General features: G+C 71.3%; 47 protein-coding genes and 2 tRNA genes (1 of these 49 running past the window's edge). 29 read left to right on the top strand and 20 right to left on the bottom strand.

The features are described from left to right. Positions 1-209 precede the first annotated feature (209 nt). The 5 genes from GQQ95_RS12080 to GQQ95_RS12100 all read left to right on the top strand — a co-directional run bounded on the left by GQQ95_RS12080 (position 210) and on the right by GQQ95_RS12100 (position 7,086). Positions 210-1,139, top strand: a complete 930-nt coding sequence (locus tag GQQ95_RS12080) for an ABC transporter permease (protein ID WP_157427927.1) — start codon at positions 210-212, stop codon at positions 1,137-1,139. Next, positions 1,129-2,082, top strand: a complete 954-nt coding sequence (locus GQQ95_RS12085; RefSeq protein ID WP_157427928.1) for an ABC transporter permease — start codon at positions 1,129-1,131, stop codon at positions 2,080-2,082. The genes GQQ95_RS12080 and GQQ95_RS12085 overlap by 11 nt, the downstream gene beginning before the upstream one ends. Next, positions 2,079-3,845 (top strand): dipeptide ABC transporter ATP-binding protein, encoded by a 1,767-nt coding sequence (locus GQQ95_RS12090; protein WP_157427929.1) that lies wholly within the window; start codon positions 2,079-2,081, stop codon positions 3,843-3,845. Before GQQ95_RS12085 ends, GQQ95_RS12090 begins: the two co-directional genes overlap by 4 nt. Positions 3,846-4,096: 251 nt before the next feature. Beyond that, positions 4,097-6,001, top strand: coding sequence for a translational GTPase TypA (typA, locus tag GQQ95_RS12095; RefSeq protein WP_157427930.1), 1,905 nt, complete (start codon positions 4,097-4,099; stop codon positions 5,999-6,001). Positions 6,002-6,369: 368 nt separating this feature from the next. Beyond that, the gene (locus GQQ95_RS12100; protein WP_170297049.1) at positions 6,370-7,086 is read left to right on the top strand and encodes a M23 family metallopeptidase; all 717 of its coding nucleotides are present in this window, start codon (positions 6,370-6,372) and stop codon (positions 7,084-7,086) included. 38 nt (positions 7,087-7,124) lie between these two features. Here GQQ95_RS12100 and GQQ95_RS12105 read toward each other — a convergent pair whose 3' ends face one another. Then, the gene (locus GQQ95_RS12105; RefSeq protein WP_157427932.1) at positions 7,125-7,931 is read right to left on the bottom strand and encodes an enoyl-CoA hydratase/isomerase family protein; all 807 of its coding nucleotides are present in this window, start codon (positions 7,929-7,931) and stop codon (positions 7,125-7,127) included. A gap of 165 nt (positions 7,932-8,096) precedes the next feature. Between GQQ95_RS12105 and GQQ95_RS12110 the strand changes: the two genes are divergently transcribed. The 5 genes from GQQ95_RS12110 to GQQ95_RS12130 all read left to right on the top strand — a co-directional run bounded on the left by GQQ95_RS12110 (position 8,097) and on the right by GQQ95_RS12130 (position 11,911). Next, positions 8,097-8,588 carry a hypothetical protein gene (locus GQQ95_RS12110; RefSeq protein ID WP_157427933.1) on the top strand — a complete coding sequence of 164 codons (492 nt, stop codon included), beginning with the start codon at positions 8,097-8,099 and terminating at the stop codon, positions 8,586-8,588. Beyond that, positions 8,585-8,983, top strand: a complete 399-nt coding sequence (locus GQQ95_RS12115) for a histidinol dehydrogenase (protein WP_157427934.1) — start codon at positions 8,585-8,587, stop codon at positions 8,981-8,983. Before GQQ95_RS12110 ends, GQQ95_RS12115 begins: the two co-directional genes overlap by 4 nt. A gap of 35 nt (positions 8,984-9,018) precedes the next feature. Then, on the top strand, positions 9,019-9,339 hold the full coding sequence (fdxA, locus tag GQQ95_RS12120) for a ferredoxin (RefSeq protein ID WP_157427935.1): 321 nt from the start codon (positions 9,019-9,021) through the stop codon (positions 9,337-9,339). A gap of 2 nt (positions 9,340-9,341) precedes the next feature. Then, positions 9,342-10,460, top strand: a complete 1,119-nt coding sequence (dapC, locus tag GQQ95_RS12125) for a succinyldiaminopimelate transaminase (RefSeq protein WP_157427936.1) — start codon at positions 9,342-9,344, stop codon at positions 10,458-10,460. Between the two features lie 164 nt (positions 10,461-10,624). Continuing rightward, positions 10,625-11,911 (top strand): citrate synthase, encoded by a 1,287-nt coding sequence (locus GQQ95_RS12130; RefSeq protein ID WP_157427982.1) that lies wholly within the window; start codon positions 10,625-10,627, stop codon positions 11,909-11,911. 85 nt (positions 11,912-11,996) lie between these two features. Here the strand turns inward: GQQ95_RS12130 and GQQ95_RS12135 are convergent, their stop codons facing one another. The 3 genes from GQQ95_RS12135 to GQQ95_RS12145 form a co-directional block, all read right to left on the bottom strand. After that, on the bottom strand, positions 11,997-14,627 hold the full coding sequence (locus tag GQQ95_RS12135; RefSeq protein ID WP_157427937.1) for a penicillin acylase family protein: 2,631 nt from the start codon (positions 14,625-14,627) through the stop codon (positions 11,997-11,999). 87 nt (positions 14,628-14,714) lie between these two features. Further along, on the bottom strand, positions 14,715-15,662 hold the full coding sequence (gene dapD, locus GQQ95_RS12140) for a 2,3,4,5-tetrahydropyridine-2,6-dicarboxylate N-succinyltransferase (protein WP_157427938.1): 948 nt from the start codon (positions 15,660-15,662) through the stop codon (positions 14,715-14,717). Positions 15,663-15,894: 232 nt separating this feature from the next. After that, complete coding sequence (locus GQQ95_RS12145; protein ID WP_157427939.1) at positions 15,895-16,197, bottom strand: hypothetical protein; 303 nt, start codon at positions 16,195-16,197, stop codon at positions 15,895-15,897. Positions 16,198-16,199: 2 nt separating this feature from the next. Between GQQ95_RS12145 and GQQ95_RS12150 the strand changes: the two genes are divergently transcribed. The 4 genes from GQQ95_RS12150 to GQQ95_RS12165 all read left to right on the top strand — a co-directional run bounded on the left by GQQ95_RS12150 (position 16,200) and on the right by GQQ95_RS12165 (position 19,317). Then, on the top strand, positions 16,200-16,568 hold the full coding sequence (locus tag GQQ95_RS12150) for a hypothetical protein (RefSeq protein ID WP_157427940.1): 369 nt from the start codon (positions 16,200-16,202) through the stop codon (positions 16,566-16,568). Positions 16,569-16,616: 48 nt separating this feature from the next. Next, positions 16,617-17,714, top strand: a complete 1,098-nt coding sequence (gene dapE / locus GQQ95_RS12155) for a succinyl-diaminopimelate desuccinylase (RefSeq protein WP_157427941.1) — start codon at positions 16,617-16,619, stop codon at positions 17,712-17,714. A gap of 7 nt (positions 17,715-17,721) precedes the next feature. After that, positions 17,722-18,960, top strand: coding sequence for a hypothetical protein (locus GQQ95_RS12160; RefSeq protein ID WP_157427942.1), 1,239 nt, complete (start codon positions 17,722-17,724; stop codon positions 18,958-18,960). A 183-nt stretch (positions 18,961-19,143) separates the two neighbouring features. Beyond that, positions 19,144-19,317, top strand: coding sequence for a DUF3117 domain-containing protein (locus tag GQQ95_RS12165; protein WP_067875042.1), 174 nt, complete (start codon positions 19,144-19,146; stop codon positions 19,315-19,317). A 175-nt stretch (positions 19,318-19,492) separates the two neighbouring features. Here the strand turns inward: GQQ95_RS12165 and GQQ95_RS12170 are convergent, their stop codons facing one another. Beyond that, positions 19,493-20,125, bottom strand: a complete 633-nt coding sequence (locus GQQ95_RS12170) for an O-methyltransferase (RefSeq protein ID WP_157427943.1) — start codon at positions 20,123-20,125, stop codon at positions 19,493-19,495. Positions 20,126-20,214: 89 nt separating this feature from the next. Here GQQ95_RS12170 and GQQ95_RS12175 point away from each other — a divergent pair, with 89 nt between their 5' ends. Further along, on the top strand, positions 20,215-20,604 hold the full coding sequence (locus GQQ95_RS12175; RefSeq protein ID WP_157427944.1) for a sec-independent translocase: 390 nt from the start codon (positions 20,215-20,217) through the stop codon (positions 20,602-20,604). 69 nt (positions 20,605-20,673) lie between these two features. Here the strand turns inward: GQQ95_RS12175 and GQQ95_RS12180 are convergent, their stop codons facing one another. Further along, on the bottom strand, positions 20,674-22,224 hold the full coding sequence (locus GQQ95_RS12180; protein ID WP_157427945.1) for a succinic semialdehyde dehydrogenase: 1,551 nt from the start codon (positions 22,222-22,224) through the stop codon (positions 20,674-20,676). A gap of 71 nt (positions 22,225-22,295) precedes the next feature. On the opposite strand from GQQ95_RS12180, the gene GQQ95_RS12185 reads away from it, so the two are divergent. Together GQQ95_RS12185 and GQQ95_RS12190 are read left to right on the top strand one after the other, a co-directional pair. Further along, complete coding sequence (locus GQQ95_RS12185) at positions 22,296-23,753, top strand: MFS transporter (RefSeq protein WP_157427946.1); 1,458 nt, start codon at positions 22,296-22,298, stop codon at positions 23,751-23,753. Positions 23,754-23,755: 2 nt separating this feature from the next. Beyond that, positions 23,756-25,294: a pyridoxal phosphate-dependent decarboxylase family protein gene (locus GQQ95_RS12190; RefSeq protein WP_157427983.1), complete on the top strand. Its 1,539-nt coding sequence runs from the start codon at positions 23,756-23,758 to the stop codon at positions 25,292-25,294. Positions 25,295-25,373: 79 nt separating this feature from the next. Here GQQ95_RS12190 and GQQ95_RS12195 read toward each other — a convergent pair whose 3' ends face one another. The 4 genes from GQQ95_RS12195 to GQQ95_RS12210 are packed head-to-tail and all read right to left on the bottom strand — an operon-like array spanning position 25,374 to position 29,342. Next, positions 25,374-26,300 carry a hypothetical protein gene (locus GQQ95_RS12195; protein ID WP_157427947.1) on the bottom strand — a complete coding sequence of 309 codons (927 nt, stop codon included), beginning with the start codon at positions 26,298-26,300 and terminating at the stop codon, positions 25,374-25,376. A 16-nt stretch (positions 26,301-26,316) separates the two neighbouring features. Next, positions 26,317-27,510, bottom strand: coding sequence for an Mrp/NBP35 family ATP-binding protein (locus GQQ95_RS12200; RefSeq protein ID WP_157427948.1), 1,194 nt, complete (start codon positions 27,508-27,510; stop codon positions 26,317-26,319). Next, a complete protein-coding gene (locus GQQ95_RS12205) occupies positions 27,491-28,021 on the bottom strand; it encodes a DUF1003 domain-containing protein (RefSeq protein WP_157427949.1) in 531 nt (176 codons plus the stop codon). The genes GQQ95_RS12200 and GQQ95_RS12205 overlap by 20 nt, the downstream gene beginning before the upstream one ends. Then, positions 28,008-29,342 carry a magnesium transporter MgtE N-terminal domain-containing protein gene (locus tag GQQ95_RS12210; RefSeq protein WP_157427950.1) on the bottom strand — a complete coding sequence of 445 codons (1,335 nt, stop codon included), beginning with the start codon at positions 29,340-29,342 and terminating at the stop codon, positions 28,008-28,010. Before GQQ95_RS12210 ends, GQQ95_RS12205 begins: the two co-directional genes overlap by 14 nt. A 32-nt stretch (positions 29,343-29,374) precedes the next feature. Between GQQ95_RS12210 and GQQ95_RS19465 the strand changes: the two genes are divergently transcribed. Then, complete coding sequence (locus tag GQQ95_RS19465) at positions 29,375-30,130, top strand: YflT domain-containing protein (protein WP_212275417.1); 756 nt, start codon at positions 29,375-29,377, stop codon at positions 30,128-30,130. A gap of 73 nt (positions 30,131-30,203) precedes the next feature. Further along, entirely contained in the window at positions 30,204-30,545 is a 342-nt protein-coding gene (locus GQQ95_RS12220; RefSeq protein WP_157427951.1) for a TIGR02611 family protein, read from the top strand. A 28-nt stretch (positions 30,546-30,573) separates the two neighbouring features. Here the strand turns inward: GQQ95_RS12220 and GQQ95_RS12225 are convergent, their stop codons facing one another. After that, positions 30,574-32,139: an aminopeptidase P family protein gene (locus GQQ95_RS12225; RefSeq protein ID WP_157427952.1), complete on the bottom strand. Its 1,566-nt coding sequence runs from the start codon at positions 32,137-32,139 to the stop codon at positions 30,574-30,576. Positions 32,140-32,227: 88 nt separating this feature from the next. Further along, a complete protein-coding gene (locus GQQ95_RS12230; RefSeq protein WP_157427953.1) occupies positions 32,228-33,253 on the bottom strand; it encodes an endonuclease/exonuclease/phosphatase family protein in 1,026 nt (341 codons plus the stop codon). A 120-nt stretch (positions 33,254-33,373) separates the two neighbouring features. On the opposite strand from GQQ95_RS12230, the gene GQQ95_RS12235 reads away from it, so the two are divergent. After that, complete coding sequence (locus GQQ95_RS12235; RefSeq protein ID WP_157427954.1) at positions 33,374-34,246, top strand: PHP domain-containing protein; 873 nt, start codon at positions 33,374-33,376, stop codon at positions 34,244-34,246. A gap of 107 nt (positions 34,247-34,353) precedes the next feature. On the opposite strand, the gene GQQ95_RS12240 is transcribed toward GQQ95_RS12235, so the two are convergent. Then, the gene (locus tag GQQ95_RS12240; protein WP_157427955.1) at positions 34,354-35,895 is read right to left on the bottom strand and encodes a DEAD/DEAH box helicase; all 1,542 of its coding nucleotides are present in this window, start codon (positions 35,893-35,895) and stop codon (positions 34,354-34,356) included. A 132-nt stretch (positions 35,896-36,027) separates the two neighbouring features. Here GQQ95_RS12240 and GQQ95_RS12245 point away from each other — a divergent pair, with 132 nt between their 5' ends. Continuing rightward, complete coding sequence (locus tag GQQ95_RS12245; protein ID WP_157427956.1) at positions 36,028-36,741, top strand: ferritin-like fold-containing protein; 714 nt, start codon at positions 36,028-36,030, stop codon at positions 36,739-36,741. Between the two features lie 96 nt (positions 36,742-36,837). Here the strand turns inward: GQQ95_RS12245 and GQQ95_RS19675 are convergent, their stop codons facing one another. Together GQQ95_RS19675 and GQQ95_RS12255 are read right to left on the bottom strand one after the other, a co-directional pair. Next, positions 36,838-37,164, bottom strand: coding sequence for a hypothetical protein (locus tag GQQ95_RS19675; protein WP_246205455.1), 327 nt, complete (start codon positions 37,162-37,164; stop codon positions 36,838-36,840). A gap of 1 nt (position 37,165) precedes the next feature. After that, on the bottom strand, positions 37,166-37,390 hold the full coding sequence (locus GQQ95_RS12255; RefSeq protein ID WP_157427957.1) for a DUF3107 domain-containing protein: 225 nt from the start codon (positions 37,388-37,390) through the stop codon (positions 37,166-37,168). A gap of 94 nt (positions 37,391-37,484) precedes the next feature. Here GQQ95_RS12255 and GQQ95_RS12260 point away from each other — a divergent pair, with 94 nt between their 5' ends. After that, positions 37,485-40,652 (top strand): UrvD/REP family ATP-dependent DNA helicase, encoded by a 3,168-nt coding sequence (locus GQQ95_RS12260; RefSeq protein ID WP_157427958.1) that lies wholly within the window; start codon positions 37,485-37,487, stop codon positions 40,650-40,652. After that, positions 40,649-44,038 carry a UvrD/REP family DEAD/DEAH box helicase gene (locus GQQ95_RS12265; protein ID WP_157427959.1) on the top strand — a complete coding sequence of 1,130 codons (3,390 nt, stop codon included), beginning with the start codon at positions 40,649-40,651 and terminating at the stop codon, positions 44,036-44,038. The genes GQQ95_RS12260 and GQQ95_RS12265 overlap by 4 nt, the downstream gene beginning before the upstream one ends. Here GQQ95_RS12265 and GQQ95_RS12270 read toward each other — a convergent pair. Next, positions 43,990-45,291, bottom strand: a complete 1,302-nt coding sequence (locus tag GQQ95_RS12270) for a phosphotransferase (RefSeq protein WP_157427960.1) — start codon at positions 45,289-45,291, stop codon at positions 43,990-43,992. The genes GQQ95_RS12265 and GQQ95_RS12270 overlap by 49 nt on opposite strands. Before the next feature lie 87 nt (positions 45,292-45,378). Between GQQ95_RS12270 and nudC the strand changes: the two genes are divergently transcribed. Next, positions 45,379-46,431 carry an NAD(+) diphosphatase gene (gene nudC / locus GQQ95_RS12275; protein WP_157427961.1) on the top strand — a complete coding sequence of 351 codons (1,053 nt, stop codon included), beginning with the start codon at positions 45,379-45,381 and terminating at the stop codon, positions 46,429-46,431. Then, positions 46,428-48,254: an ATP-dependent helicase gene (locus GQQ95_RS12280; protein ID WP_157427962.1), complete on the top strand. Its 1,827-nt coding sequence runs from the start codon at positions 46,428-46,430 to the stop codon at positions 48,252-48,254. Before nudC ends, GQQ95_RS12280 begins: the two co-directional genes overlap by 4 nt. A 905-nt stretch (positions 48,255-49,159) precedes the next feature. Here the strand turns inward: GQQ95_RS12280 and GQQ95_RS12285 are convergent. Next, complete coding sequence (locus GQQ95_RS12285; protein WP_157427984.1) at positions 49,160-50,536, bottom strand: zinc-dependent metalloprotease; 1,377 nt, start codon at positions 50,534-50,536, stop codon at positions 49,160-49,162. 214 nt (positions 50,537-50,750) lie between these two features. On the opposite strand from GQQ95_RS12285, the gene GQQ95_RS12290 reads away from it, so the two are divergent. Then, positions 50,751-51,893, top strand: coding sequence for a YlbL family protein (locus GQQ95_RS12290; protein ID WP_157427963.1), 1,143 nt, complete (start codon positions 50,751-50,753; stop codon positions 51,891-51,893). Between the two features lie 90 nt (positions 51,894-51,983). After that, on the top strand, positions 51,984-54,881 hold the full coding sequence (locus tag GQQ95_RS12295; RefSeq protein ID WP_343032766.1) for a UPF0182 family membrane protein: 2,898 nt from the start codon (positions 51,984-51,986) through the stop codon (positions 54,879-54,881). A gap of 67 nt (positions 54,882-54,948) precedes the next feature. Here the strand turns inward: GQQ95_RS12295 and GQQ95_RS12300 are convergent, their stop codons facing one another. After that, the gene (locus GQQ95_RS12300) at positions 54,949-56,340 is read right to left on the bottom strand and encodes a glycoside hydrolase family 18 protein (protein WP_157427965.1); all 1,392 of its coding nucleotides are present in this window, start codon (positions 56,338-56,340) and stop codon (positions 54,949-54,951) included. A 249-nt stretch (positions 56,341-56,589) separates the two neighbouring features. Here GQQ95_RS12300 and GQQ95_RS12305 point away from each other — a divergent pair. After that, positions 56,590-56,666: transfer RNA gene (locus GQQ95_RS12305), tRNA-Met, on the top strand. 72 nt (positions 56,667-56,738) lie between these two features. Here GQQ95_RS12305 and GQQ95_RS12310 read toward each other — a convergent pair. Next, positions 56,739-57,020 (bottom strand): hypothetical protein, encoded by a 282-nt coding sequence (locus GQQ95_RS12310; protein ID WP_157427966.1) that lies wholly within the window; start codon positions 57,018-57,020, stop codon positions 56,739-56,741. 188 nt (positions 57,021-57,208) lie between these two features. Here GQQ95_RS12310 and GQQ95_RS12315 point away from each other — a divergent pair. Continuing rightward, a tRNA-Met gene (locus GQQ95_RS12315) sits at positions 57,209-57,282 on the top strand. Positions 57,283-57,403: 121 nt separating this feature from the next. Here the strand turns inward: GQQ95_RS12315 and GQQ95_RS12320 are convergent. Next, positions 57,404-57,671, bottom strand: the 3' end of a protein-coding gene (locus GQQ95_RS12320) for a sensor histidine kinase (RefSeq protein WP_157427967.1). The gene runs 1,511 nt beyond the window's last position; the window shows 268 of its 1,779 coding nt (coding positions 1,512-1,779); its start codon lies beyond the right edge, outside the window; it ends in the stop codon at positions 57,404-57,406.

A 57,671-nucleotide genomic window follows, 5' to 3' on the forward strand; every position in this document is an offset into this window, starting at 1 on the left:
GACCACCCCTAGCTTTTACTCCGCGCTCTGGGGGGGGGGGGGGTGGGGGGGGGGGGCGGCGGGGGGGCCCCCCCCCCCCGCCCCCCCCCCCACTCCCACGTAACCCCCCGCGTCCGTGCATCCCATCGGCGTACCATCGGGGGGACGAACTCGCACAAGGGTGAGGTTTCTTCCACATGTCCACAACACCGAAGCGCGAGGCCTGATCCATGGCCGGATACATCGCGCGCCGACTGCTGCAGGCGATCCCTGTACTGCTCGGAACCACCTTCTTGATCTACTTCATGGTCTTCGCCATGCCGGGCGACCCGATCGTCGCCCTCTTCGGCGAGAAGACCCCGCCCCCGCAGGTGCTCGAACGCATCCGCGAGGAGTACAACCTCGACCAGCCGTTCATCGTCCAGTACTTCATCTTCCTCTTCGGCATCTTCCGCGGAGACCTGGGCACGTCGTTCTCCGGGCAGCCCGTCGCGAGCATCCTCGCCGACACGTTCCCGGTGACGCTCAGGCTGGCACTGCTCGCCGTCATCTTCGAGATGGTCGCGGGCATCACGGTGGGCCTCGTCTCCGGCCTGCGCAAGGGCGGCATCTTCGACGCCAGCGCACTCGTGGTCAGCCTCATCCTCATCTCGCTGCCGGTCTTCGTGATCGCGTTCGTCGCGCAGTTCATCTTCGGCATCCAGCTGGGCTGGTTCCGAACGACCGTCGGCACCGGCGCACCGATACAGGACTTGATACTCCCGGCGCTCGTGCTCGCCACGATCAGCTTCGCGCAGATCAGCCGACTGACGAGGGCGTCAGTCATCGACACGGACACGCAGGACTTCGTTCGCACCGCCGCGAGCAAGGGCCTGGCGCGTCGCCGCATCATCCCCGTGCACATCCTGCGCAACTCGCTGATCCCCGTCGTCACCTACCTCGCCGTCGACTTCGGCGTGCTCATGGTCGGCGCGACCGTCACCGAGGGCATCTTCAACGTCCCCGGCGTGGGACGAACCCTGTACCAGGCGATCATCCGCGGTGAGGGCCCCACGGTCGTCTCCTTCGTGACCGTCATGGTCCTGATCTACCTCGTGGTGAACCTGCTGGTGGATCTGATGTACGCCGTTCTCGACCCGAGGATCCGCTATGCCAAGTAACACCAGACCCGATCAGCAGCACTTCGTCGCACCGCTCGAGGAGACCCCGCTCGTCGCGATCGACAAGGTCAAGGCGGAGGGCAAGCCCACCAACCTCTGGACCGACGCGTGGCGCGACCTCAAGGGCCGCCCGATGTTCTGGATCTCCGCGGTCCTGATCCTCATCGTCGTGGTCGTCGCACTGTTCCCCGGCCTGTTCACGCAGGTGCCGCCGAACAACAACTGCCAGCTGGCCAACAGCAACGGCGCACCGACCGATGGGCACCCGCTCGGCTTCACCAAGCAGGGCTGCGACATCTACTCGCGCATCATCCACGGCACCTCGACCTCGCTCGCGGTCGGCCTCATCGTGACGTTCATCATCGCGGTGCTCGGCATCGCGTTCGGTGCGTTCGCGGGCTTCTACGGCGGATGGGTCGACTCGGTGCTCTCGCGCCTCGGCGACATCTTCTTCTCGATCCCCTACATCCTCGCGGCCGTCGTCATCATGTCGGTGCTCTCGCAGTACGCGAACGTGTGGGTGATCTCGCTCGCCATCGGCATCTTCGCGTGGCCGGCCACGGCCCGTGTGCTGAGAGCCGAGATCCTGAGGGTGAAGAACGCGGACTTCGTCATGGCGGCCACGGCGCTCGGCGTCTCCCGATTCCGGATCCTGCTGCGTCACGTCCTGCCGAACTCCCTCGCCCCCGTGATCGTCATCACCACGATCTCGCTCGCGTCGGCCATCGTCGCGGAGGCGACGCTGTCCTTCCTCGGTGTCGGCCTGCCCTCGACGACCATGTCGTGGGGCAATGACATCTCGGCCGCGCAGTTCGACCTGCGCACCGCGCCGCAGACCCTCATCCTGCCGTCGATCGCGCTCTCGATCACCGTGCTGAGCTTCATCATGCTCGGCGAGGTCGTCCGCGACGCACTCGACCCGAAGGCGAGGGCCCGTCGATGAGCGAGACCACGAACGGAACCGACGTGACCGCACAGAACCCCGCCGGTGAGCGTCCGATCCTCCAGATCAAGGACCTCCAGGTCGGCTTCACCACCCAGGACGGCCTGGTCAAGGCCGTCGACGGCGTCAACATCACCCTCTACCGCGGGCAGAGCCTCGCGATCGTGGGCGAGTCCGGCTCGGGCAAGTCCACGACCGCGCACGCGATCATCAACCTGCTCCCCGGCACCGGCCACATCTCCGGCGGCCAGATCCTCCTCGACGGCCAGGACCTCACCAAGGCCACGAAGAAGGAGATGGAGGCGATCCGCGGTCGCAAGATCGGCTTCGTCCCCCAGGACCCGATGTCCAACCTCAACCCGGTGTGGTCCATCGGCTTCCAGGTCGAGGAGGCCATCAAGGCCAACGGCATCGCCTCCGGTCGCAAGGAAGTGAAGGCCCGGGCGATCGAGGTGCTGAAGCAGGCCGGCCTGCAGGACGCCGATCGTCGCCTCAAGCAGTTCCCGCACCAGTTCTCCGGCGGCATGCGCCAGCGCGTGCTCATCGGCATGGGACTCGCGGCCGACCCGCAGTTGCTGATCGCCGACGAGCCGACCTCGGCGCTCGACGTCACGGTGCAGCGCGTCATCCTCGACCACCTCGAGTCGCTCACCCGTGAGCTCGGCACGACCCTGCTGTTCATCACCCACGACCTCGGCCTCGCCGCCGAGCGTGCCGAGCAGCTCGTGGTCATGTACAAGGGTCGCGTGGTCGAGTCCGGCCCGTCCGTCGAGATCCTGCAGAACCCGCAGCACCCGTACACGCAGCGCCTCGTCGCCGCGGCGCCGAGCCTCGCCTCGCGCCGCATCCAGGCGACTGGCAGCGTGCATGCGGCCGAGGCCGCCATGCAGGAGGGCGCCGAGTCCGCCGCAGGCGAGGAGATCGACCTCATCGCGACCGCGGAGGCACGCGCCGAGGCGCTCGCGGCCGCCGAGTCCGCCCCGCCCGCGATCACGGTCGAGAACCTCACCAAGGTGTTCAAGATCCGCGGTTCGGGTGAGTTCACGGCGGTCGACAACGTGTCGTTCCAGATCCCCAAGGGCACCACCATGGCGCTCGTGGGTGAATCGGGTTCGGGCAAGTCGACGGTGGCCAAGATGCTGCTGAAGCTCGAAGAGGCCACCTCCGGCAAGATCGTCGTCGGCGGCGAGGACCTCGCCAGCATGTCGGGCAAGCAGTTGTTCAACCTGCGCAGCCGCATGCAGCCGGTCTTCCAGGACCCGTACGGCTCGCTGAACCCGTTGCGCAACATCGGCAACACGATCTCGGAGCCGCTCTCCACGCACGGGGTCGGCGACCGCACCTCGCGCCGTGAGCGCGTGTTCGAGCTGCTCGACCAGGTCTCGCTGCCGCGCACGCTGGTCAGTCGCTACCCGAACGAGCTGTCGGGCGGCCAGCGCCAGCGCATCGCCATCGCGCGCGCACTGGCGCTGAAGCCCGAGATCGTCGTGCTCGACGAGGCCGTCTCGGCGCTCGACGTGCTCGTTCAGGCCCAGATCCTGCGCCTGCTCGCCGACCTGCAGGGCGAGCTGGGCCTGACGTACCTGTTCATCACGCACGACCTCGCGGTCGTCCGCGTGATCGCCGATCACGTCTCCGTCATGCAGCGGGGCCGGATCGTCGAGGCCGCCGCGACCGACGACGTGTTCGACAACCCGCAGCAGCAGTACACGCAGGACCTGCTCGCCGCCATCCCCGGCGCGAACATCGAGCTCGGCGCCTAGGCTCCGCTCGGCGCAGGCGCACCCGCGAACCGGACGCCCGGCATCCTCCTCGGATGCCGGGCGTTCGTCGTTCCGCCGGGGTTCACAGGTGAACGGGGCATCCGCACGGTAGGCTTGTCGGGCGCGTGCCGTCGATCTCGGCCACGCACTCCCAAAGACCTTTCACCAAAGCGCTTCCGCGTTCCCGTCGTGCCGCCCCTCGCGGCCGCGGGCCCGTCGCACGGAGCCCACCAGCCCAGAGGACCGAACACATGGCGAAGGCCACCCGCAACGACCTGCGCAACGTCGCGATCGTCGCTCACGTCGACCACGGCAAGACCACCCTGGTGGACGCGATGCTGAACCAGACCAACTCCTTCGACGCGCACGCGCACGTCGAGGAGCGGGCCATGGACTCGAACGAGCTCGAGCGCGAGAAGGGCATCACGATCCTCGCCAAGAACACGGCGATCACGTACAACGGCCTGCACGCGGGCGGCAACCCCATCACCATCAACGTCATCGACACGCCCGGCCACGCCGACTTCGGCGGTGAGGTCGAGCGCGGCCTCTCGATGGTCGACGGCGTCGTGCTCCTCGTCGACGCGAGCGAGGGTCCGCTGCCGCAGACGCGCTTCGTGCTCCGCAAGGCGCTCGAGGCCCGCATGCCCGTCATCCTCCTGGTGAACAAGACCGATCGGCCCGACGCGCGCATCGACGAGGTCGTCGCCGAGAGCCAGGACCTCCTCCTCGGCCTGGCCTCCGACCTCGCCGACGACGTGCCCGACCTCGACCTCGACGCGATCCTCGACGTCCCCGTCGTCTACGCCTCCGGACGCAACGGCGCGGCCAGCCACACGAAGCCCGAGAACGGCGAACTGCCCGACAACGACGACCTCGAGCCGCTGTTCGAGGCGATCCTGCAGCACATTCCCGCGCCGACCTACGACGACGAGCACCCCCTGCAGGCGCACGTGACCAACCTCGACGCGTCGCCGTTCCTCGGCCGCCTCGCGCTGCTCCGCGTCTTCCACGGCACCATCAAGAAGGGCCAGACGGTCGCCTGGGTCAAGCACGACGGCACGGTCCAGAACGTGCGCGTCACCGAGCTCTTCCTGACGAAGGCGCTCGACCGCTACCCGGCCGAGAGCGCCGGCCCCGGCGACATCGCCGTCGTGGCGGGCTTCGAGGACATCATGATCGGCGACACCCTCGCCGATGCCGAGGACGTGCGCCCGCTGCCGATCATCGCCGTCGACGAGCCGGCCATCTCGATGACGATCGGCACGAACACCTCGCCGCTCGTCGGCAAGGTCAAGGGCCACAAGCTCACCGCTCGCATGGTGAAGGACCGCCTCGACCGCGAACTGGTCGGCAACGTCTCGCTCAAGGTCGTCGACATCGGACGCCCCGACTCGTGGGAGGTCCAGGGCCGTGGTGAGCTCGCCCTCGCCATCCTCGTCGAGCAGATGCGCCGCGAGGGCTACGAGCTGACCGTCGGCAAGCCGCAGGTGGTCACGAAGCAGGTCGACGGCAAGACCCACGAGCCCTACGAGCACCTCACGATCGACGCGCCCGAGGAGTACCTCGGCGCGATCACGCAGCTGCTCGCCTCGCGCAAGGGCCGCATGGACAACATGTCCAACCACGGCACTGGCTGGGTCCGCATGGAGTTCATCGTCCCGAGCCGCGGCCTCATCGGCTTCCGCACCGAGTTCATGACCACGACGCGCGGCACCGGCATCGCGAACGCCATCTCGCACGGCTACGACGCGTGGGCCGGCCAGATCGTGACCCGCAACAACGGCTCGATCGTCGCCGACCGCTCGGGCGTCGTGACGCCGTTCGCGATCATCGCGCTCCAGGAGCGGATGACCTTCTTCGTGAACCCGACCGAAGAGGTCTACGAGGGCATGGTCATCGGCGAGAACTCGCGCAACGACGACATGGACGTGAACATCACCAAGGAGAAGAAGCTGACGAACATGCGCCAGTCGACCTCCGACACGTTCGAGTCGATGACGCCGTCCCGCCAGCTCTCGCTCGAGGAGTGCCTCGAGTTCGCGCGTGAAGACGAGTGCGTCGAGGTCACCCCCGCCGCGGTGCGCATCCGCAAGGTCGAGCTCGACGCGACGGCACGTGCGCGCACGACCTCGCGCCTGAAGAAGCAGGGCTAGTCCACCGAACAGGGCGGATGCCGCGGGCTCAGCGCCGCGGCATCCGCCCTTTCGCATGCCGGGCAGGGCGTTTCGCGCGCCCGGGCCCCGCCGTTCGCGTGCCCGGCAGGGGCTCGCGTGAGCGCTCCCACGAGTCGCGCAGGAGAAGCTGAGGGTTTGTTCAGATTGGTAACTTACGGTTGGGAAGTTCGCCTGGACGCCCCCTACCGGAAACCCAGCACCACCACATGACTCTTCCCCCTCACGGCCGACGTGCGGCCGCGCGAGTTCGCGCGTCATCCGCCCGACGCCCCTCCGTTCCCCTGATCGCCTCATTCTCGGCCCGCGCCTCGTCGGCCGTCGCCGCGGTACCCGCATTCGGCCACCGCGTGCCGGCGCGTGCCGGGCTCGCGCTCTTCGCCCTCGCGACCGCCTTCGGCATGGCGCTCACCACGAGCACGCCGGCCGTCGCCGTGAGTGCGACCGACACGGCGCTCTCGGTGTACGCGCCCATCCAGACCTCCTACGAGGACACCGTGCAGCTCCAGCCGCAGGTCATGGAGGTCGCGGGCGGAGCGCTCATCGCACCGATGCCCGCTGCGGGCTACGCCGTCGAGGCCGCGCCGCCGCCCATCACCTCGCAGGTGGCGAGCGTGGGGTCCGTGACCCTGCTCCGCGCCGAGCGCATCGTCTGGCCCGTGCTCAGCCCCGAGCGCACGAGCGACGGCTTCGGCCCGCGCAACGCCCCCTGCGCGGGGTGCTCCACGAACCACGACGGCACCGACTTCAACCCCGGCGCCGGCAGCCCGATCGTGTCGATCGCCGACGGCGTCGTCGTGCTCGCCACCGAGAGCGGCGGCGGGCTCGGCGTGAACGTCGAGGTGCAGCACAACATCGGCGGCGAGCTCGTCACGTCCTCCTACGCGCACATGCAGAGCGGTTCGATGACCGTGGGGGTCGGACAGTCGGTGACCGCCGGCCAGCAGCTCGGCCGCGTCGGCTCGACCGGCCAGTCGACGGGACCGCACCTGCACCTCGAGATGTTCGGCGCCGACGGCGTGCGCTTCGACGGTCACGCCTGGCTCGCCATGCGCGTCACGGGCTGACCGAGGGGCCGACGTCGTCGTGACCTCGGTCGCCGAGGTCAGCCGCGGCTGAAGCCCGGCGTGCGCTTCTCGAGGAACGCGGTGACGCCCTCGCGCATGTCGTCCGTGCCGAACGAGTGCATGAACCCGTCGATCTCCAGCTCGACCGCCTCGCCGGTCGGCCTGCCTGCCGCGGCGACGAGCACGTGCTTGGCGTCGGCGACGGCCACGGGGGAGTTCTGGGCGATCAGGGCGATCGTCTCGCGGGCGCCCGCGAGCAGTGCATCCCGGTCGGGGAAGCGCCGCGCCACGAGTCCGGCCCGCACCGCCTCCTCCGTGTCGATGCGCCGCCCGGTGTAGATGAGTTCCCTGGCGCGCGCCGGTCCGACCACGCGGGGCAGCCGAACCGTGCCGCCGAAGCCGGGGATGAGCCCCAACCGGACCTCCGGCTGGCCGAAGGCCGAGGCATCCGTCGCGTAGATCAGGTCGCAGGCGAGCGCGAGCTCGAGGCCACCGCCCAGTGCGAAGCCGTCGACGCACGCGATCACGGGCGCAGGGCATGCCTCGATGCGCTCGGCGACGCGGTGTCCGAGCCGCGCCATGCGTTCACCCTCCTCGGGCCCGCGACCCTGCATGGCGGAGATGTCGGCGCCGGCGACGAACGCCCGCCCGCCCTCGCCGACGAGCAGCACGCCGCGAACGGATGCCGCGGCATCCGTGATCTGCACGAAGGCGGCGTCGAGGGCCTCGAGCACGTCGCCCGAGAGGGCGTTCAGCGCGCGCGGCCGGTCGATGGTCACGACGGCCACATCGCCGTCGACGTCGAGCCGGACTTCGGGCGCGGTCTCGGACTCGGGTGCGGTCATCATCGATCCTCTCGGCGGTCGGGCTTCCACGCTACGCCATGGGGCCCGGTGGGCCCGAGACCGGGGGCGTCCCATGGTCGGCGGCTGCGGCCGACGGTAGACTCCGTGCGGGGATCGGGCGTGCGCCCACGTCCGGCGATCCCGTCCAGCCCGCGAGGAGTCACGATGCCATCTCCGTCCATCACCGCACGGATGCCGCGCACCGTCGTTCGGGCCACGCTCGCCGTGGCCACGGCCGGCCTCGCCGCCGGCCTCCTGACGGGCTGCTTCGCGAACCCGGTCGAAGACCTCGTCGAGAACGGCGTCGAGGACGCCATCAAGAGCGCGACGGGCAGCGACGTGAGCCTCGGCGGCGAGTTGCCCGAGGGCTTCCCGCCCGAGATCCCCATCGTCGACGGCGAGATCACCGTCGGCATGGGCACCGGCGACACCAACGGGTGGGTGGTGGTCGTGCAGTCCGACGAGGCGGATCCCGCCGCCGCGGCGCGCACCGCGCTCGAGGGCGCCGGATTCGTCCAGGACACCTCGCTGTCGCAGGAGCAGCTCGACTCGCTCACCGGCGGCCGGCTCGATGCCTCGGTGTACACGAACGACCAGTACCGGGTGCTCCTGGCGCTGCAGGACGGCACCGTGTCGTACACGGTCACCCCGAAGTGAACGACGCGGGGGCGAGCCTCGGCAGCCGCATCGGTACCCTGGTCGTCGCCTTCCTCATCGGCGCGCTCTACGGGACGCTCGGCACCGTCGGCCATCGCCAGGCCTGGACGATCGGCGACGTCACGCTGCCGTGGGGTCTCGTCGCGGCGCTCGTCGGCGTGGCGGCACTTCTCGTGGCCTTCCGCATCTTCAGCGGCCGCCTCGTGGCCTCGGTCGTCGGCCTCGGCGTGATCATCATGGTCGGCATCCTCACGCTGGCCGGGCCGGGCGGCTCGGTGCTCGTGGTGGGCGACCTCACCGGCACCGTCTGGTCGATCGGTCCGGCGCTCGTCACGGTGTTCGTCGTGGCCTGGCCGAACCTGCCGGCGCGAACCGGCACGGCCGTCGCGGCATAGACTGGGAGCCCCCCTCCGAAAGGACGCGAGCCACCGTGACCTACGTCATCGCTCTTCCGTGTGTCGACGTCAAAGACCGTGCCTGCATCGACGAGTGCCCGGTCGACTGCATCTACGAGGGTGAACGCTCGCTCTACATCCACCCCGACGAATGCGTGGACTGCGGCGCCTGCGAACCCGTCTGCCCCGTCGAGGCCATCTACTACGAGGACGACCTCCCCGACGAATGGGCCGACTACTACAAGGCCAACGTCGAGTTCTTCGACGACCTCGGCTCGCCCGGCGGCGCCGCCAAGGTCGGCGTCATCGCCAAGGACCACCCCGTCATCGCCGTGCTGCCCCCGCAGGGCAACTGAGCATGGCCCTGGGGGCCCTGCCCGACTATCCGTGGGAGAGCATGGCGCCGTACGCGGCGCAAGCGAAGCGGCATCCGGGCGGCATCGTCGACCTCTCGATCGGCTCGCCCGTCGATGAGACGCCGCCGCTGATCCGCGAGGCGCTCTCGGCCGCGACCGACGCCCACGCCTACCCGCAGACCGTCGGGACCCCCGAGCTGCGACGCGCCATCGTCGAGTGGTTCGAGCGGCGCCGTGGCGTCGTCGGCACTGGGCTCAGCGAACGGAACGTGCTGCCGACGATCGGCTCCAAGGAACTGGTCGCGCTCCTGCCGCTCATGCTCGGCGTCGGCGAGGGCGATGTCGTCGTGCATCCGCGCGCCGCGTACCCGACCTACGCGATCGGTGCCGCCATCGCGGGTGCCCAGGCATTCGCGTCCGACGATCCCGCCGAGTGGCCCGCGGAGACCAGGCTCGTCTGGCTCAACAGCCCGGGCAACCCCGACGGACGGGTGCTCGGCGTCGACGGCCTCCGGGCGGCGCGGTCGCGGGCCCGCGAGCTCGGTGCGGTCGTCGTGAGCGACGAGTGCTACGCCGAGCTCGGGTGGGATGCCCCCTGGGATTCGGAGCCGGTGCCGAGCATCCTCGACCCGCGGGTGAGCGGCGAGGACCGCCGCGACACGCTCGCCGTCTACTCGCTCAGCAAGCAGTCGAACATGGCCGGTTACCGTGCGGCGTTCATCGCCGGCTGCGGCCTGCTCATCGAGCAGCTGACGACGGTGCGCAAGCACGCCGGACTCATGGTGCCCGCCCCGCTCCAGGCGGCCATGACGGTCGCCCTCGGCGATGATGCTCACGTGGCGCACCAGAAGGAGCTCTACCGCGCGAGGCGCGACGTGCTGCGTCCGGCCCTCGAGGCGGCCGGCTTCCGGATCGACCGCAGCGAGGCCGGCCTCTACCTCTGGGCAACCGAGGGCCGCGATGCATGGGAGTCGATCGCACGGCTCGCCGCGCTCGGCATCCTCGCGGGCCCCGGGCACTTCTACGGCGAGCACCATCCCCAGCACGTGCGGTTCTCGCTGACGGCCACCGACGAGCGCATCGAGGCGGCTGCCGGCCGGCTCGCGGCATCCGTCGACTGACCGCGATTGTCCAACCCCTCAAGACAAGGACGGATGTCTTGGCGGATGCAACAGTGTGCCCGCACCGCGTCTAGGCTGTATCCCGGACCGCGGCCGAACGGAGCTGCGGTGCGGAAAGCAGGTGACCGCACTTGACGATCACAGGAGGCGCCGTGAGCGACGTCGTGAACAATGCCGAAGGCCAGAAGCCCCTTCAGGCGACCCTCAACTTCCCGGGTGGCACCGCGGAGTTCCCGATTCGCCCGGCCGTCGACGGCGCGGCCAGCCTCGACCTGTCGACGCTGACGAGGCAGACCGGGCTCACCGCACTCGACTACGGATTCGTGAACACTGCATCGACGCAGTCCGAGATCACGTACATCGACGGCAACCAGGGCATCCTGCGCTACCGCGGGTATCCGATCGAGCAGCTGGCTGAGAATTCCACGTACCTCGAGGTCGCCTGGCTGCTCATCTACGGGTCGCTGCCCACCGCTGACCAGCTGGGCGAGTTCGACGAGAAGATCCGTCGGCACACGCTGCTGCACGAGGACCTCAAGCGCTTCTTCTCCGCGCTGCCGCACACCGCTCACCCCATGTCCGTGCTCTCGAGCGCGGTGTCGGCCCTGTCGACGTACTACGAGGGTTCCGACCCCGATGACGTCGAGCTGACCATGGTGCGCCTCCTCGCGAAGCTGCCGGTCATCGCGGCGTATGCCCACAAGAAGAGCATCGGCCAGGCGTTCCTGTACCCCGACAACTCGCTGAGCTTCGTCGACAACTTCCTGCGGCTGAACTTCGGCAACATGGCGGAGCCGTACCAGATCGACCCGACCCTGTCGAAGGCGCTCGACCGCCTGCTGATCCTCCACGAGGACCACGAGCAGAACGCCTCGACCTCGACCGTGCGCCTGGTCGGCTCGACCGGCGCGAACCTGTACTCGTCGATCTCCGCGGGCATCCAGGCGTTGTCGGGCCCGCTGCACGGCGGCGCCAACGAGGCCGTGCTGCAGATGCTCGCGCAGATCCGCGACTCCGGTGAGGGCGTGGGCAAGTTCGTCGAGCGCGTCAAGCGCAAGGAGGACGGCGTCAAGCTCATGGGCTTCGGCCACCGGGTCTACAAGAACTACGACCCGCGTGCGAAGCTCGTCAAGGAATCCGCCGACGAGGTGCTCGCCGGGCTCGGCGTGGCCGACCCGCTCCTGGACATCGCGAAGGAGCTCGAGCAGTTCGCGCTCCAGGACGAGTACTTCAAGGAGCGTCGCCTCTACCCGAACGTCGACTTCTACACGGGCGTCATCTACAAGGCCATGGGCTTCCCGACGCGCATGTTCACCGTGCTCTTCGCGATCGGCCGCCTGCCCGGCTGGATGGCGCACTGGCGCGAGATGAACCTCGACCCGCAGACGAAGATCGGTCGCCCGCAGCAGCTCTACGTGGGCGAGCCCGAGCGGCAGTACCCGGGTCTCTGATCCGGCGCCGACGGTCCGCCGTCGGCTGATCCGACAGCCCGAAGGGGGCGCCGCCATCGGTGGCGCCCCCTTCGGCGTTCGCGGGCTACTCCGCCTTCGGCGTCTCCCCGGGTGACGGTGTCGGTGTCGGTGTCCCGGTCGCCGCGCCGGCCACCGGGACGAGCTCGAGCGTGTGCTCGGCGGCGTCGCGCACGGCGTCGGGCGTGAACGGCCATCCGCGGGTCTCGCCGTGCTGCCAGAGCGGAGCCTGGTCGGCGTAGTTCGGGTGGAAGGCGTGGCCGGATGCCCCGGTGAGGTTGATCCACGTGGAGTCGTCGAAGTCGTGCAGGTCGACGATCATGCGCATCGACGGGACCCAGTCGACGCCGTACCCCTGAGTGGCGTCCCATCCGATCGCGTTCACGATCGAGGAGCCGCCGCCGAGTTCGTACGGGCCGCGGTTGAAGAGCCACTCGATCGGCGCGATGCCCGACGTGCCGAAGCTCTGGTTCGTCAGCGTGAGCGTGTGCAGACGGCCCCAGCGCCACGCGTCGGGGTCGCTGCCCATGCGGTTCCTCGCCTCGCTCCACGCCGCGTCCATGGCATGGGCGAGCATCGCGTCGCGTCCGGCGACGCCGAGCTCGTCATTGGTCCACCACGTCGCCTCGGGCTCGTCGAGCAGCGTCCCGACCACGCTGAACCATCGGTCGCCGCCGGCCGGCTGCGTCTGCTCGGGGAGCGAGGAGAACATGTCCTCGAGCAGGTTGCGCCAGAACACGGCGAAGTACGCGGCCTCGGCGCTGTCGACGTCGTCGTGGGCATCCCATCCCTCGAGCAGGGCCGCGCCGCGGGCGGCGTCACCCGAGAGGTCGAGCTCGGCGATGACGGGTAGGAAGGCGGTGGCGTTGGCATCGCTCGTGTCCAGCTGGATGCGGGAGAGGTCATCGGCGGTGAGCTTTCCGCCGTCCTCGATGCGCTCCTGCAGCAGCCGCTCGATGGCGGAGGCGCGGTAGCCGTAGTCCCAGTCGGCGGTGAGGAACGGCCCCTGCCTCGACACCGCGTTGTTCGCGGTGACGAGGTAGCCGCGTTCGGGGTTCAGGACGCTCGGGAGCTCGTCGAACGGCAGTTCGCCCGTCCAGCCGACGTCGCTCGTCCAACCGGGTTGGGGCACCGTGCCGTCGCCCGCCTTGCGGACGGGCACGGCCCCTGGCGCCTGGTATCCGATGTTGCCGTCGACGTCGGCGTAGACCAGGTTCTGGGCCGGCACGTCGAAGAGGGACGCGGCCGTGCGGAACTCGTCCCAGTTCGTCGCTCGGTCCAGCGCGAAGATCGAGGCGGCCGTCGTGCCCGGGGTGAGCGCCGTCCACTGCAGCGCGAGTTCGTAGGCGCCCTCGGGCGCCCCGGATGCCGCGGGGTACCCCTCGGCGACCGCGGTGAAGTCCTCGTTGATGCCCGAGACGATCGGGCCACGCCCCGTCGAGCGGACGGTGACGGTCACGGGATCGCCGCCGGCGACCTCGATGGTCTCCTCGCGGAGGGTGAGCGGCACCTGAGCGCCGTCGAGTTCGTAGGTGTCGTCGGTGATGCGCTCGAGGTAGAGGTCGGCCACGTCGGGCCCGAGGTTCGTGAAGCCCCACGCGATGCGCTGGTTGTGCCCGATGATCACCCCGGGCAGGCCGGCGAAGGTGTAGCCGGCCATGTCGAAGGCGCACTCCTCGGTGACCTCGGCGCAGTGCAGGCCCATCTGGGCCCAGATGGAGGGCAGCGCGGGCCCGAGGTGCGGGTCGTTGGCCAGGAGCGGCAGGCCCGATTCGGTGAGCGAACCCGAGACGACCCAGGAGTTGGAGCCGAGGTCGTTGCCCTCGGGGCCGAGCAGGGCCGGCACGGCGTCGAGCGTGTCGCGCAGCGACGTCAGGGCGGCCGTGTACGCCTTTGCCGTCGAGGCGTCGTCGGCTGCGGCATCCGTCGCCGCGGGCAGGGGAGCGACCTCGGTGGAGGCCGGTGCGGATGCCGCGGGCGCACCCTCGACGATCGTCGGCGAGGTCGACCAGTCGACCTCCGGGTGCAGGCGCGCCACCTCGTCGGCCGGCAGCGCGGTCGCGAGGAGTGCGCGGTCGATCTCGTCGCCGAGGTTGGAACGGAGGTCCCACGCCATCGCCTTGAGCCAGGCGATCGAGTCGACCGGGGTCCACGGTTCGGGGGAGTACCCGGGGTTCTGGAGCCCGAGCACCGCGTACTCGAGGGAGAGCGCGGAGCCGCTGCGCTGGTCGAGGTAGGCGTTCACCCCGGCGGCGTACGCCTCGTAGTAGGCGCGGGAGGTCTCGTCGAGGGCGTCGTACTCCTGCTCCGCGATGCCGCGCCAGTCGAGCGTGCGGATGAAGGTGTCGGTGCCCACCTGCGACGCGCCGAACAGCTCGGCGAGCCGGCCGGCCGTGACGTGGCGGCGGAAGTCCATCTCCCAGAAGCGGTCCTGCGCATGCACGAAGCCCTGGGCGTAGAAGAGGTCGTGGTCGTTCTCGGCGACGAGCTGCGGGATCCCGGCGTCGTCGCGGTACACCGAGACCGGCGCGACGAGGCCCGGCGCATCGAGCCGACCGCTCGTGGTCGGGAAGGAGCGCTGCACGGTCCACCATCCGACGCCGGCGGCGGCGATCACGAGCAGCAGGACGACGGCGAGGAGCCACGTGAGCGCTCTCAGCCAGCTGTGGTGTCGGGTTCGCGGTGCATCGGTGCCCACGTCACTCCTTCGTGATCGCCCATGAGGAGGGCCGCCCCGCGGCGGCCTGAGGCACCACTGTAATGGAGTGCGCGGGCGCCCGATGACTCAGGCGTGCAGGGCCGTGTTGAGCGTCACGCCGTGCCCGTCGCGCGAGAGCACCTCGACCCGCCCGTTCAGCGAGTTGCGGCGGAACAGGAGGTTCGGAACCCCCGAGAGCTCGACCGCCTTCACGGTGCGCGCCTCGGCGTCGCCGAGCAGCGCGACCTTGGTGCCTGCCGTCACGTAGAGGCCCGCCTCGACCACGGTGTCGTCGCCGATCGAGATGCCGATGCCCGAGTTCGCGCCGAGCAGCGCGCGCTGCCCGATCTCGACCCGCTGGGTGCCGCCGCCGGAGAGGGTGCCCATGATGGAGGCTCCACCGCCGATGTCCGACCCGTCGCCCACCACGACGCCCTGGGAGATGCGTCCCTCGACCATCGAGGTGCCGAGCGTGCCCGCGTTGAAGTTCACGAAGCCTTCGTGCATGACCGTGGTGCCCGGCGCGAGGTGCGCGCCGAGGCGCACGCGCGAGGCATCCGCGATGCGGACCCGCGCGGGCGTGACGTAGTCGAGCAGGCGGGGGAACTTGTCGAGCCCGGTCGCATGGATGCCGGCGCGCTGCAGCGCGGGACGAAGCCGGTCGAAGTCGCTCGGGTGCACGGGGCCGGCGTTGGTCCAGACGACGGCCGGCAGGTGCGCGAAGACGCCGTCGAGGTTCACGGTGTTCGGGGCGACGACCAGGTGCGAGAGCAGGTGCAGGCGCAGGTAGGCGTCGGCGGTGCTCGCGGGTGCCGCGTCGAGGTCGATCGTGAGCTCGACGACCTCGACCCGGACGTTGCGGCGGGCGTCGACCCCGGCGAGGGCGGCGTGCTCCTCGGCGAGGGGGGTCGCCTCGTCGCCGAGGCGCGGGGCCGGGAACCAGGCGTCGAGCACCGTTCCGTCGCCGGCGATGGTCGTGAGGCCGGCGGCGGCGGCGGTGCGTGCGGGGCTGAGGGCGTCGTCGTTCGCGGGCATGGTTCAAGGGTAGCGATGCGGCCGAGCGGATGACGCGGCGCGTCGTCCGCTTGCTACTGGAGCATGGACGGAAGGGGGGCGGTGATCCGGTGAGCTTCGCCACTTCGCCACTTCGCCACTTCGCCACCGAGTTCGCCGTTGCCGCATCCGGCTCACCCTCCGTCGAGGCACCTGGTCAGGAGGCCCGTCCGCGGCCCGCTACGATCCGATCATGAATCTGCATGGAACTCGCTCACGCCGGCACTTCGCGGGGCCCGTTCGGGCGGCCGTCGCCTGCGTCGTCGTCATCCTGCTCGCAGGATGCGGCCAAGTGGGCCCAGGCGATTCCTCGCCGACGCCCGAGGCCGAGAAGGGCGAAGAGCTTCAGGCAGGATCGACCAGCGAACCGGTCGCTTCCCAGTGCGACCTGCTCGAACCTGCAGAGATCGAGGAACTCGTCGGCAGCTCGTTCGAGGGGACCGAGGGGGTCGTCCCTGGCAGCGACATCGTCGGTTGCCAGTTCGGAAATCTCAGCGATCACGGCGTCCAGGTCCACGGGTGCCCGCGGGCCAATGGGCACGCGCACTGCCGACCGTCGTCGCGACCTTGACCGCGCTCCCGGAGGGCTCCGTCGACCCGAAGATCCTCGAGCAACTCGAAGGCGCCGCCGACATCCTCGAGGAGGGTGGGGAGGTCCCCGCCGAGGAGGCCTGCGCGTACTTCAGCCGTCTCCTGGAGTTCCGTGGACAACCCGCTGGTACGACGACGGCGGTCTCCTTCATTCCGGACCAGGCGTCCGCGGTCGCGATCTCCGCGCAGCAGTGCGTCGACGGCACCTACGCCTCGTTGACGATCGGGCGTCCCGACGCAGGAGAGGTGCCGGGGCTGCCGGAGAAGGCCGCCATCATGCTCGGACAGTTGGGATGACTCCCTGACGCAGCGAGGATGAACCCGCGTCCTCCGTAGACTCGATGCATGCCGTCAGCCGCTTCCGTGCCGCGCGCGCTCGACCCGACCGCCGACTCCGTCGCCCTCACGAGGGCGATCTGCGACATCCCGAGCGTGTCGGACGATGAGACGGTGCTGGCCGACCTCGTCGAACGGGCGCTCGCCGCGGCATCCCACCTCGAGCTCTATCGCGACGGCGACACCATCGTCGCGCGCACGAACCTGGGTCGTGAGCGCCGTGTCGTGATCGCGGGCCACCTCGACACCGTGCCGATCAACGGCAACGTGCCGACCCGGTTCGAGACGGAGGACGGCGTCGAGTACCTCTGGGGCCGGGGCACGACCGACATGAAGGGCGGCGTCGCGGTCGCGCTCAAGCTCGCGGTCGAGGTCGCCGAACCCGTCTACGACGTCACCTGGATGTTCTACGACCACGAGGAGGTGCACGCCGACCTCAACGGACTCAAGCGCGTCGCCGAGACCCGGCCCGACCTCTTCGAGGCCGACTTCGCCATCCTCGGCGAGTCCTCCAACGGCCAGGTCGAGGGCGGATGCAACGGCACGCTCCGCGTCGAGCTCCGCGCGACGGGCACGCGGTCCCACACCTCGCGCCCCTGGATGGGCATCAACGCGATCCACGCGCTCGCTCCGGCACTCGAGCGGCTCGCCGCCTTCGAGGCCGAGACGGTCGAGGTCGAGGGGCTCGCGTACCGCGAGGGGCTGAGCGCGGTCGGCATCCGCGGCGGGGTGGCCGGCAACGTGGTGCCCGACGAGGCGGTGCTCACCGTCAACTACCGGTTCGCGCCGAGCCGTTCGATCGACGATGCGGTCGCCGCGATGCGGGAGCTCTTCCCCGAGTACGAACTGACCGTGACGGATGCCTCGGCCGGCGCCCGTCCCGGGCTCGACGACCCGTTCGTGCAGGGGTTCCTCGCGGCCGTCGGCGCCGAGGCGAGGCCGAAGTACGGGTGGACGGATGTCGCGCGCTTCAGCGCCCTCGGCGTGCCGGCCGTGAACTACGGCCCCGGCGACCCGAGCCTCGCCCACACCGACGACGAGCGCGTGCGGGTCGACGCCATCCTCGCGTGCGAGGTCGGCCTGCGGTCCTGGCTGACCGGCGCGTGACGGCGGCATGAGCGAGCCGAGCGCCGCGACGGACGTGCGTGCGACCGACCCCCTCCGGATCACCCGCTGGTCGCCTCGCGTGCGGTGGCGCGTCGCCCCGTGGTGGGTGCGCGTCGTCCTCGTCTACGCGGCGGCGCGTGCGGTCACCACCGTGTTCGTGCTGACGCTCGCGAGCGTCCAGGACGCGAACCCGTGGACGGGGGCGAAGCCCGGCTACTTCGAGTACGCGAACCTCTGGGACGCGCGCTGGTACCAGATCATCCTGCTCGCCGGGTACCCGAGCGTCCTGCCGACCACGCCCGACGGGCACGTCGCCGAGAACGCGTGGGCGTTCATGCCCGTCTACCCGGCCATCGTCGGCGCGCTGACCTGGTTCGCCGTCCCGTGGAACGTCGCGTCGGTGCTCGTCTCGCTCGCTGCGGGGCTCGGTGCCGCGCTCGTGTTCCACCGCCTCATGTCCCGTTTCCTGGCACCCGATCGGGCGATGTTCGCGGTCGTGCTCTTCTGCGTGGCACCCGTCGCCCCGATCATGCAGTTCGGCTACGCCGAGGCGCTCGGGTACCTCCTGCTCGCCGCGGCGCTCCTCCTCGTCGTCGATCGCCGGTACGGGTGGCTGTTCCCCGTGATCGCGGTGTGGTCCTTCACCCGGCCGGGCGCCCTGGCCTTCGCGCTCACGCTCGGGCTGCACTGGCTGTGGCGGTGGTGGCGTCGGCGCGAGGATCCGTTCCCGATGCGCGAACGGGTGCTCGCGGCATCCGTCACGGCCTTCGCCGTGGTCCTCGGGTTCGCCTGGCTCCTGGTCGCGGGCCTCGCCACGGGTGACCTGCAGGCGTACACCGACACGGAGCTCGCGTGGCGCGCGGCGTACATCGGCTACGGCGAGCTCGTGCCGTTCACGGCCTGGTTCCAGTCCGGCGGATGGTGGCTCGGCCAGCCGCTCGGCACTATCGCCGTCCTCGCGCTGATCGTCGCCTTCGCCCTCGTGCTGCTCTCGCCGGCGGTCCGGCGTCTCGGCATCGAGGTCCGCCTCTGGTCGGTCAGCTACGCGCTGTACCTGCTCGCGGTGTTCTTCCCGCAGTCCAGCGTGTTCCGCATCGCGTCGCCGCTGTTCCCGCTGCTCGGGGCCGCCGCGATCCCGCGCGCCCGCTGGTACCGCTGGAGCATCGTGATCGTCTTCCTCGCGCTGCAGGTCGGGTGGCTCCTCATCTGCTGGGGCATCGACGGACGCGACTGGACGCCCCCGTGATGGAGGCCGCGGCCGATCGCGTGGGCGGTGCGGGCAGGGGAGAACCGGACAGTCGACCCCGGTCGGATGCGGCGATCCGCGCCTCTCGGGTCGCCCCGTGTCGTCCACAGCCTCACGGCGATTTCTCAGGAGTGCTTCCGATGACCGATAATGGAATGAGACAGCCACGAAAGGGGTAGCTCAATGGCGGCCATGAAGCCACGCACCGGAGACGGGCCTATGGAGGCTGTGAAGGAGGGTCGTCTGATCATCGTGCGGGTACCGCTCGAGGGCGGCGGTCGCCTTGTCGTCTCGGTCAACGACGCTGAGGCCAAGGAGCTCTACGACGTGCTCGGCGGCGTCGTCAACCCGGCCTGATCAGTTCCATAGGTTTCGAGCCGAGCCCGCAGTGCGGTGCTCGGCTCGAGGCATGTCCGGGGCAGCGCTCCTGAACGCGCAGGCCGACCCGAGCGGATGCCGCGTGCCGCCGTGCGGCGCGACTCGGTGAGACTCGGCGCGATCCGATGCGACGTCGATCGACGAGGCGGTCGGGTCAGGCGCCGAGCTTGACGATCTGCAGCAGCCCGTCGCCGGCGGGGGAGACCGCGGTGGCCACCGCCGGCGAGGCGGCGAGCTCGGAGATCAGCTCCCGGAAGGCCGTGGCCACGTCGTCGCGGCGGGCCGGATCGGCCACGCGCCCGCGCCAGAGCGCCCGGGCGACGAGCACCGAGCCGTTGGGCTTGGCGAGCCGCAGGCCGTGCTCGACGTACTCGATCACGAGCGCCGGGTCGGCGTCGATCACGACGAGGTCGTAGGAGTTCTCGTTCATGCGGGGGAGCACCTCGCTCGCGCGCCCCGCGATGAGGCGAACACGGGCCGCGGCGACGCCGGCGTCGGCGAAGTTCTCGCGCGCCGCCTGGAGGTACTCGTTCTCGGTGTCGATGGAGGTCAGCAGCGCCCCGCGCGCGGCCTGGAGCATGCAGAGCCCGGAGACGCCGACCCCGGTGCCGATCTCGATGATCGACTCGGCACGAGCGGATGCGGCGATGACCGCGAGCTGCGCGCCCACGGCCGGGGAGACGGGGTCGATGCCGAGCTCGATCGACTGCTGGCGCGCGCGGGCGACCGCGTCGGTCTCGACGACGGATTCGTCGACGTACTTCCAGTTCAGGTCTCGTTCGGACACGATTCGGCTCCCGGCACTCTCTCAGCTCCCAAGCCTACGGCCCGGCCCACGTGTGATCCGCACGCCTCGCCGCCCACTATCCTGTAGGGGTGTTCGGACTGACATTCGAGAAGCTCCTCATCATCGGGGTGATCGCCGTCTTCCTGCTCGGACCCGAACGCCTGCCGCACTACGCCGCCCAGCTCGGCAAGTTCGTCCGGTCGGCCCGCGACTTCGCCAACGGCGCGAAGAACCGCATGCGCGAGGAGATGGGCCCCGACTTCGACGACGTCGACTGGCAGAAGCTCGACCCCCGCCAGTACGACCCGCGCCGCATCATCCGCGACGCCCTGAGCGACGCCGACCCGTTCGCCGAGCCGGCAGCCCCCGTCGTGGCGCGCGCCGCCGTGAACGAGAACTCCGCCTACCTGCAGCGCAAGCGCAAACGCGAGGCGCTCGGAGCCGACGAGGTCGCCCCGTTCGACTCCGAGGCGACCTAGGCATCGACCGGCCGCGGCGTGCGCCGTCGTCATCGGCGGACCCGACGGGCGGATGCCGCTCCGACGCGGTCAGCCGCGCCTGATCGCCTTCAGGGCCTGGGCGACGAGCGTCATCACCGGCACGAGCGTGCGGTACTCCGACGCGGTGCGCGGGAGCGGCACGAGCCCGGTCGCGCGCGAGACGGTCACGGGCTCGACGAAGCGCAGGAGTCCTTCGGTGCCGTTGCGGCGTCCGACGCCGGACTGCTTGACGCCGCCCATGGGCGCCGCCACCGCCGAGAACGAACCGCGGTACCCCTCGTTGATGTTGATGCTGCCGGCCTCGAGCTGGTCGGCGACGCGTGACGCGTGCCGCAGCGAGCCCGAGAAGATCGAGGCGTTGAGCCCGTACTGGCTCCGGTTCGCGGCGCTGATCGCCTCGGCGTCGTCGTCGACGAGGTAGAGCGACGCGATGGCGCCGAACGTCTCGTCGGCGTACACGCTCATCTCGGGGGTCACGCCCGTCAGCACGGTCGGCTCGAAGAACCATGGACCGAGGTCGGGTCGGTGCCGTCCGCCGACCAGGACCGTGGCACCCTTGGCCACGGCATCGTCGAGGTGCGCCTGCACCCGTTCGAGCTGGGACGCGCTGGTCAGGGAACCGAAGTCGGCGCGGTACTCGAGCTCCGAGCCGAGCTCGGCGCCCTTCAGGCGCGTCGAGAGCTCCCGCTGGAACGGGCCGGCGACCGCCCGGTGGACGTAGAGGCGCTCGACGGAGACGCAGAGCTGGCCCATGGCCGAGAACGCGGCATGCGCCGCACCGCGGGCGGCGTCGACGGGGTCGGCGTCCTCCAGCACGAGCAGGGCGTTCTTGCCCCCGAGCTCGAGCGAGGCGCCGACGAGGCGCCGGCCCGCCTTCTCGGCGACCTTGCGGCCGGTGGCCGTCGAGCCCGTGAAGCAGATGTAGTCGGCGACATCCGTCACGGCCTCCCCGACCTCGGCCGCGGATCCGGTGACGACGGCCCAGAGCGCCTCGGGAACGCCGGCGTCGATGAACGCCTGCCGCAGCGCGAGGATCGAGAGTGCGCCCTGGTCGTCGGCCTTCTGCACCACGGCGCAGCCGGCGGCCAGCGCGGGGACGACGTCCATGGCGGCGAGGCTCAGCGCGTAGTTCCACGGCGTGATGACGCCGGCGACCCCCTTCGGGCGGTAGCGCACGCTCGCGGTCAGCACGGTCGGGATGCCGCCGCGGCGCGCACCGCCGCGGAGCACCTTGCGGGCCATCACCGCGTTGTAGCGGGTGACGGAGGCGGCCTGGAAGACCTCCTCGAAGGCCTGGCCCCGCGTCTTGCCGCTCTCGAGCTGGACGAGGTCGAGCAGCAGCTCACGGCGGGCGAGCACGAGGTCGTGCGCCCGGAGGAGCACGCGACGGCGCTCGGCGAAGCCGGCCCGGGCCCACGCGAGCTGGGCGATGCGGGCACGCGCGGTGGCGTCGCGCACGTCGTCGGCGCTGGAGCGCGGCAGCACGTGCAGCGTCTCGCCGGTGGACGGCGTGGGCACCTCGACCGTTCCGTCGCCCGTGGCGACGATCTCGGCGGTGAGGCGGGCGAACAGGTCGGGGGAGGCCAGGGTGGCGCGCATGCGGCACAGTCTAGGACAGTTGACCCACTCTGGTCGGGTCGGGGCTCGGGGGCGGATTACACTATGCCTCCATGACCGCAACGGAGCGCCCCCTCTCCCGCGGCGTCATCACCCGCTATGCCGTCGGCTCGCTCGGCACCGGTGGATTCGCGACGCTGCCGGGACTCGTCCTCGTCTTCTACATGACCGACACGCTCGGCGTGACGGCGCTCGTGGCGGGGCTCGTGGTCACGGCGGCCAAGGTGTGGGACGTCGTGATCGACCCGTGGATCGGCGAGCACAGCGACCGCACGCTCGCGAGGACCGGCTCCCGCCGCACCTGGATGCGCGTCGGCGCGCTCGCGCTGCCGCTCGGGTTCGTGCTCACGTTCGCCGTGCCGACGGGCCTCGGCTCGGCGGCATCCGGGGTCTGGGTCTTCCTGGCGTTCCTCGCGACCGCCACGGCCTTCAGCCTCTTCCAGGTGCCCTACATCGCCCTCCCGGCCGAGCTCACGCGCGACTACGACGCCAGGACGCGCCTGCTCTCGTGGCGCGTGGTCGTGCTGAGCCTCGCGATCCTGCTGTTCGGTGCCGGAGGGCCCGCGCTTCGCCGCATGGGCGGTGACGACGAGGCGGTCGGCTACCTGGTGATGGCGGTGGTCGCCGGCCTCGTCATCGGGGCGGGCATGCTCGTCGCGGTGACGACGGCCCCGAGAGGCGTGCCCGGTGCGCCCGCGCCGCGCGCCGGCATCCGGTCGGCCTATGCCGAGGGCATCGGCGCGCTCCGCCGCAGCGGCCCGTTCCGCGCGCTGCTCGCGACGTTCGTGCTGCAGGGCCTCGCGACGGGCGTCATGCTCGCCGGCGCGAACTACGTCGCCGTGTGGGTGCTGCACAGCGAGGACGCGCTGACGCTGCTGTTCGTCGCGCTCATCGCGCCGGCCGTGTTCTGCGCACCGGTCTGGGCCCGCATCTCGGCGCGGATCGGCAAGGAACGCTCGTTCCGCTGGGCGAGCCTGCTGTTCGCCCTCGCCGCACTCAGCCTCCTCGGCATGGTCTGGGCGCCGGGGGCGTGGGTGTACCTGCCCGTCGCCCTCGCCGGTGCCGCGTACGCGGGCATGCAGACGCTGCCGATGGCGATGCTGCCCGACGTCATCTCGCACGATGCCCGCGTGCACGGCGAGGGCCGCGCCGGCAGCTTCGGCGGCATCTGGACGGCCGGCGAGACGGCCGGAATGGCCCTCGGCGCGACCGTGCTCTCGCTCGTGCTGGCGATGACCGGATACCTCGAGTCGAGCGGTTCGACCGTCCTCGAGCAGCCGACGGCAGCCGTGGCCGGCATCGCGGTGAGCTTCAGCGCCCTGCCCGCCGTGCTCGTGTTCCTCAGCCTCGTGCCGCTCGCGCGCTACCGGCTGGGTCGGGACGACGTCGAGGCGGATGCCGCGAGCGCCGCCGCGCCCAGCGCGGGCCCACCGGCACCGACCGATGGCGCCCCGACCGACCCCGCTCCGTCCGACCCCGAACCCGTGAACGACTCCCAGGAGACCGCGTGACCATGAACGACTTCCGACGCGATCCCGCCGAGGTGCTCGCCGAGCTCCGCACGCTCCGCGAGGGCGACGCGCCGACCCACGGTGGTCGCGTGCTCTCCTACGTCTACGACTCGGGAGTGGCCGAGCTCGACGAGCTCGCCGCGTCGGCGGCCCGCCTCGTGCAGCCGGTCAACGGCCTGGACCCGACGACGTTCACCTCGGTCGCGGCCATGGAGGCTGGTGTCGTGGGCTTCGCCCGGCGCGTCTTCCACGGCGAGGCGCCGACCGACGTCGCCGATGCCGGCAGCGATGCGACGGTCGTCGGCACGGTGACCTCCGGCGGTACCGAGAGCTGCCTGCTCGCGGTCAAGACGGCGCGCGATGCCTGGCGCTCGGTGCGGGTCGGGACGCCGCGGGTGCCGCGGATCGTCGCGCCGATCACGGTGCACGCCGCATTCCACAAGGCGGCGGAGTACTTCGGCCTCGTCCTCGACCTCGTGCCCGTGGATCCCGCGACCGGCACCCTCGCGGCATCCGACCTCGTCGACCGGCTCGGCGACGACGTCGCACTCGTGGTCGTCTCGGCGCCGTCGTACCCGTTCGCCGGGCTCGATCCGATCGCCGACGTGGCCGACGCCTGCCGTCAGCGCGGCATCGCAGTGCACGTCGACGCCTGCATCGGCGGATTCGCCCTCGCGTTCTGGCCCGAGGCGCTGCCCGCCTGGGACCTCGCGGTGCCGGGCGTCACGAGTCTCTCGGCCGACCTGCACAAGTACGGGTACGCGCCGAAGGGCGTCTCGGTGCTGCTCACGCGTGGGCGCGACCGCCAGCGGCACCAGTACTTCCGCACGACGGGATGGCCCGGCTACCCCGTCGTGAATCCGACGATGACGGGCTCGAAGCCCGCCGGGCCTCTCGCGGCCGCGTGGGCGATCACCGAGGTGCTGGGCGAGGACGGGTTCGCGACCCTGTCGGCGAAGGCCGCACGCGCGACCGAGGTGCTGCGCGAGACCGTCGACGGCATCGAGGGCCTGCGCGTCGTCGGGATGCCGACGGGCCCGCTGTTCGCCGTGGCGACCGACGACTCGGTCGGGCCGGAACGCCGCGTCGATCCGCACCATTGGGCGGATGCCGCGCGGGGCGCCGGCTGGTTCCTCCAGCTGCAGCCCGGCCTCGTCCAGGCCGACGGCACCCGCCTGCCGCACACGACCCACCTCACCGTCACCCCCGTCACCGAGGACGTCGCGTCCGAGCTCGCCGAGGCGCTCGTGGCAGCGGCGGACGCGGTACGCGGTGTCCCGAGGGTCGACGGCGAACTCGTGCTCGCGGGGCTCGCCGACGTGCTTCCCGGCGGGATCGAGCCATTGCTCGCGGCATCCGGATCGATCGACTCCGACACGGCGGCCGGGCTGCTCGGCGCCATCGGGCTGCTGGGCGGCGAGGGCGGTGCGCTCCCGGCGCAGATGGCGCCCGTGCTCGCCCTCGTCGAGGCGCTGCCGTCGGAGCTGACCGGGCGCCTGCTCGTCGAGCTGCTCGCCCGCGTGGTCGAGCCCCGGTCGTAGGCACGGCGGCGGTGCGCCGCTGCGCCGCTTCGCCGCTTCGCCGCTTCGCCGCTTCGCCGCTTCGCCGCGGCACCGTCCCTCAGCTCGCGGGCAGGCCGCAGCGCTCCGTGAAGTAGGCGAACAGGTCCTCCTTGAGCGAGGGCGATGCGCGCACCTCGAACTGCCCCGACCAGCCCTCGGTCGTCGTCACGACCAGCGGCAGGATGGTGCCCCGCTTGTCCTCCGCTCCCGCATGGGGGTCGCAGCGGGCCGGCCGCACCGGGAGCGAGATCGTCGACGGTGCGTCGCTCGCCTCGACGTGGGCTGTGGCGGCCGACCAGTTCAGGCCGTCCTCGGCAGAGAGCAGCGTCGTGCCCAGGACCTGCTCCAGGTCGAGGGAACCGGATGCCGCGCCGGTGGGCTCGACGCTGATGTCGAGCCAGGCCCGGCGGTCGACGCCGCTCCCGGTCGACCGCAGGCGATCGGCGAGCGTGAACGTCGCGACGCGCTCGACGGCGTCGGTGAGGCAGCCGAAGTTCTGCAACCGGGGGAGCGTGTCGTACGGGTCGTCGGCGACGACCGTGCCGACCGCCGTGACGGCACCTGCGCGGTCGGCATCGGCATCGGCCGATCCGACGACCGTGATCCTCACCTCGGCGGGGCCGGCGTCGCCGTCGCACCTGGCCGGCGTGAGATCCATGCGGTACTGCACGGAGGTGCCGTCGGCGAGGGTGCGCGGACCCTCGAAGTGCAGGCCGGGCTCGAGCCCGGGGGCCTCGACGTCGAACGAGCTGAAGGTCAGCTCCGACCCCGTGCCGTTGTCGAGCTGCACGACGAGCCGGCCGTCGACCACGTCGGTCCGACTCTGCAGGACGCTCGCGGTGATGCCCTCCGGCAGGCCCGAGGGTGTCGGGGCAGACTCGGGGAAGGCGCCGGCGCAGCCTGCCATCGCAGCGACACCGACGAGGCCGACCGCGACTGCGAGCACGCGCGTCGACCAGTGCTGGGAACGGTCGGCGCGCGGCATCCGTCTCACCTCGCCGTCACCGGACCGAGACGTCGAGTCTGCGGCCCGCGAGTCGGCGCGGCCGGGTCGCGATGGCCTCGGCGACGCGTTCGATCGCGCGGGCGGCCGGATCGTCGGGCGCGGCTGCGACGACGGGTTCGCCGGCGTCGCCGCCCTGGCGGAGGGCGATGCTGAGCGGCACGCTCGCGATGAGCGGGACGGCGTCGGGCTGGCCCTCCGAGAGGCGTCGGGCGACCTCCTCGCCGCCGCCCGACCCGAACAGGTCGAGCACGGTGCCGTCTGGGCCGGGCAGGCCGGCCATGTTCTCGACGACGCCGATGATGCGCTGGCCCGTCTGCCTGGCGACCACGCCCGAGCGCTCGGCCACGTCGGCCGCCGCCGGCTGCGGGGTCGTGACCACGAGCACCTCGGCGTTGGGCAGCAGCTGCCCGAGCGAGATCGCGATGTCGCCCGTGCCGGGCGGCAGGTCGACGAGCAGCACGTCGAGGTCGCCGAAGTACACGTCGGTGAGGAACTGGTTCAGCGTGCGGTGCAGCATCGGCCCGCGCCAGGCGACGGCCACGGATGACGCGCGCGAACCCGGCGCGGCGGGTTCGACGAACATGCCGATCGAGATGACCTTCACGCCGTGCGCGACCGGCGGCAGGATCATGTCGTTCACCTGCGTCGGGCGCGCGGCGAGGCCCTGCTCGTCGACGAGGCCGAGCAGCGCCGGGATCGAGAACCCGTGCACGTCGGCGTCGACGAGACCCACCGAGAGCCCTCGTGCCGCGAGCGACACCGCGAGGTTCGCCGTGAGCGTGGACTTGCCGACCCCGCCCTTGCCGCTCGTGACCGCGACGACGCGAGTGAGCGTGCCCGGCCCGAACGGGTTGCCGCGAGCGGCCTTGCCGCCGCGCAGCCGCTCGGTGAGGGCCGTGCGCTGCGCGGGGGTCATCACGGTGAGCGTCACGTCGACCGCGCCCTCGCCGGCGACGCCCTCGGCTGCCTGGCGGACGTCCCGCTCGATGCGATCGGATGCCGGGCAGCCGACGATCGTGAGCCGGATGACGACGCTCACCCGGCCGCGGTCATCGACCGAGACGGAGTCGACCATGTCGAGTTCGGTGATGGGCTTGCGGATCTCGGGGTCGATCACCGACTCGAGCGCGCGGCCGATGGCGGCCTCGAGCACGGCCGGGTCGGTCGAGTCAGCCCCGGGGTGCGGCATTCGCGGCATCTTCCTCGTCCTTGCGGTCGAGCTCCTCGAGCACCGCGCGCAACTCGGAACGGATGAAGTCCTTCGAGGCGAGGTCCTTCACGGCCAGCCGCAGGGCGACGACCTCGCGGGCGAGGTACTCGGTGTCGGCCAGGTTGCGCTCGGCGCGCTGGCGGTCCTGCTCGATCTGCACCCGGTCGCGGTCGTCCTGCCGGTTCTGGGCGAGCAGGATGAGCGGAGCGGCATACGAGGCCTGCAGGCTGAGCACGAGCGTCAGCGCCGTGAATCCGATGGCGATCGAGTCGAAGCGCAGGTGCTCGGGCGCGAACGTGTTCCACGCCATCCAGGAGATCGCGAACACGGAGAGCCCCAGCAGGAAGCCGGGGGTGCCCATGGCTCGCGCGACCCATTCGGTGAAGCGTCCGAAGCGATCCTTGTCGCGTTCCCCTCGGCGGAAGCGGGGACGGCGGCTGCCCTTCGGCGTGTCGAAGCGCCGCTCGTCTGCCGTGTTAACGCGTGCCATCTCCGGCCCTCCTTCCGTTCGTCGGGATCGGGATGCTCCCCGTGGTCAGCTGTGCTCGGGCGGTCGCGCGTTTGCTCACCTCATCTTCGTCTTCTGGATGACTTCGCCAGTCATCGGGCAGGAGGTAGTCGAGCACGTCGTCGATGGTCACGACCCCGACGAGGCGGTGCCGTTCGTCGATGACGGGCACCGAGACGAGGTCGTAGCTGGCCAGGATGCGGCTCACCTCGGCCGCGGAGGTGTCGGCGCCGACCGGCTCGAGGCCCTGGTCGATCAGAGTGCCGAGGCGCTCGTGCGGCGGGTAGCGCAGCATCCGCTGGAAGTGGACGACGCCGAGGAAGCGGCCCGTGGGCGCCTCGTAGGGCGGAAGGGTCACGCACACCGCGGCGCCGAGCGCCGGCGGCAGGTCGTGACGACGGATGAGCGCGAGGCCCTCTGCGACGGTCGCGTCGGCCGAGACGATGATCGGCTCGGTGGTCATGAGCCCGCCCGCGGTGTCGGGGCCGTAGCTCAGGAGCATGCGGACGTCTTCGGCCTCTTCCGGCTCCATGAGCTCGAGCAGGTGCTCGCCGCGCTCCTCGGGCAGCTGCGCGATGAGGTCGGCCGCATCGTCGGGCTGCATGTGGTCGAGCACGTCGGCGGCGCGGTCGTCGCCGAGCCCGCCGAGGATCTCGACCTGGTCGGCCTCGGGCATCTCCTCGAGCACGTCGGCGAGGCGATCGTCGGAGAGCTCCTCGGCGACCTCCTGCCGTCGGGCCACGGGCAGGTCGAGCAGGGTGTTCGCGAGGTCGGCCGGCTTCAGCTCGGAGTACGTGGCGATCAGCTGCTCGGCCGACTGCGCCTCGCCCGTGCGAGCGCTCTCGCGCACCTCGCGCCAGGTGACGTACGCCGACTGGCCCTTGGAGAAGGGCGATGCGCCCTTGGGCCGGCGCACGAAGAGCTGCTCGACCTCCCACTCGCCGGGCTCCTGCTCCTCGATCGAGACGTCCTCGATCGTGGCCTCGCCCGAGCCGTCGTTGAAGCGCACCTTGCGGCCGAGCATCTCGGCGATCACGCGCACCTCACCACCGCGCTGCTCGAACCGGCGAAGGTTGATGAGGCCGGTCGTGATGATCTGGCCGTTGCCGATCGAGGTCACCCGGCCGATCGAGAGGAACACGCGTCGTTTGCCGGGCACCTCCACGATGAGTCCCACCACCCGCGGCGGGTCGTTCTTTCGGTACACGACGAGGACGTCGCGCACCTTTCCGACCCGATCGCCGGCGGGGTCGAAGACGGCGCACCCGGCGAGTCGGGCGACGAAGACTCTCGTTGCGCTCACGGTACAAACTTAGCCCGTGGGAGGATGGAGGGGTGAGCAACCAATCGCCCTTCGGCGGACGCACGGCCCGCGCCTTCCCCACGCTGCCGCAGGGCGAGACCATCGCGAGCTTCGAGACCTACGCCGAGGCGCAGTCCGCGGTCGACGCCCTCGCCAAGGCCGAGTTCCCCGTGAAGGAACTCGCGATCGTCGGCACGGGGCTCACGAGCGTGGAGCGCATCACGGGCAAGCTCACCTGGGGGCGTGCGGCGGGCGCCGGGGCGCTCTCCGGCGCCTGGTTCGGCACGTTCCTCGGCCTCCTCTTCTTCATCTTCGCGCCGTCGCCCTCCTCGGTCGGCATCCTGCTCTCGGCGGTGCTCATCGGTGCGGGCTTCGGCATGATCTTCAGCGTCGTCTCGTACTCGGTCAACCGCCGCCGCCGCGACTTCACGTCGGTGGCGCAGGTGCTCGCGACCCGATACTCGATCGTCGCCGAGGCGGCGCACGTCGAGCGCGCCAGGCAGGTGCTGCACGTGACGGATGTCCCTGAGCCCGCGTTCCCCGCGCCCGAGGCCTCGCCACGCGCACGCGCGACTTCCGCGCCGAGCGCGGCGCCGTCGTCCCCGGCGCCCGCTGCCGCGGGGTCCGATACGCCGACGGCAGCCGATGCCGATGCGGCCTCCGAGGGCGACGCGGCCGTCGATGACGGCGCTGCAGCGGGCGAGCAGCCGCAGGGGCTCACGTACGGCGAAGCACTCGACGCCGCCCGCCGCGCCGAGCGCGAGCGGCGGCAGTCCGGCGGCGCCTGAGCATCCGCCGCTCGACGCTGGGAGGATGCCGAGCAGGCCCACTCGGGTCCAGCTCGCGATATATCGTGAATCCATGGTGACCGAGCGCGAACTGTCCGACGACATCGTCGAGGCCGAACGGCCCGACCGCCCGATCCGACGCCTGCTCCGCGGCATCCGTCGGCGCATCCACGAGCGACCGGCGCTGCGCCGCGCCTATCGGGTGCTCGTGGGCGTGCTCGGCGGAACCATCGCGGTCGGCGGCCTGGCCCTCGTGCCCCTGCCTGGACCGGGGTGGCTGGTGGTCTTCCTCGGACTCGCGATCCTGGGCACCGAGTTCGCCTGGGCCGCACGCGTCGCGGGCTGGCTGAAGCGCATGCTCGCCCGCTTCTGGGCGTGGTGGCAGGCGCGCCGCGCCGCCAGGGCGGCGTCCTGACCGAGCCTCGGCCAGGACGCCGCACGACCTAGCCGGCCGCGCCCTGGACCCAGGCCTCGACCTCCGCGACGGTGCGCGGGATGCCGATCGAGAGGTTCTCCGCACCCTCGGCGGTGACGACGATGTCGTCCTCGATGCGCACGCCGATGCCCCGGAACTCGGCCGGCACGGTGAGGTCGTCGGCCTGGAAGTAGAGGCCGGGCTCGATCGTGAAGACCATGCCCTCCTGCAGCTCGCCGTCCATGTACATCTCGCGACGCGCCTGCGCGCAGTCGTGCACGTCGAGCCCGAGGTGGTGGCTCGTGCCGTGCACCATGTAGCGGCGGTGGAACTGGTTCTCGGGTTGCAGGGACTCCTCGGCCGAGACCGGGAGGAAGCCCCACGCGGCGGTCTTGCGGGCGATCACGGCCATGGCGGCGGCGTGCACCTCGCGGAAGATCGCGCCCGGGCGCACGACGGCGAATGCGGCATCCGCGGCCTCGAGCACGGCTTCGTAGACCTGGCGCTGCACGTCGGAGAAGGTGCCGTTCACCGGGAAGGTGCGCGTGATGTCGGCCGTGTAGTAGCTGTCCATCTCGACGCCGGCGTCGAGCAGCACGAGGTCGCCGGGCACGACGGGGCCGTCGTTGCGGGTCCAGTGCAGGATGGTCGCGTGCGGACCCGCCGCGGCGATGGAGCCATAGCCCACGTCGTTGCCGTCGAGGCGGGCGCGCGTGGCGAAGACGCCCTCGATGACGCGTTCGCCGCGCACCTCCGAGGTGATGCGGGGGAGCTCCTGGAACACCTCGGTGAAGCCGCGCTTCGTCGCGTCGACGGCGGCGCGCATCTCGCCGAGCTCGAACTCGTCCTTCACGAGGCGGAGCTCGGAGAGCACGCGGGCCAGCTCGGCGTCGGGCGCGTGCTCGCCGCCGACCTCGAGCGAGAACGGCGCGTCGGACGCGTTGGTCGACAGGGCCTCCTCGGCGGCGAAGCGGATGCGGGCGTGGTCGACGCGCTCCGTGATCGCGGCGTCGGCCTCGCGCAGGACGACGGTCGCGGTGTCGACCGCGTCGATCACGCGGTCGAACTCGTCGAGGCCGCGAGTGTCGATCGCGAGGTCGGCGGACACGTGCGCGAGCGAGGGTCGCGGACCGATCCAGAACTCGCCGATCGCCGGGTTGGCGTAGAACTCCTCGGAATCCCGGCCGGCGCGCTCGCGGAAGTACACCGTCGCGATGTGGCCCTCGCCGCCTTCGGGCTCGAACACCAGCACGGCACCCGGCTCCGAGTCTGAGCCCCAACCGGTCAGGTGGGCGAACGCGGTGTGCGCGCGGAAGGGATAGTCGGTGTCGTTGGCGCGCTGCTTCATGTCGCCGGCGGGGATCACGAGCCGGACGCCGGGGAAGGCCGCCGACACGGCGCTGCGGCGACGTGCCGCGAAGGCCGCCTGCGCGCGCGCGGCCGGGAGGGTCTCGTCGCGGGCGGCCCAGCCGCTGCTGATGAAGTCCTTGAATCCCTCGGAGCCGGGTGTGGTCGAACGGTTCGCGTCGCGGCCCGTCTCGTCGGCGGTCGCCGCTGCCGGGGTCTCGGTCGTTGAGGTGTCGCTGGAGTCCATGGCTCCATTCTCGCACCGCGGCACGCAAGACCGAACTGCGCCGGGACGCCCGGGCGGCTCGGCCAGGGACGCGGAGTCCGCGCCCGGGTCAGGCGGCCGGCGAGAGGGTCGAGACGACCGGGCGATGGTCGCTTCCGGCGGCGTCCATCTCGCCGATCACGCGGAACGCGTCGACGTTCCAGCCGGGCGTCGCCATCACGTGGTCGATGGGGCTGCCGAGCACCTCCGGCAGGTCGGTCGGCCAGGTGCCGAGCCCGCCCGAACCTGCCTCGACCGCGGCATCCCGGCAGTTGCCGAGATCGCCGCCGTTCGTGCCGCGACCCGAGAAGTGGTCGACCGTGGCGTTGAAGTCGCCGGCCATGATCACGTTCTCGCCCGAGCACTGCTCGGCGAGCCAGTCGAGGTCGCTGCGCCAGTTGCGCAGCTCCCAGCGGATCGGGGCCACCGCGTGCACCGCGACGATGCGTGGACCCGTGCCGGAGACGGGATCGGCCACGACGGAGGGCAGCGTGTTCGTGTTTCCGGGCGGACCGGGGACCTCGGGCGAGGTGACCGTGTAGTCGCCGAGGTCGGGCGAGATTAGGATCGTCGTCGACCGCGCCTTCGCCACGTCGTCGTAGGCCGCCGTGTGCACCCACATCGGGCTGCCTCCCTCGCGCATCGCGATGGCGATCTCCTCGCCGAGCGGCTCGGTCGTCTCCGGCAGCACGACGACGTCGGCCCCCTCCTCGATGGCGAGACCCGCGATCGTCGCGGCATCCGGAACCTCGCCGAGCGTGTTCCAGGACAGCACCGTCAGCGATCCGGATGCCGCGTCGGCGGCGGCATCCGAGGACCCGAAGCCCCTCGCGGTGAGCACGGCCGCGTTGCCGACGGCGAAGAGCGCCATGATCGTCGCGAGGGCGAAGGCGACGAGCCGGAGCGGGCGCGCGAAGGCGGCCAGCAGCACGAGCACCGCCACCACGACCCCGGCGACGGCCGCGACGCCGCGCAGGGCGACGACGTGGGCGAACACCCATTGGTTCTGCAGGCCGACGGCCTGGGGCCAGAGCATGAGGGCGGCGAGGATCGCCGCGGCGACGACGAGGGTCCAGCCGAGGATGCGGGGGAGCATCCCCCCAAGCTAGGGGACGAGCCTGTGGCGGGGCCGCATGCCGGCGGCGAACCCGCCTGCGGTGCACCCGAAGCGCGGTGTCGTGCATCGCCGCGGGTTGCCGCGCCCTAGCATGGAGGGATGGCTTCGTCGACGGCACCCGCGATCGGTGAGGCCGACCTGCACGTGCACTCGACGGTGTCCGACGGCACCGGAAGCCCGGCGCACCTGCTCGTCGAAGCCGCCGAGGCGGGCCTGTCGGCGATCGCGCTGACCGACCACGACTCGACCGCCGGCTGGGCCGAGGCCGCCGTGGCTGTGCCCGAGACCGGGGTCGCGCTCATCCCCGGCATGGAGCTCTCCACGCGCGAGCAGTACACGAGCGTGCACGTGCTGGCCTACCTCATCGACCCGTTCGACGAGGAACTGCTCGCCGAGACCACCCGCATCCGCGAGTCGCGGCTGACCCGCGCCGAGCAGATCGTGCAGCGCATCGCCCGCGACTACCCCCTCACCTGGGACGACGTGCTCGCCCAGACGGCCGAGGGGGCGACGGTGGGCAGGCCGCACATCGCCGACGCGCTCGTCGCCCGCGGCCACGTGTCGACCCGTTCCGCGGCGTTCGCCGGGATCCTGCACCCGCGCCACGGGTACGCGCGCCCGCACTACGCGCCCGATCCGCTGACGGGCGTGCGGCTCATCCGCGCGGCCGGCGGAGTGCCGGTGCTCGCCCACCCCGGCGCGCGCGGAGCCGAGCACGTCGTGCCGCGCGAGCGGCTGCGCCAACTCGTCGACGCCGGGCTCTTCGGACTCGAGATCGACCACCCCGAGAACGATCCCGGCTCCAAGCCGCGCCTGCATGCCCTCGCTCGGGAGTTCGGGCTCGCCGTCACCGGTTCCAGCGACTACCACGGAACGGGCAAGCCCAATCGGCTCGGCCAGGAGCGCACCCCGGCCGACATCGTGGCGCGCATCGTCGGCGAGGCGACCGGCTTCGAGCCCGTCCTGCCCTGACCTTCCGGTCGCACGTGACCGGCCCCGGCGGGCGTCTCGGACGCTCATCGCCCCAGGACGACGAAGAGCGGATGCCGCGTGGCATCCGCTCTCGTCTCGTGCTCCGGTCAGACCTGGGGCGCCGCGCTTCCCGCCGAGCCGGCGGGCCGGGGGCCGCGACGACGACGGCGACGACGGGGCGCGTCGTTGCCGTCGTGGTGCTCGCTGCCACCGCCGTCATGCGTGCCCGTGCCGGGCTCCCGCGTCGCGGTCGTCGCGGTGTCACCGGCGGACTGGGCGGATGCGGCGGACTCGACGGAGGTCGAGCTGGACGCGGCGGGCGTCGAGGCCTCGCCCTCGCTGCGACCGCCGCGCGTGCGCTGGCGTGATCGCGAGCTGCGCGGTGCGCGGGCCGACTCGCCCTCGCCACGAGCCTCGCTGCGGCCGGCGGTGCTCGACCGGCTCGGCGCGGCGGCCGGAGCGGCGGGCTTCAGGCGGCCCTTGGTGCCGGCGGGGATGTCGAGGTCCGTGAACAGGTGCGGGCTCGACGAGTAGGTCTCGACCGGCTCGGGCTGCCCGAACTCGAGCGCGCGGTTGATGAGGGCCCACTTGTGCAGGTCGTCCCAGTCGACGAAGGTGACCGCGATGCCGGTCTTGCCCGCGCGGCCGGTGCGGCCGGCACGGTGCAGGTACGCCTTGTCGTCGTCGGGGATGGTGTGGTTGATCACGTGGGTGACGTCGTCGACGTCGATGCCGCGAGCCGCGACATCCGTGGCGATGAGGATGTCCTTCTTGCCGGCCTTGAACGCGGCCATCGCGCGCTCGCGCTGGTCCTGGTTCAGGTCGCCGTGCACCGCCGCCGCGTTGAAGCCGCGATCGTTGAGCTCCTCGACGAGCTTTGCGGCGGCACGCTTGGTGCGCGTGAAGATGACCGTCTTGCCCCGGCCCTCGGCCTGCAGGATCCGCGAGATGACCTCGTCCTTGTCGAGCGAGTGCGCGCGGTAGACGAGGTGCTTGATGTTCGCCTGCGTGAGGCCCTCGTCGGGGTCGGTCGCTCGGATGTGGATGGGCTTGGACATGAACCGGCGTGCGAGCGCGACGATCGGACCCGGCATGGTCGCCGAGAAGAGCATCGTGTGGCGGTTGGCCGGGGTCTGCGCGAAGAGCTTCTCGATGTCGGCGAGGAAGCCGAGGTCGAGCATCTTGTCGGCCTCGTCGAGCACCATCTCCTGCACGTTCTTCAACGAGAGCAGCCGCTGCGAGGCCAGGTCGAGGAGACGACCGGGGGTGCCCACGACGATCTGCGCGCCGGCCTTGATCTGCTCGATCTGGCCCTCGTACGCCTTGCCGCCGTAGATCGAGACGACCTTGGTGGGGCGGTTCGAGGTCGCGAGTTCGAGGTCCTCGGTGACCTGCACGCACAGCTCGCGCGTCGGCACGACGACGAGCACCTTGACGCCGGGCTCGGGGTCGTCGCCGATGCGCTGGATGATCGGGAGCCCGAAGCCGAAGGTCTTGCCGGTGCCGGTCTTCGCCTGGCCGATGATGTCCTGCCCGGACAGGGCGAGGGGGATCGTCTGCTCCTGGATGGGGAAGGCATCGAAGATGCCCTTGGTTGCGAGCGCGTCGACGATGTCGGACGCGACGCCGAGTTCTGCGAAAGTAGTCAAGAATCTGCCTGTCGGTATAGCGGTAGTGATGCGCCCTGCTTCTCCTCGAGGCGCAACGGCTGCGGGTCCGATGCCCGCATGCGAGGCCCAGCTTATCCGAGAGTGGCTGAACGCCTCGGATAGGCTGTGTGCGTGGTGTCCTGGATCAGTCGACGCGTGCCGCGTCCCGAAGCGCCGCGCCTCCGACCGCGCGTCGCGCCGACCGAGCTGACGAAGGTCGACTTCACCGAGCTGATTCCCGAGCCGGTGCCGTTCCTCGGCCAGGCGGCCTACATCCAGCTGGAGTTCTTCGAGGGTCTCTCCCGGGCGGTCGGCACCGCGCCGACGCTCGGTGCGAAGGAGGGCCTGAGCGCCGCGGCCGGCGTCGCCCTCGGCAAGCACCACGACCTCATCGCCGAACTGCGCCGCATGGACGTCGAGCCCGTCGACGTCATGGCGCCCTTCGCACCGGCGACGGCACGCCTGCATCACGCCTGGTCCGAAGGCGACTGGTACGAGCTCCTCCTCGCCATCCACGTCACGTCGGGCATGCTCGACGGCTACTTCGCCAGCCTCGCGAACGGGCTCCCGACCGACGTCGCCCGCCGCGTGCGGGGCATCCTCGACCGCGGCGGTGCCGGCCTCGTGCTCGAGGGCGAGCTGGCGGCGGCCATCGCCGCCGAGCCGGGCCTCGCCGACCGACTCGCGCTCTGGGGCCGCAGCCTCGTCGGGGACACGCTGCTCATCGCGCGTTCGGCGCTGCACGCGTCGGATGCCCGCGGACTCGACGAGAAGGTCGAGCCGATCTTCACCGAGCTCATCGCCGACCACACGCGTCGCATGGACGCGCTCGGCCTCACCGCCTGACCACGCCCTCGGTTCGCCGGCCGGAACACGAACGGACCGGCCCTCCATGCGGAGGACGCGGTCCGTTCGGGATTCTCCGCCGGGCGGCAGCGCGGTTCAGTGCACCGGCGTGGCGCGGGTGTCCGTCCCGGCCCCTGGCCGGGCCAGGCGCTCGAAGAGCGCGGCATCCGCTCGCTCGCGACGCGGACCGATGAGGTACGCGGTCGCCGCGGCGGCGAGGCCGGCCACGACGAACGAGGCGACCCAGATCCAGGTGCCGTCCCAGGCCCAGCCGAGCCAGGTCAGCGCGACCCAGACGACGGCCGCGACGCCCGCACCGATCGCCGGGACCAGCGCGACCCCGTGCGTGTTGCGCAACGGCAGCAGGTAGCGGGCCGCGATGCCGAGGATCGCCCCGCCGAGCACGACGAAGAGCAGTTCCATGTCAGGCGACGAATCCGACGCGTCGTGCCTCTTCGCCGCTGATCTCGACATAGGCGAGCGCTGCGGCCGGAACGAGGAAGACGGTGCCCTTCGAGTCGATGAACTCGAGCGACTTCGCGTCGCCCGCGAGCGCCGCCGCGACCTGGGACTTGACCTCCTCGGGCGTCTGCGCCGACTCGAAGCCGAGTTCGCGGGGGGAGTTCTGAATGCCGATCCGTACGTCCACAGTGGGGGCCTTTCTGTCCTTGCGACCACACTAGGACACGGCTCGCGGGCACCGGCGCACGTTCACTGTCGGCGGAACGGGTTAGCGTGTGGCCATGCCCAGCCCCACCGTCTCCTCGCCGCCCGAGGCGAGCGACACGGCGCACGTCGAAGCCCCGGTCGATGTCGCCTCGCACCCGCTCCACCACGCCGGGATCGCCGCGCGCGACATCGGGCACGGCCATGTCGCGGTCTTCGGCGCACCGGGGTCCGGCAAGACGACCCTCGCGGTCGAACTCGTGGCCGACCGGGTCGAACGGCTCGGCTACGGCGTCGACGAGGTGCTCGTGCTCTGCGCCACGCGGACGACGGCCACGGCGCTGCGCGATCGCATCGCCGTCCGTCTCGGAGCGACCACCCGGGGGCCGCTCGCGCGAACCGCCAACTCCATCGCGTTCCAGCTCGTGCGCGCCTACACCGGTGCACCCGTCACGCTCCTCACGGGCGGCGAGCACGACCGCATCGTCGCCGATCTCATCGAGGGCGGCATCCGCGACGGGTTCGGCCCGGCCTGGCCCGACCCGCTCACCCCCGAGGTGCGCTCGCTGCGCGGCTTCCGAAGCGAGTTGCGCGACCTGCTGATGCGCGCCGTCGAGCTCGGCATCGACGAGGTCGAGCTCGCTCGCCTCGGCGAGGCCGCAGCGCGCCCCGAATGGGTCGCCGCCGCGGCGTTCATGGCCGAGTACGCCGACGTCAAGGAGCAGGTCCGGCCCGACCAGTTCGACTCCGCCGAGCTCGGTGCGTTCGCCGCGTCGATCGTGCGGCGCAGCGCCGCCGATCCTGCGGCATCCGCAGCGCTCGGACCACTCGCCGGGCTCCGCCTGCTCGTCGTCGACGATGCCCAGGAGACCACCGAGGCCGCCGCGGCGCTGATCGCCGCGTTCGCCGCCTGCGACGTGCAGGTCGTCGCGATCGGCGATCCCGACGTCGCGAGCAACGGGTTCCGCGGAGGGCGGCCCGAACTCCTCGGCTCGTTGTCCTCCGTGCTCGACGGCGCGCCGGTGCAGCGCATCGACCTGCCGCTCGTGCATCGCGGGCGCCCCGGCATCGCCGAGATGCTCACCGGCGTGCGTTCGCACATCGGCACGGCCCTCGGCGGCAGCCATCGTGCGGCCGCCCTCGCCCGGTCGCACGACGTCGACGCGCTCGCGCCCCTGCTCGGCATCGAGGCGCCCTCGAGCGCGTCGCAGTCGCTCGCGATCGCCTCCCTCCTCCGCGAACGCCACCTGCTCGACGGGGTGCCGTGGTCGCAGATGGCCGTCGTGCTTCGATCCGGTGCGGATGTCCCGGCCGTCGAACGTGCGCTCGCACTGGCCGACGTGCCGACCGCGGGCGTCGCGACGGGCCTCGCCCTCCGGGACGCCCCCGCGGCCGCCGCACTGCTCACGGCCTGCTCGGTCGTGCTCGGCCGCGAGCCGCTCACGGCAGACCTCGCCGTGACGCTGCTCACCGGGCCCCTCGGCCGGCTCGACGGCGTGGGCCTCAGGCGGCTGCGCCTCGCACTCCGGCACGAGGAGCTCGCCGCGGGCGGCGATCGCACCGGCGACGAACTGCTCGTCGACGCGCTCGGCGCGCCCGGCGGGTTCGCCACGATCGACGCGGCTCCCGGCCGCCGCGCGGCCAAGCTCGCCGCCGTGCTCGAGGCGGCGAAGGGCATCGCGACGGCCGGCGGCAGCATCGAGGAGGTGCTCTGGTCGCTCTGGGAGGGCAGCGCGCTCGCCGCGGAGTGGAGCAGGCAGGCCGGTGGCACCGGCGTGCTCGCCGACGAGGCCGACCGGCAGCTCGATGCCGCGGTCGCGCTGTTCGCCGCCGCGACCCGGTTCGTCGAGCGCGAACCCGATGCGCCCGCGACGCGCTTCGTCGACGAGGTGCTCGCGAGCGAGCTCCCCGAGGACTCCCTCGCGCCGCGCCGCACCGCCGAGACCGTGCTCGTCACCACGCCGCAGTCGCTCGTCGGCCGGGAGTTCGACGTGGTCGTCATCGCGGGCCTCCAGGATGCGGTGTGGCCGAACCTGCGCCCACGCGGGACCCTCCTGCACTCCGCCCTGCTCGCGAGGGTTGCGCAGGCGCAGCGCGCCGGTGCTCCGTTGCCGGGAGTCGACTCACCGGCGGAGGCGCGGGCCGGCGTTCGCGATGACGAGCTGCGCATGTTCGTGCTCGCGGCGTCGCGGGCGCGCCGACAGGTCGTGCTCGCCTGCACGGCCAACGACGACGAGCAGCCGTCGGTGCTCATGGGGTACGCCCGCGAGCGGGTGCGGCAGCGCCGACGCCCGTTGCACCTCCGGCAGCTGGTCGGCGTGCTGCGCCGCGACGCGGTCGCGGGAGACGCCGAGTCCGCGGCCGCCCTCGCCCTGCTCGCCGAGGAGGGCGTCGCCGGAGCCGGACCGGCTGAATGGTACGGGCTCGCCGAGCCCACGACGCAGGCGCCGCTCGTCGACCTCGACGGCGACCCCGAGGCGACCGTCGCCGTCTCCCCGTCGCAGATCGATCGCGTGGAGGAGTCGCCGCTCGGCTGGTTCGTCGACCACGTCGCGTCGCCGCCGTCGGGCGTGGCCGCGTCGATCGGCACGATCGTGCACGCGGTCGTCGAGGAGGTCGGGGGGCGCGAGGACGGCGACACGAGCCTGGACGCCATCTGGGCCGCCGTCGAGACGCGGCTGAAGGGCGTGCGCTTCGAGGCCGGCTGGGTCGCCGAACGCGAACGCCGCGGAGCCAGACGCATGGCCGAAGGGGCCGCGGAGTACCTGACCTCGTTCGGCGACGACGAGAAGGTGCTGCTCGGCGCCGAGGGCCGCTTCACGATCACGGTCGACCGCGTGCGCATCACCGGCACGATCGACCGCATCGAGGCCTCGGCCGACGGCACGACGGTCATCGTCGACCTGAAGACCGGGCGGACGCCGCCGACCTATGCCCAGACCGCCGAGCATCCTCAACTGGCCGCCTACCAACTGGCGGCCAGGCAGGGCGCGATCGAGTCGGCCGGCACCCTCGGCGGCGCCAAGCTGGTCTACGTCGCCACCCCGTCGCGTGGGCTCGCGTACACCGAGCGCGCGCAGCAGCCGTTCGACGACGATGCCGAGGAGTCCTTCCGCGAACGCCTCGCCGACGTGGGCCGGGTCATGGCCGGTGCCACGTTCGAGGGCCCCGCCGAACTCGGGCACCGGTCCCGGTTCGGGTCCTGGCAGTACCGCGTGCACCTCGTGCCGGCGGTCTCGGCATGAGCGGCCGCGACGCCGCGATCAGCGCTGCGGAGATCGCCACCCGACTCGGGCTCCACCTGCCGACGCCCGAGCAGCAGGCGGTCATCGAAGCCGATCCGCACGGGGCCAGCATCGTGGTCGCGGGGGCCGGGAGCGGCAAGACCGAGACGATGGCGAACCGCGTCGTCTGGCTGCTGGCCAACGGACACGTGGGCGTCGCCGACGTGCTCGGGCTCACCTTCACCCGCAAGGCCGCGGGCGAACTCGCCGAGCGCGTCCGTGAACGGGTCGCGCAACTCGTCGCCGAGGGCATCGCCGACCTCGAGATCGATCCCCTCGAGTCCGCGACGGTCAGCACCTACCACGCGTTCGCCAGCGCGATCTACCGAGAGCACGCCATGCGCATCGGCCGCGAGCCGGACGCGACCGTGCTCGGCGAGGCATCGGCATGGCTGCTCGCCCGCTCCGTCGTGAGCGGTTCAGCCGACCCGAGGCTCATCGAGCTCGACGCATCCCTCGACAAGGTCACGGGCGCGACCCTCTCGCTCAGCCGCGCCCTCGCCGAGAACGTGGCCGACAGCCGCGACGTGCGCGCCTTCACGCGTGATTTCCTCGGCATGCGGGGACTGCCCATCGACGCACCGCGCAAGCGCACGGACTTCGAATCGTTCGTCGGCGCCCTGGGCGTGGTCGACGCCCTGCCGCCACTGCTCGACCTCGCCGACGCCTACGCCGCAGCGAAGCGCGAACGCGGCTACGTCGAGTTCTCCGACCAGGTCGCGCTCGCCCTGCAGATCTGCAGCGAGCACCCCGAGGTCGTCGCCGAGCACCGCGAGCGCTCCCGCACCGTGCTGCTCGACGAGTACCAGGACACGAGCGTCGTGCAGACGCGGCTGCTCGCCACGCTGTTCGACGGGCACCCGGTCATGGCGGTGGGCGACCCCGACCAGTCGATCTACGGATGGCGCGGGGCGAGCGCGGCGAACCTCGCCAGGTTCGACCGCGACTTCGGACGGGGTCGTGCCGCGGTCTACCACCTCTCGACGAGCTGGCGGAATCCCCGCATCGTGCTCGATGCGGCGAACACGCTCATCGCCCCGCTCGACGCCGGCATCCCGAAGGCACCGCTCGCGCCGTCGCCGTTCGCCGCGACCGGACGCCTCGAGATCGACTGGTCCGAGACCATCGAGGGCGAGGCCGACCGGGTCGCGGCCTGGTTCGCCGCGCACCTCGTCCGCGGTGCCGGCGCGAAGAGCGGCGCGCTGCTCTGCCGCACGTTCTCGAACGTCGAGGTGTTCACCACCGCTCTCCGCGCGCACGGCGTTCCCGTGCACGTGCTCGGACTCGCCGGGCTGCTCGACCAGCCGGTGATCGCCGACCTCGTCTGCACGCTGCGGGTGCTGCACGATCCCACCGCCGGCTCGGAGCTCGTGCGCGTGCTCGGCGGCGCCCGCTGGCGTGTCGGTCCGGCCGACCTCGCGGGGCTGCGGGCGGTCGCGGCCTGGCTCGTCGACCGCGACCTCTCGCGTCGACGCCTCGACGACTCAGTTCGCCGCGAGCTCCGCGCCTCCGTGGCTGCGGAGGAGTCGCCGTCCATCGTCGACGCGCTCGACTTCGTGCTCACGGCACCCGACGACCATCGGGCGCTCGCGGGCATCAGCGAGACCGGGTTGGGTCGCATGCGCCGCGCCGGAGCACAGTTGCAGTCGCTGCGGCGCCGGGCCGGGCTCGGCCTCGTCGACTTCGTGCACCTGGTGCAGCAGGAGCTGCTCCTCGACATCGAGGCCACCGCCAATGCGGACCAGCCGCTCGGGCGCCCGAGCCTCGAGGCGTTCGACGAGCTGCTCGCTGCGTTCGCAGAGGACTCCGAGCACCCCACCCTCGGCGCCTTCCTCGGCTGGCTCACCGAGGCCGAGCAGCGGGACCGGCTGTCGCCGCGGCAGGACGAGCCCGAACCGGGGGCCGTCCAGGTACTCTCCATCCACGGGTCGAAGGGCCTCGAATGGGATGCCGTGGCCGTTCCGCGCATGGTCGAGGACGAGATCCCCTCGAAGCCTCGCTCGTCGAAAGGCTGGCTCGCCTTCGGCGAACTGCCCGACGAGTTCAAGGGCGACTGCGACGAGCTGCCCGAGCTCGGCTGGCGCGGCGTCCAGAGCCAGCGCGAGTTCGACGAGGCCGTGAAGGCCTTCGCCGAGGAGAACCGCGACGGCCATGCCGAGGAGGAGCGTCGGCTCGCCTACGTGGCCATCACGCGCACGCGCTCGGACCTCCTGCTGAGCGGATCGTGGTGGTCGACGCAGAAAACGCCACGGGCGCCGAGTCCGTTCCTGCGGGAGCTCGCCGTCGCGGGGGTCATCGATCCGGGGAGGCTTCCGACCCGACCCGAGTCCGATGAGAACCCGCGCTCGGGTGCCGTCGTCCGAGCGGTGTGGCCACTCGATCCCCTCGGCTTCCGACGCGACGGCGTGCACCGCGCGGCCGAAGCGGTCCGCGAGGCCGCACGGCGACCCAGCGGATCCGGAATCGGCCCGCAGCTCTCGTCCGAGCTCACGTTGCTCATCGAGGAGCGTCGTCGTCGACAGGAAGGTCCCGGCTCGACGCCGATCCCGTCGCGCATCCCGGCGTCCCGGTTCAAGGACTACCTCGACGATCCCGAGGCCGTGGCGGCGCAGTTGCGGCGACCGATGCCGCAACGGCCCTACCGGGCGACCCGGCTCGGAACCCTCTTCCACGACTGGGTGGAGCACCGCTCGACGGGGGAGTCCGCTGCCGCGGGCATCGACGACGGGCTCTTCGCCCTCGACGGCACCTTCGGCGACGACGGCGACGAGCTGTTCGTCACGGCAGACGGCGTCGGGCTCCTCGAATCCGCGGACGACGACGTCGCGGAGGCCACTCTCGGGAGCTCCGACGAGAGCACCGGTGGCGCCTTGCCCGCGTCAGACGCGGGCTCGGCCTCGGCCGGTGACGCGCGACGCTCGACGCGCACGCTGGCCGACCGAGAGCGCCTCCGGGCGCTCAGGGCGACGTTCGAGGCATCCGAGTGGGGCGACCGCAAGCCGATCGCAGTCGAGATCGAACTGCACCTTCCGATCGACGAGCACGTCTTCGTCTGCAAGCTGGACGCGGTGTACGACGTGCCCGCCGACGGGGAGCTCGCTGCCCGCGGCATCCGATACCAGGTGGTCGACTGGAAGACGGGTCGGGCGCCGCGCAATGCACGCGACCTCGAGCTGAAGCAGACCCAGCTCGCGTTGTACCGACTCGCCTACGCCGCATGGTCGGGCGTGCCGGTCGAGCAGATCGATGCGGTGTTCTACTTCGTCGAGGACGACCGGACCATCCGTCCGACCGAGCTCTACGACGAGGCGGCGTTGCGGCGGGCCTGGGCCTCTGCGGTCAGCTGATCGAGGGTGGCTCGATCCAGCGGGGCGGTGGCATTCGGGTCGGCCGGTGCCCGGTGCGGGTCCGTCTTGGGGTGCGGTTCGTCCGTCGAACGCGTCGCGGGCGCCGCGTCGCCCCAATCGCTGAGGTCGAGGGGAATCGGCGCCGTCGCGTCGGGCTGGTAGGCGCGTCGCTCGCCGGCCTCGTCGCGCTCGAGGTCGGAGAAGTCGTAGCTGTCGGTGAGCAGCGCCGACGAATGCTCGCGCGGGGATGCCGCGGACGCCGGGCGCGGCGTCTCGTCGAGCAGTCGCTCCACGCCGCCGACCGTCAGGATGGGGCCGGTCTCGGGCGAGAGCGCTTCGCTCGTGTGCTCATGCACGCTGGAGACCAGGCCGTCGAGCATCGCGACGGCATCGGCGATGATCGAGTCGTCGTGCCGGTCGAAGCCGTGCAGCAGCCATCGCGCGAGCTCGAGTTCGCCGTAGAGCAGCGCGCGTTGGGGGAGCAGCGCGTCGGCCGCGCCACCGCGTCCGACGATGTACGCCTCGAGGGCGCGCTCGGCGGAGTCGCCCCTCGACGTGAGCAGCCAGTGCAGGTCGAGGGCGGGATCGCCGACCGCGACCGCGGACCAGCCGATGACGGCGAGCACGCGCTCACCGTCGACCAGGAACGAATCGGCCGTGAGCGCGCCGTTGACGACCGCCGGCCGGAAACGCCAGAGCGCGGCATCATCGGTGGCCTCTTCCCATCGGCGCAGAAGTGCCGCCGGCAGGTGGCCGGTGTCCGATGCGCGGCCGATGAGCTCCACGACCGCATCGCGCGACTCGTCGGCGGTCTCGCGGTGCAGGCCCGCGTCTCCGATGAAGCCCGTGGGCAGTGAGTGGATCGCGGCGATCGCACCGCCGACCGATTCGGCGAGCCGGTCGTGGGCGGTCAGCTCGTCGCCGGACACCACGTGCCCGTCGAGGAACTCGGTGACGACCGCGCGGGTGCCGTCGATCGGGGCCTGGCCGGCGAAGACCGGCACCGCGAACGGCAGCCTCGACCGTACGCCGGCGGTCATCGCGCCAAGGGCGACGAGGTCGGCCGACTGCTCCGTCTCGGCCGCCTGCGATCGGGGAACGCGGATCAGCAGCCGCCTGCCGTCAGTGGCGCGAAGTTCGGCGGCGTCGAACCCGCCGGAAGAGCGTCGCGTGTGGGCACGGGCCGCCGCGACCTCGAGGCCCGGGATCGCCGCCGTGGCCAACGCGGCTAGAGTGAATGTGGGTCTGGCCATGGCCAACAGCTTAAGCAGGTGATTCGGTCGCCGGGGCGAGCGCCACGCCTTGCCGCCGACTCCGCCCCGACGCGAGAGAGGCCTGATGTGAGCGAATCGACTTCACCGCCACTGGCGCGCGCGCTGCTCGAGCGAGACGGCGCGTCCCGCACGCTCGCGGATCGTGCCGCGCAGTTCGACGCCGATCCGACATCGCTCGTGCTGCTGCTGCGCGGGACCAAGGCGCTGCTCTCCGAGCGTGTGGAGGACGTCGCCCCTGCGCTCGACCTCCGCTCGCCCATCGAGGTCCGCGCCGTCCTCGGCGGTGCGGAGCGCGTGACCCTCCGCTGCTACCTGGGGCGACTCGTCACGGGTGTCGACGAGGCCCCCGGACACGCCTCCGTCGAAGATCGGCACGCGGCATCCGACCTCGATCCCGGTTCGCTCCCGGCCTCGGCCGCACCGCCCGTCGAGGTGTGGGTGCTCGACGACGAGGCGGCCGATGCGATCGAGCCCGAGCCCGCCCGGTGGATCGGGCTCCGCCAGGCGGCGACCCAGCTCGAGGTGTACGAGGCGGGGCTGCTCGCGCAGGCCGTCGCGATCGCGAACTGGCACGCGGCGTCGCGGTTCTGCCCGCGCTGCGGGGGACCCACCGAGCTCGCCGAGGCGGGGTGGTCACGTCGGTGCACGGTCGACGGCGGCTCGATCTTCCCGCGCACCGACCCGGCCGTGATCGTGCTGGTGACGGATGCGGAGGATCGCGTGCTGCTCGGCTCGAACGCGATGTGGGAGTCGAACCGATTCTCCCTGCTCGCCGGGTACGTCGAGCCTGGCGAATCGCTCGAGCACGCGGTCGTGCGCGAGATCGGCGAGGAGGCCGGACTCCCGGTCGGCGACGTGCAGTACGCAGGTTCGCAGCCCTGGCCGTTCCCCGCGAGCCTCATGCTCGGCTTCACCGCACGCGCCGTCGCGACGGCGCCGTCGCCGAAGGTCACGCCCGACGGCGTCGAGATCCTCGAGCTCCGGTGGTTCACCCGCGAGGAGTTGGCCGCGGCCCTTCCCGAGATCGGCTTCCCGGGCCGTACCTCGATCGCCGGTTGGCTGCTCGAGCGCTGGTTCGGCGCGCCGATCGAATCGTCGCCGCGCGGGTGGGGCGCATGACCGGCACGTCCGATCCGCTCCTGGCCGACCTCGACGACGAGCAGCGCATCGCGGCGGAGGCACTGCTCGGCCCGGTCTGCATCCTCGCCGGCGCCGGCACGGGCAAGACGCGGGCGATCACGCACCGCATCGCCTACGGGGTCTCCACGGGCACGTACGATCCGGCCCGCATCATGGCGCTGACGTTCACCGCCCGCGCGGCCGCGGAACTCCGTGAACGCCTGCGGGCGCTGGGCGCCGGCGGAGTGCCGGTTCGCACCTTCCACGCGGCGGCGCTCGCCCAGCTCAACCACTTCTGGCCGCTCGTGGTCGGCGGCTCGGCGCCCCGCGTGCTCGAGTACAAGGGGCGGATGCTGGGAGCGGCCGCCGAGTCCATCCGGCTCCGCGTCGACCAAGCGACCCTGAGGGATGTCGCGGCCGAGATCGAGTGGCGCAAGGTGACGCTCATGACGCCCGAGGCCTCCGAGACGCGGCTGGCGGTGCGCGGTGCACCCGGCTCCCTGACGCCCGAGCAGTTCCGCGACCTGCTGGCGGCCTACGAACGGCTGAAGGACGAGCGCCGTCAGCTCGACTTCGAGGACGTGCTGCTCGCCACGGCGGGCATGATCGAAGCCGAGGCCTCGGTGGCGATGCAGGTGCACGAGAGCTATCGCCACTTCGTCGTCGACGAGTACCAGGACGTCTCGCCGGCGCAGCAGCACCTGCTCGACCTCTGGCTCGGAGATCGCCGGGAGCTCTGCGTGGTCGGCGACGCGAGCCAGACGATCTACTCGTTCGCCGGGGCGACCCCCGAGTACCTGCTCGACTTCGACCGCCGGTTCCAGGACGCGACCGTCGTGCGGCTCGAACGCAACTACCGATCGACGGAGCCGATCGTCGACGCGGCGAACCGGTTGATGCGCGGACGCGCCGGGGCGTTGCAGTTGCGGTCGATGGCCGATGCGGCGAGCACGGCGGATGCCGCGGCGGCGGCCGATCCCGTGATCGCGACGGATGCGGCGGCTGCCCGGCCCGCTGCGGCCCGGCGCTCGTCGGTGGAACCGGCCGTGACGTCGTACGCCGACGAGCTGGCCGAGGCGCGGGGAGTCGCGACGCTGGTCCGGGCACGTATCGATGCCGGCATCCGGCCGGAGTCCATCGCCATCCTCATGCGCGTCAACTCGCAGTCGGCGATGCTCGAGCATGCGCTCGACGAGGTCGGCGTGGCCTCCCGGATCCGCGGTGCCGTGCGCTTCTTCGACCAGCCCGAGGTCCGGCAGGCGGTGCAGGCGCTGCGTGCGGCTGCCCTCACGATCGCGAACGAACCGCTGTTCAAGTCGGTGAGCGACGTGCTGCGCTCGCTCGGCTGGTCGGCGCAGGCGCCGGACGGCCCCGGTGCGGTGCGGGCCCGCTGGGAATCCCTGAACGCACTGGCACGGCTCGTCGACGACTCGCCGCCCGGCACCACGTTCCGGGCGTTCGCCGACGACCTGCGGGCGCGTGCGGAGGCCCATCACGAGCCGACGGTCGCTGCCGTCACGCTCGCCACGTTGCACTCCGCGAAGGGACTCGAGTGGGACGAGGTGCACATCGTGGGCCTCACGGAGGGCATGCTGCCGATCGCCTACGCGAAGACCCTCGAGGCGATCGACGAGGAACGGCGGCTCTTCTACGTCGGCGTCACGCGGGCACGGCGGCGGTTGTCGTTGAGCTGGGCCCGGGTCGGCGGCCAGCATCGGTCAGAGCGTGCGGAATCGCGATTCCTCCAGGAGCTCGGCACCCGCACTGCGGGTGCTCCTCGTGCCGCCGGTGCTGCACGGCGCTCGGAGACCGCGCGAAGCTGATCGAGGCCGCGGTGAGGCTCGACCCGCCTTGACGGAGGTGGTCGTCGACTGCGGCGGCCGCAGCGGATGCGGCATCGAACCGCACGCGGGCCGGGTCCTCGGGCACGGGTCGCCCGGCGAGCTGTGCGGCGATCACCGGCCACGCGGCATCCGCATCGCGCCTCGCGAGGTCCAGGCACCGGATGCAGGGTCCGGAGCCCGGCTCGACGAGCGGTCCGACCCTGACCCCGGCGTCGTCGGCGAGCACCACCAGGTGCGGGATGTCGCGCCGCATCCACGGGAGGTGCCGTCCCGGCGGGATCGCCCAGCCGGCGACGATCACGACCAGCGCCGGGTCGCCCTGGCACGCGTCGAGCGGGCCGGCGTCGTACCCGAGGGCGAGGAGGTGCGCGGCGATGAGCTCGGCGAGCGGACCCTCTCCGTCGACGGCGACCACGAGCCGGCCAGCAGGGTCGGGGAGGCGGGTCGTGGCATCCGACGGCCCCTCGGGTGTCACGCAGGCCGGGGCGAGCCGGGCGACGAACTCGCGCACCTGCTCGGGAGAGCCGTCGAGCCCCGAGCCGATCGTGATGAGCGTCGCGAGGCCGGCACCGTGGCGAAGGGCCTGCAGCAGGCCGGTCTCGAGCGCGCCGGGTCGCTCGATCACGGCGCGCGGCGACGCGGCGCCGACCTGGACGGTGTCGGGCGAGCGCCAGACGACGGGCAGCGCTGGGTCGAGTCGAGGCGTCATGCCGCGAGCATGCCTGATCCGGCGCGCCCGCCATGCCGCCTCTCCACAGGCGGGGGAGCACCGCGGACCATGCGGGCGGGATCGGCTCAGGCGAAGGCCGGCGCGCGGCAGCCGCCCACCAGCGTCAGGCGGGCGGCGGCTCCGGCGACAGCATCAGGCGGCTCAGGCGACAGCGTCAGGCGGGCGGCGGGCTCGGCCGATCGCCGCCGTCGGGCTCCTCGCCGGCGTCGTCGCCCGAACCGGGCTCGCTGCCGTCCTCGCCCGGGGCGGCGGGCGTCTCTCCGCGCAGGAGCTGCTCGAGCGCCTGGTCGAAGTCGTCGTCGGCCTCGGAGGTCTCGGACTCGGTGCCGGTGAGCCGCGCGATGAGCGAGGACGGGTCGTCGAGGTCTTCGGCCGTCGGGAGGATGTCGGGATGCGCCCAGAGGGCATCGCGCTGCTCGATGCCGACCGCGTCGCCGACGGCGCGCCACAGCGCGGTGGCCTCGCGCAGCCGGCGGGGGCGCAACTCCAGCCCGACGAGCGTCGCGAATGCGGATTCGGCGGGGCCGCCCGTCGCACGGCGCCGGCGGATGGTCTCGGCGATCGCGTCGGACTTCGGCAGGCGGGAGGTCGCGTCGGCCGTGGCCTGGTCGACCCAGCCCTCGATGAGCGCGAGCATCGTCTCGAGCCGGGCGAGCGCGGCCTCCTGCGCCTCGCTCCTCGGACTGATGAGCGCGCCGGACTCGACCGCCTGGCGCAGCTCATCGGTGTTCGAGGGGTCGAAGCCCTCGGCGAGGGTCGCGAGCCGCTCGGTGTCGATCTCGATGCCGCGGGCGTAGGCGGTGATCGCGCTGATCAGGTTCAGGCGCAACCACCGGGCGTGCCGGAACAGGCGGGCGTGCGCGAGCTCGCGGACCGCGAGGTAGAGCTCGACCTCGGTCGAGGGGATGTCAAGGTCGGCGCCGAACTCCGCGATGTTCTGCGGGACGAGCGCCGCCCTGCCGTCGGACTGCAGCGGGATGCCGACGTCGCCGCCGGAGACGACCTCGCTCGCGAGCTGGCCGACCACCTGCCCGAGCTGCATGGCGAACATCGCGCCGCCGATGCCGCGCATGAGCTTGCTCGCGCCGTCGATCATCGACTGCATCTCTTCGGGCGCCTGCTCCCGCATGACCCTTGTCAGGGCATCGGAGATGCTGAGGGCGACGGGCTCGGCGAGCTGGGTCCACACGGGCATGGTGGCGGCCACCCACCCGCGACGGGTGAGCAACTCGGGGGAGTCGGGCAGCCTCGAGAAGTCCACCGCCTCGTCGAGCCAGAGCGAGGCCACCTGCAGGGCCTGATCGAGCCGGGTGCGCTCCTCATCGGTGATCTGCACCTGCGCGGATGCCGCTCGCTGCTCGCCCTGGCGGAGCGCGACGTTCCAGTCGATGCCGTCGCCCGCCTGGTTCATCGCCTGCTGCAGCTGACCGAACAGTGCGGCCATGCTCGCGGGATCGTTGGGCAGCCCGGCCGCACCCGCCAGCTGCGCCGGGTCGATGTCGCCGGCTCCGGAGAGCAGGTTGCGGAGCATCTCGCGGAACTCCTCTTCGGGGTTCGTCTCGCCGGGCTCGTCGTTCCCATCGGCCACGTGAGCCACCTCCTGTCAAGTTCCCTCCAACCGTAGCGCCGCGCCCGGGACGCGAGGCTGGGAAATGCCTTAAGCTGGCGGTTCCCGGTGTCCGCCCGTCGCGAACACCGGGGCATCCGGAACCATGCGGTGGCTCGAACCGCTCGGAAGGACACCCATGGCCCTGTTCGACGACGATCGATCGCCGATGCCCGAATCGCTCGGGCCCGATGCGGGGTCGCCGCGACGTGGAGCGGCACGGCCGCTCCGGGAGCGCATCGGCTGGTGGGCCGCAGTGACGGCGACGATCATCGGCCTCGTGTTCGTGTTCGTCCCGTCGCCGTACGTCATCGAGCGACCGGGGCCCGTCTACGACACCCTCGGCACGGCCGAGCACGAGGGCGAGGAGATCCCGCTCATCGAGATCCCCGATGAGGAGACCTTCCCGACCGACGGCGAACTCAACCTCCTGACCGTCTCGGTCGTCGGCCGGCCCGGATCCACGCCGACGTGGTTCGAGGTGCTCGGTGCGTGGTTCGACCGGCAGCAATCGGTCGTGCCGATGGAGGCGATCTTCCCGCCCGGCCTCAGCAACGAGGACCGCGACGCCCAGAACACGGCCGCCATGGTCGACTCGCAGCAGGACGCGATCGCGGCCGCACTGGTCGAGCTCGGCTACGAGTTCCCGCGAGAGGTCACCGTCTCCGGCATCCTCGAGGACGGCCCGGCGAACGGCCTCCTCGAGGACGACGACGTGATCGAGGCGGTGAACGGCACCGAGGTCTTCTCGATCGACGAGTTGCGCGCCGCCGTGCAGGAGAACGGCACGGAGTCGCCGGCGCGGCTCGACGTCCTCCGGGACGGCACCACGACCGCGATCGAGGTCACGCCGACCGACTCCGGCGGCACCGCGGTGCTCGGCATCGGCGTGCGCATGGTCTACGAGTTCCCGATCGACGTCGAGCTCCAGCTCGACGACGTCGGAGGCCCGAGCGCCGGCATGATGTTCGCGCTCGGCATCGTCGACAAGCTGACGCCGGGCGCGATGACCGGCGGCGAGGTCGTCGCCGGCACCGGCACGATCGACTCCGCCGGGGTCGTCGGGCCGATCGGCGGCATCCGCCAGAAGCTGTGGGGAGCGAAGGATGCCGGTGCCACCGTGTTCCTCGCACCGGAGTCGAACTGCGACGAGGTCACGGGCCACGTCCCCGACGGCCTCGACGTCTTCGCGGTCAGCGACCTCGACCAGGCGCGCGAGATCGTCGAGGCGACCGGCGAGGGCGCGGACACCGCGAGCTTCGCCACCTGCCCGGCCTCCTGACGCCTTCCACCTCGTTCCGGGCAGATGCTCGGGTTCGCGACCATAGGATGGAATCTCGATCCGTCCCGACCGAACAACAAGAGGCCGAGAGTGACAGCACAGACGCAAGAACCGAGGACATCGCGCCGTCGAGCGCCCATCGCCCTGACGATCGGGGTGTTGGCAGTGCTCGTGATCGCGTTCTTCGTGTTCGTCGGGCTCTACGCAGACGTGCTCTGGTACGACCAGCTGGGCTTCCTCGAGGTGCTCACCACGCAGTGGGTGGCCCGATCGGTCCTGTTCGTCATCGGCTTCGTCGCCATGGCGCTGCCGGTCTGGGCCTCGATCCAGATCGCGTACCGCACGCGACCGGTCTACGCGAAGCTCAACTCGCAGCTCGACCGCTACCAGGAGGTCTTCGAGCCCCTGCGACGGCTCGCGATGTACGGCATCCCCGTGGTGCTCGGCATCTTCGCCGGCGTCTCGACGTCGAGCCGCTGGGACCTGACGCTCACGTGGTTGAACCGCACCCCGTTCGGCTCGACCGACCCGCAGTTCGGCTTCGACCTCGGCTTCTACGTGTTCGAGCTGCCCTTCTACCGGTCGATCATCGGCTTCGCGTCGGCGGTCGTGCTCCTCTCGCTGCTGCTCGTGGCCGCGACCAATTACCTCTACGGCGCGATCCGCGTCAGCGGCCGCGAGGTCGTCATCTCCAAGTCGGCTCGCGTGCAGATCGCGATCACGGCCGGCCTCTACCTGCTGCTGCAGGGCGTCAGCATCTGGTTCGACCAGTACGCCACGGTCAGCGAGACCGGCTCGCTCATCACGGGTGCGGCCTACACCGACGTGAACGCGGTGATCCCCGGCCGCCAGATCCTCGCGGTCGCGGCGATCGGCGTCGCCGTGCTGTTCGTGGTGACGGCGATCATCGGCCGGTGGCGACTGCCGCTCGTCGGCGTGGCCCTCCTCGTGGTCTCGAGCCTGCTCATCGGCACGCTCTACCCGTGGGTCGTGCAGCGCTTCCAGGTCGACCCGAGCCCCCGAACCCTCGAGGCCCCGTTCATCCAACGCAATATCGACCTCACGCGAGACGCGTACGGCGTGGCCGACATCGAGGAGATCCCGTTCGAGGCGAAGACCAACGCCGAGCCGGGTGCGCTCCGCTCCGACGCCGAGACGACCGCGAACATCCGCCTCATGGACCCGCTCGTCATCAGTCCCGCGTTCCAGCAGCTCGAGCAGTTCCGGCAGTACTACCAGTTCCCCGATCGCCTCGACGTCGACCGCTACCAGATCGACGGACAGACCCAGGACACCGTCGTCGCCGTGCGCGACCTCAAGCTCTCGGGCCTCGGCGACGCCGAGACCTGGTACAACTCGCACATCGTCTACACCCACGGGTACGGCCTCGTGGCCGCGGCCGGAAACCAGCGCTCAGCCGGCGGACAGCCCTTGTTCGTGCAGTCGGGAATCCCGTCCTCCGGTGACCTCGGCGAGTTCGAGCCGCGCGTCTACTTCGGCGAGAACTCGCCCGACTACTCGATCGTGGGCGCACCGGAGGGCACCAAGCCCGTCGAGCTCGACTACCCCGCGGGCGGCGACAACGACGAGCAGACCCAGACGACGTTCGAGGGCGACGGCGGGCCGAAGCTCGACAACGTCTTCACGAAGCTGGCCTACGCGCTGAAGTTCCAGTCGGAGCAGATCTTCCTCTCCGACGCCGTGAACACGACGTCGCAGATCCTCTACGACCGCGACCCGATCGAGCGCGTCCGGAAGGTCGCACCGTACCTGACGCCCGACTCGGACGCCTATCCGTCGGTCGTCGACGGCAAGCTCGTCTGGATCGTCGACGCCTACACGCTGACCGACCAGTACCCGTACTCCAACAAGGTGAGCATGAGCGAGGCGATCGCCGACAGCGAGAGCCTGCCGACGACGCTGCCGTTCGACGAGGTCAACTACATCCGCAACTCCGTCAAGGCGACGGTCGACGCGTACGACGGCTCGGTCACGCTCTACGCGTGGGACACCGAGGACCCCATCCTGAAGACCTGGCAGAAGGTCTTCCCGTCGACGATCGAGCCGCTGAGCAAGATGTCGGGCGAGCTGATGAGCCACGTCCGGTACCCGGCCGACCTCTTCAAGATGCAGCGCGCGGTGCTCGGGCGCTATCACGTGACCGACGCGAGTGCGTTCTACTCGCGGGAGGATGCGTGGACGACGCCCAAGGAGCCCACGGAGCCGGCGAACACCACGCTCCTGCAGCCGCCCTACTACCTGACCATGCAGATGCCCGGCCAGGACGTGCCGTCGTACTCGCTCTACTCGACGTTCATCCCCGAGGCGAGCGGTGACCAGAGCCGCAACGTGCTGCGCGGTTACCTCGCGGTCGACGCCGACGCCGGCAACACCGACGGCGAACGCGCTGACGGCTACGGCAAGCTCCGGCTGCTGACCCTGCCCGAGGACGACAACGTGCCCGGTCCCGGTCAGGTCCAGGCCACGTTCAACTCGGACCCGACCGTGTCGCAGTCGTTGAACCTGCTGAAGCAGGGCCAGTCCGACGTGATCAACGGCAACCTGCTCACGGTTCCCGTCGGCGGTGGCCTGCTGTACGTGCAGCCGGTCTACGTCAAGTCCACGGGCAACACGAGCTACCCGCTGCTGCAGAAGGTGCTCGTGGCATTCGGTGACGAGATCGCCTTCCAGGACACCCTCGACCTCGCACTCGACGTGCTCTTCGGCGGGGACTCCGGAGCGGATGCCGGCGACCAGGCGGTCGATCCGAATGCGACGCCCGAGACGCCCGCCGAGGGCGAAGGCGAAGGCGACGAATCGACCACGCCGCCGAGCGATGAGGTGCAGTCTCTGCTGAACCAGGCGCAGGCGCAGATCAAGGCGAAGCAGGCCGCGCTCTCCGAGGGCGACTGGGTGGCCTATGGCGCAGCGGACGCGCAGCTCGCCGAGATCATCGCGAAGCTGCTCCAGGTCACTGCGGGCGAATAGCTGCGCTCCGACAGACACCGATGGCCGGCAGGGAGACCTGCCGGCCATCGACGCGTGCGGGGAGGTGTCAGCCGAGCGGACCCTCCGGAGCCGAGCGGAGCGCGTCACCGAGGGAGTTCCCGAGCTCGTTGCGGTAGTCGCCCGACAGATCCCACCACATCGCGCCGCCGTAGCCCTCCTGTGCGAGCCACTGCGCCTTCGCGGTGACCGAGGCCGGGTCGTCGAGGCTCCACCAGTCCCCGGTCGCTGCGTCGTACCGCCACGATGCGCCGACGGCCGGGTCGAAGTAGCCGGTGCCGACCGAACGGATCTCGTAGTACGGCTTGGTGCCGATCGACGCCGTGGCGGCCTGCCACGCATCATCGCCGACCGTGACGCCCGTCCAGCCCTGCCCGTAGGCCGCGAGCCCCGCGTTCAGCTGTTCGGGTGCGGCGCCCGCGTTCAGGTACATCCCCACGGCGCCGTCGAGGCCGAGGCCCCAGTTCTCGGTTCCGTCGGGGTGCAGGTTGCCCTGGTGCCCGGTCCTGTTCGGAACCCAGCCGCCGTGGAAGTCGTACCCCTGCACGTTGAGGAAGTCGACGGTCGCGAAGAGGCGCGGATCGAGCCATCCGCCCTGTCCGGCGTTCCAGCCGCCCGCCGGGGCGAACGCGGTGAGCAGGTAGTCCTCATCGACCTCCTCGCCGTACGCATCGAGTTGGGTGCGGAACTCCTCCATGAGGGCGAGGAAGTTCTCCTTGTCGACGGCGGGGTCGGGGCTCGTGCTCGGCACCTCGCCGCCGGTGACGGGCCACTCCCAGTCGATGTCGATGCCGTCGAAGATGCCCGCCGCGACGCCCTTGCCGCCCTGCTTCCCGACGACGGGCAGGTTGCCCTCGAGGTAGAGGTCGATGCAGCTCGCCACGAGCTTCGACCGGCTCTCCGGGGTCGCGGCGGCGGCGTAGAAGTTGTCGGACCAGGTCCAGCCGCCGAGCGAGATGAGGATCTTCGTGTCGGGGCTCTTCTCCTTGAGCTTGCGCAACTGATTGAAGTTGCCCGCGATCCGCTGGTTCTTCGAGTCCTTCTTGCCGTCCACCGAATCGGCGGCGGAGACGAGCCGCAGGTAGTCGTTCTGCGCGTCGCCCTCGCCCGGGACGTCGGTGATCTCGCAGGTCAGGTTCGACGTGACGTTGCCGAAGGCGTAGTTGATGTGCGTGATGTCCGAGATCGCACCCGTGTTCAGGAGGTCCTCGACCTGGTAGTCGCGCGTCACGGGGGTGTCGGCCATGAGGTATCCGACCGACCGATAGCCGTTGATCTCCTCAGGGCCGGCCGAGCGGCCGTGCGCGTGGTGGTCGTGCTTGCCGTGGCCGCCTCCTCGGTGGTCGCCGTGGGCGGCGGCGGGGGAGACGGCGGATGCCGCGACGAGCGCGGTTGCGGCGGCGGCGATGGCCGCGGCTCTCAGCAGATGGCGTTCAGGCATGGGAATCCTCATCGATGGTGTGGCCCGCACGAGCACGCCGCGCGTGCGGTTCCGGTGAAGCTACCAACGGAACGACGAGTTCGAAAGGACTCCTAACAAATACTGCGGGAACCGCAAACAATCCAGCGTCGGGGTGGAGGTCGTCGATAGTCGATCCCGTTGCTCGTGCACATGTTGCAACGCGCTCGAATGCCCGCTCGGGCTCGATTTGTGCGGCCGCGAAGCTCGTGCTAGATTCATCTCTTGTGCCGCGGGGTGGAGCAGTTCGGTAGCTCGCTGGGCTCATAACCCAGAGGTCGTAGGTTCAAATCCTGCCCCCGCAACCAAGAAGGCCCGGTCAGAAGAAATTCTGACCGGGCCTTTTGTTCGCCCGTGGGTGGATTCGCCGGACCCGGCCTTCACTCGCCGCGACCGGGCATCCTCAGATCGGCGGGATCCACGTCCACATCGCCCGCGTCGTCCGGTCCACCGGTGCCCGGCACCGCCCGGACGTGGTCGAGGTCGAGGTCGTCGTCGATGCCCTCGGGCAGTGGGTCCGCCTGCTTGGCGGCGGTCTCGGCCTCGCTGCCCGGGCTCTCGCTCACATCCTTGCGGGTCTGCTCGCGGTCGCTGAGCGGCTCGGGCGTACCGCCTCCGCGCTCGGGGTTCGGTGGTGATGCGGTCTCGTCTGCTGCAGCCATGTCGAGAACCGTAGGATCGGGACGCGATCGCGACCACCCCCTTGACGCGTGATGCCCCGGTCTGCGCGGTGAGGTGGTCCGAACCCGGTCGGGGGACGCGTATACTGGAACACGCGCACGGACGTGGTGATCGAGATCGTGAGATCCGGTCGGGATGATCCGGCGAAGGCCCTTCACGGGGTCAGTGGCGCGGGGTGGAGCAGTTCGGTAGCTCGCTGGGCTCATAACCCAGAGGTCGTAGGTTCAAATCCTGCCCCCGCAACCGAGAGGCGAGAGGCCGGCACCGGAGAGATCCGGGCCGGCCTCTCGGTCGTTCGCCCGGCCCGTCAGGTGGCAGGTGCACGGGTGCGCCGTGTGCCGCACCCAGCCCGGCCGGGCCCGGCTCAGGCGGAGCCTCCCGGCGGGTTCGGCATCGCACTGGTCGTGCGGGCGCCGGCGTGCATCGGGAGCAGCATCGCGAACGTCGTGCCCCGACCCTCGACACTGGACACCGTCATGGTGCCGTGGTGAGCGGAGACGATCGCCTTCGTGATGCTGAGACCGAGGCCCACGCCCTGGACGGCCTGCCGGATGGCCGTCGACGAACGGAAGAACCGCGTGAACAGGCGCTCGACCTCGCCGGCCGGGATGCCCATTCCGGTGTCGGTGACC

The sequence above is a fragment of the Agromyces salentinus genome (assembly GCF_009749395.1).
Lineage (GTDB): Bacteria > Actinomycetota > Actinomycetes > Actinomycetales > Microbacteriaceae > Agromyces > Agromyces salentinus.

Coding starts and splice junctions, on each gene's coding strand:
- dapC (WP_157427936.1), top strand. CDS start 9,342: ATGGCCCTGGGGGCCCTGCCCGACTATCCGTGGGAGAGCATGGCGCCG.
- GQQ95_RS12085 (WP_157427928.1), top strand. CDS start 1,129: ATGCCAAGTAACACCAGACCCGATCAGCAGCACTTCGTCGCACCGCTC.
- GQQ95_RS12180 (WP_157427945.1), bottom strand. CDS start 22,224: ATGCGCGCCACCCTGGCCTCCCCCGACCTGTTCGCCCGCCTCACCGCC.
- GQQ95_RS12290 (WP_157427963.1), top strand. CDS start 50,751: ATGGCCCTGTTCGACGACGATCGATCGCCGATGCCCGAATCGCTCGGG.
- GQQ95_RS12280 (WP_157427962.1), top strand. CDS start 46,428: ATGACCGGCACGTCCGATCCGCTCCTGGCCGACCTCGACGACGAGCAG.
- dapD (WP_157427938.1), bottom strand. CDS start 15,662: ATGCCCGCGAACGACGACGCCCTCAGCCCCGCACGCACCGCCGCCGCC.
- GQQ95_RS12300 (WP_157427965.1), bottom strand. CDS start 56,340: ATGCCTGAACGCCATCTGCTGAGAGCCGCGGCCATCGCCGCCGCCGCA.
- GQQ95_RS12160 (WP_157427942.1), top strand. CDS start 17,722: ATGAGCGAGCCGAGCGCCGCGACGGACGTGCGTGCGACCGACCCCCTC.
- typA (WP_157427930.1), top strand. CDS start 4,097: ATGGCGAAGGCCACCCGCAACGACCTGCGCAACGTCGCGATCGTCGCT.
- GQQ95_RS12230 (WP_157427953.1), bottom strand. CDS start 33,253: ATGCTCCCCCGCATCCTCGGCTGGACCCTCGTCGTCGCCGCGGCGATC.
- GQQ95_RS12200 (WP_157427948.1), bottom strand. CDS start 27,510: ATGCCGCACCCCGGGGCTGACTCGACCGACCCGGCCGTGCTCGAGGCC.
- GQQ95_RS12195 (WP_157427947.1), bottom strand. CDS start 26,300: ATGCCGCGCGCCGACCGTTCCCAGCACTGGTCGACGCGCGTGCTCGCA.
- GQQ95_RS12185 (WP_157427946.1), top strand. CDS start 22,296: ATGACCGCAACGGAGCGCCCCCTCTCCCGCGGCGTCATCACCCGCTAT.
- GQQ95_RS12105 (WP_157427932.1), bottom strand. CDS start 7,931: ATGACCGCACCCGAGTCCGAGACCGCGCCCGAAGTCCGGCTCGACGTC.
- GQQ95_RS12285 (WP_157427984.1), bottom strand. CDS start 50,536: ATGCTCCGCAACCTGCTCTCCGGAGCCGGCGACATCGACCCGGCGCAG.
- GQQ95_RS12310 (WP_157427966.1), bottom strand. CDS start 57,020: ATGGCTGCAGCAGACGAGACCGCATCACCACCGAACCCCGAGCGCGGA.
- GQQ95_RS12260 (WP_157427958.1), top strand. CDS start 37,485: ATGCCCAGCCCCACCGTCTCCTCGCCGCCCGAGGCGAGCGACACGGCG.
- GQQ95_RS12270 (WP_157427960.1), bottom strand. CDS start 45,291: ATGGCCAGACCCACATTCACTCTAGCCGCGTTGGCCACGGCGGCGATC.
- GQQ95_RS12190 (WP_157427983.1), top strand. CDS start 23,756: ATGAACGACTTCCGACGCGATCCCGCCGAGGTGCTCGCCGAGCTCCGC.
- dapE (WP_157427941.1), top strand. CDS start 16,617: ATGCCGTCAGCCGCTTCCGTGCCGCGCGCGCTCGACCCGACCGCCGAC.
- GQQ95_RS12090 (WP_157427929.1), top strand. CDS start 2,079: ATGAGCGAGACCACGAACGGAACCGACGTGACCGCACAGAACCCCGCC.
- GQQ95_RS12110 (WP_157427933.1), top strand. CDS start 8,097: ATGCCATCTCCGTCCATCACCGCACGGATGCCGCGCACCGTCGTTCGG.
- GQQ95_RS12080 (WP_157427927.1), top strand. CDS start 210: ATGGCCGGATACATCGCGCGCCGACTGCTGCAGGCGATCCCTGTACTG.
- GQQ95_RS12225 (WP_157427952.1), bottom strand. CDS start 32,139: ATGGACTCCAGCGACACCTCAACGACCGAGACCCCGGCAGCGGCGACC.
- GQQ95_RS19675 (WP_246205455.1), bottom strand. CDS start 37,164: ATGGAACTGCTCTTCGTCGTGCTCGGCGGGGCGATCCTCGGCATCGCG.
- GQQ95_RS12220 (WP_157427951.1), top strand. CDS start 30,204: ATGGTGACCGAGCGCGAACTGTCCGACGACATCGTCGAGGCCGAACGG.
- GQQ95_RS12165 (WP_067875042.1), top strand. CDS start 19,144: ATGGCGGCCATGAAGCCACGCACCGGAGACGGGCCTATGGAGGCTGTG.
- GQQ95_RS12265 (WP_157427959.1), top strand. CDS start 40,649: ATGAGCGGCCGCGACGCCGCGATCAGCGCTGCGGAGATCGCCACCCGA.
- GQQ95_RS12205 (WP_157427949.1), bottom strand. CDS start 28,021: ATGGCACGCGTTAACACGGCAGACGAGCGGCGCTTCGACACGCCGAAG.
- GQQ95_RS12235 (WP_157427954.1), top strand. CDS start 33,374: ATGGCTTCGTCGACGGCACCCGCGATCGGTGAGGCCGACCTGCACGTG.